At 64.4% G+C, this 55,507-nt stretch carries 56 protein-coding genes, 1 tRNA gene and 1 pseudogene (1 of these 58 cut by a window edge); 26 read left to right on the forward strand and 32 right to left on the reverse strand.

Going from position 1 to position 55,507, the window contains the following annotated elements; translation table 11 throughout:
• Together rpsL and V2I30_RS04390 are read right to left on the reverse strand one after the other, a co-directional pair.
• Positions 1–94: pseudogene (rpsL, locus tag V2I30_RS04385) on the reverse strand (30S ribosomal protein S12); the annotation flags it as partial.
• 542 nt (positions 95–636) lie between these two features.
• Positions 637–2,007: a HEPN domain-containing protein gene (locus tag V2I30_RS04390; protein WP_330660863.1), complete on the reverse strand. Its 1,371-nt coding sequence runs from the start codon at positions 2,005–2,007 to the stop codon at positions 637–639.
• Positions 2,008–2,538: 531 nt separating this feature from the next.
• On the opposite strand from V2I30_RS04390, the gene V2I30_RS04395 reads away from it, so the two are divergent.
• A complete protein-coding gene (locus V2I30_RS04395) occupies positions 2,539–3,123 on the forward strand; it encodes a hypothetical protein (protein ID WP_330660864.1) in 585 nt (194 codons plus the stop codon).
• On the opposite strand, the gene V2I30_RS04400 is transcribed toward V2I30_RS04395, so the two are convergent.
• Entirely contained in the window at positions 3,067–3,723 is a 657-nt protein-coding gene (locus tag V2I30_RS04400; RefSeq protein WP_330660865.1) for a PilZ domain-containing protein, read from the reverse strand. The genes V2I30_RS04395 and V2I30_RS04400 overlap by 57 nt on opposite strands.
• Before the next feature lie 438 nt (positions 3,724–4,161).
• On the opposite strand from V2I30_RS04400, the gene V2I30_RS04405 reads away from it, so the two are divergent.
• Together V2I30_RS04405 and V2I30_RS04410 are read left to right on the forward strand one after the other, a co-directional pair.
• The gene (locus tag V2I30_RS04405; RefSeq protein ID WP_330660866.1) at positions 4,162–5,907 is read left to right on the forward strand and encodes a hypothetical protein; all 1,746 of its coding nucleotides are present in this window, start codon (positions 4,162–4,164) and stop codon (positions 5,905–5,907) included.
• A gap of 206 nt (positions 5,908–6,113) precedes the next feature.
• Positions 6,114–7,007, forward strand: coding sequence for a hypothetical protein (locus tag V2I30_RS04410; protein WP_330660867.1), 894 nt, complete (start codon positions 6,114–6,116; stop codon positions 7,005–7,007).
• Between the two features lie 95 nt (positions 7,008–7,102).
• Here V2I30_RS04410 and V2I30_RS04415 read toward each other — a convergent pair whose 3' ends face one another.
• The 10 genes from V2I30_RS04415 to V2I30_RS04460 form a co-directional block, all read right to left on the reverse strand.
• Positions 7,103–7,648 carry a GNAT family N-acetyltransferase gene (locus V2I30_RS04415; RefSeq protein ID WP_330660868.1) on the reverse strand — a complete coding sequence of 182 codons (546 nt, stop codon included), beginning with the start codon at positions 7,646–7,648 and terminating at the stop codon, positions 7,103–7,105.
• A 26-nt stretch (positions 7,649–7,674) separates the two neighbouring features.
• Positions 7,675–8,466, reverse strand: coding sequence for a LysR family transcriptional regulator (locus V2I30_RS04420; protein ID WP_330660869.1), 792 nt, complete (start codon positions 8,464–8,466; stop codon positions 7,675–7,677).
• A 79-nt stretch (positions 8,467–8,545) separates the two neighbouring features.
• Positions 8,546–8,950: a Co2+/Mg2+ efflux protein ApaG gene (apaG, locus tag V2I30_RS04425; protein WP_330660870.1), complete on the reverse strand. Its 405-nt coding sequence runs from the start codon at positions 8,948–8,950 to the stop codon at positions 8,546–8,548.
• Between the two features lie 145 nt (positions 8,951–9,095).
• Complete coding sequence (locus tag V2I30_RS04430) at positions 9,096–9,695, reverse strand: hypothetical protein (protein ID WP_330660871.1); 600 nt, start codon at positions 9,693–9,695, stop codon at positions 9,096–9,098.
• Positions 9,692–10,210 carry a hypothetical protein gene (locus V2I30_RS04435; protein ID WP_330660872.1) on the reverse strand — a complete coding sequence of 173 codons (519 nt, stop codon included), beginning with the start codon at positions 10,208–10,210 and terminating at the stop codon, positions 9,692–9,694. Before V2I30_RS04435 ends, V2I30_RS04430 begins: the two co-directional genes overlap by 4 nt.
• A 120-nt stretch (positions 10,211–10,330) precedes the next feature.
• A complete protein-coding gene (locus V2I30_RS04440) occupies positions 10,331–10,957 on the reverse strand; it encodes a 2-hydroxychromene-2-carboxylate isomerase (protein ID WP_330660873.1) in 627 nt (208 codons plus the stop codon).
• A gap of 65 nt (positions 10,958–11,022) precedes the next feature.
• The gene (locus V2I30_RS04445; protein ID WP_330660874.1) at positions 11,023–12,537 is read right to left on the reverse strand and encodes a SulP family inorganic anion transporter; all 1,515 of its coding nucleotides are present in this window, start codon (positions 12,535–12,537) and stop codon (positions 11,023–11,025) included.
• Positions 12,538–12,641: 104 nt separating this feature from the next.
• The gene (locus V2I30_RS04450; protein WP_330660875.1) at positions 12,642–13,997 is read right to left on the reverse strand and encodes an alpha/beta hydrolase family protein; all 1,356 of its coding nucleotides are present in this window, start codon (positions 13,995–13,997) and stop codon (positions 12,642–12,644) included.
• Between the two features lie 73 nt (positions 13,998–14,070).
• Positions 14,071–15,288, reverse strand: a complete 1,218-nt coding sequence (locus tag V2I30_RS04455) for a trans-sulfuration enzyme family protein (protein WP_330660876.1) — start codon at positions 15,286–15,288, stop codon at positions 14,071–14,073.
• Between the two features lie 15 nt (positions 15,289–15,303).
• Positions 15,304–15,870 carry a TetR/AcrR family transcriptional regulator gene (locus tag V2I30_RS04460; RefSeq protein WP_330660877.1) on the reverse strand — a complete coding sequence of 189 codons (567 nt, stop codon included), beginning with the start codon at positions 15,868–15,870 and terminating at the stop codon, positions 15,304–15,306.
• Between the two features lie 95 nt (positions 15,871–15,965).
• On the opposite strand from V2I30_RS04460, the gene V2I30_RS04465 reads away from it, so the two are divergent.
• Both V2I30_RS04465 and V2I30_RS04470 read left to right on the forward strand, forming a co-directional pair.
• Positions 15,966–16,376 (forward strand): hypothetical protein, encoded by a 411-nt coding sequence (locus V2I30_RS04465; protein ID WP_330660878.1) that lies wholly within the window; start codon positions 15,966–15,968, stop codon positions 16,374–16,376.
• 45 nt (positions 16,377–16,421) lie between these two features.
• A complete protein-coding gene (locus V2I30_RS04470; RefSeq protein ID WP_330660879.1) occupies positions 16,422–17,801 on the forward strand; it encodes a phospholipid carrier-dependent glycosyltransferase in 1,380 nt (459 codons plus the stop codon).
• Positions 17,802–17,804: 3 nt separating this feature from the next.
• On the opposite strand, the gene V2I30_RS04475 is transcribed toward V2I30_RS04470, so the two are convergent.
• The 4 genes from V2I30_RS04475 to V2I30_RS04490 form a co-directional block, all read right to left on the reverse strand.
• Entirely contained in the window at positions 17,805–18,896 is a 1,092-nt protein-coding gene (locus tag V2I30_RS04475; protein ID WP_330660922.1) for a glycosyltransferase family 2 protein, read from the reverse strand.
• A 108-nt stretch (positions 18,897–19,004) separates the two neighbouring features.
• On the reverse strand, positions 19,005–20,069 hold the full coding sequence (leuB, locus tag V2I30_RS04480; RefSeq protein ID WP_330660880.1) for a 3-isopropylmalate dehydrogenase: 1,065 nt from the start codon (positions 20,067–20,069) through the stop codon (positions 19,005–19,007).
• 32 nt (positions 20,070–20,101) lie between these two features.
• Positions 20,102–20,701 (reverse strand): DNA repair protein RecO, encoded by a 600-nt coding sequence (recO, locus tag V2I30_RS04485; RefSeq protein WP_330660881.1) that lies wholly within the window; start codon positions 20,699–20,701, stop codon positions 20,102–20,104.
• A gap of 17 nt (positions 20,702–20,718) precedes the next feature.
• Positions 20,719–22,710: a S9 family peptidase gene (locus V2I30_RS04490; RefSeq protein WP_330660882.1), complete on the reverse strand. Its 1,992-nt coding sequence runs from the start codon at positions 22,708–22,710 to the stop codon at positions 20,719–20,721.
• 140 nt (positions 22,711–22,850) lie between these two features.
• On the opposite strand from V2I30_RS04490, the gene V2I30_RS04495 reads away from it, so the two are divergent.
• Positions 22,851–23,279: a hypothetical protein gene (locus V2I30_RS04495; protein ID WP_330660883.1), complete on the forward strand. Its 429-nt coding sequence runs from the start codon at positions 22,851–22,853 to the stop codon at positions 23,277–23,279.
• A gap of 9 nt (positions 23,280–23,288) precedes the next feature.
• Here the strand turns inward: V2I30_RS04495 and V2I30_RS04500 are convergent, their stop codons facing one another.
• The 3 genes from V2I30_RS04500 to V2I30_RS04510 all read right to left on the reverse strand — a co-directional run bounded on the left by V2I30_RS04500 (position 23,289) and on the right by V2I30_RS04510 (position 25,175).
• The gene (locus V2I30_RS04500; protein WP_330660884.1) at positions 23,289–23,540 is read right to left on the reverse strand and encodes an accessory factor UbiK family protein; all 252 of its coding nucleotides are present in this window, start codon (positions 23,538–23,540) and stop codon (positions 23,289–23,291) included.
• A 169-nt stretch (positions 23,541–23,709) separates the two neighbouring features.
• Positions 23,710–24,294, reverse strand: a complete 585-nt coding sequence (locus tag V2I30_RS04505; protein WP_330660885.1) for a TspO/MBR family protein — start codon at positions 24,292–24,294, stop codon at positions 23,710–23,712.
• Between the two features lie 128 nt (positions 24,295–24,422).
• On the reverse strand, positions 24,423–25,175 hold the full coding sequence (locus V2I30_RS04510) for a TlyA family RNA methyltransferase (protein WP_330660886.1): 753 nt from the start codon (positions 25,173–25,175) through the stop codon (positions 24,423–24,425).
• 34 nt (positions 25,176–25,209) lie between these two features.
• Between V2I30_RS04510 and V2I30_RS04515 the strand changes: the two genes are divergently transcribed.
• From V2I30_RS04515 to V2I30_RS04540, 6 genes are all read left to right on the forward strand, one after another.
• Positions 25,210–25,764 (forward strand): hypothetical protein, encoded by a 555-nt coding sequence (locus V2I30_RS04515; RefSeq protein ID WP_330660887.1) that lies wholly within the window; start codon positions 25,210–25,212, stop codon positions 25,762–25,764.
• A gap of 921 nt (positions 25,765–26,685) precedes the next feature.
• Positions 26,686–27,780: a branched-chain amino acid aminotransferase gene (locus V2I30_RS04520; protein WP_330660888.1), complete on the forward strand. Its 1,095-nt coding sequence runs from the start codon at positions 26,686–26,688 to the stop codon at positions 27,778–27,780.
• Between the two features lie 3 nt (positions 27,781–27,783).
• A complete protein-coding gene (trhO, locus tag V2I30_RS04525) occupies positions 27,784–28,722 on the forward strand; it encodes an oxygen-dependent tRNA uridine(34) hydroxylase TrhO (RefSeq protein ID WP_330660889.1) in 939 nt (312 codons plus the stop codon).
• On the forward strand, positions 28,715–29,377 hold the full coding sequence (locus tag V2I30_RS04530; RefSeq protein WP_330660890.1) for a glutathione S-transferase: 663 nt from the start codon (positions 28,715–28,717) through the stop codon (positions 29,375–29,377). Before trhO ends, V2I30_RS04530 begins: the two co-directional genes overlap by 8 nt.
• 30 nt (positions 29,378–29,407) lie before the next feature.
• Positions 29,408–29,800 carry an STAS/SEC14 domain-containing protein gene (locus V2I30_RS04535; protein ID WP_330660891.1) on the forward strand — a complete coding sequence of 131 codons (393 nt, stop codon included), beginning with the start codon at positions 29,408–29,410 and terminating at the stop codon, positions 29,798–29,800.
• 29 nt (positions 29,801–29,829) lie between these two features.
• On the forward strand, positions 29,830–30,219 hold the full coding sequence (locus tag V2I30_RS04540) for a hypothetical protein (protein WP_330660892.1): 390 nt from the start codon (positions 29,830–29,832) through the stop codon (positions 30,217–30,219).
• Between the two features lie 9 nt (positions 30,220–30,228).
• Here the strand turns inward: V2I30_RS04540 and V2I30_RS04545 are convergent, their stop codons facing one another.
• Entirely contained in the window at positions 30,229–31,122 is an 894-nt protein-coding gene (locus V2I30_RS04545; protein ID WP_330660893.1) for a LysR family transcriptional regulator, read from the reverse strand.
• Between the two features lie 140 nt (positions 31,123–31,262).
• On the opposite strand from V2I30_RS04545, the gene V2I30_RS04550 reads away from it, so the two are divergent.
• The 3 genes from V2I30_RS04550 to V2I30_RS04560 all read left to right on the forward strand — a co-directional run bounded on the left by V2I30_RS04550 (position 31,263) and on the right by V2I30_RS04560 (position 33,123).
• Entirely contained in the window at positions 31,263–31,976 is a 714-nt protein-coding gene (locus V2I30_RS04550; protein ID WP_330660894.1) for a pirin family protein, read from the forward strand.
• An 84-nt stretch (positions 31,977–32,060) separates the two neighbouring features.
• Positions 32,061–32,651: an FMN-dependent NADH-azoreductase gene (locus V2I30_RS04555; protein ID WP_330660895.1), complete on the forward strand. Its 591-nt coding sequence runs from the start codon at positions 32,061–32,063 to the stop codon at positions 32,649–32,651.
• A 94-nt stretch (positions 32,652–32,745) separates the two neighbouring features.
• Complete coding sequence (locus V2I30_RS04560; RefSeq protein ID WP_330660896.1) at positions 32,746–33,123, forward strand: DoxX family protein; 378 nt, start codon at positions 32,746–32,748, stop codon at positions 33,121–33,123.
• 56 nt (positions 33,124–33,179) lie between these two features.
• Here V2I30_RS04560 and V2I30_RS04565 read toward each other — a convergent pair whose 3' ends face one another.
• On the reverse strand, positions 33,180–35,219 hold the full coding sequence (locus V2I30_RS04565; protein ID WP_442896902.1) for an NAD(+) synthase: 2,040 nt from the start codon (positions 35,217–35,219) through the stop codon (positions 33,180–33,182).
• A gap of 119 nt (positions 35,220–35,338) precedes the next feature.
• On the reverse strand, positions 35,339–36,352 hold the full coding sequence (locus V2I30_RS04570) for a DNA topoisomerase IB (protein WP_330660898.1): 1,014 nt from the start codon (positions 36,350–36,352) through the stop codon (positions 35,339–35,341).
• Between the two features lie 123 nt (positions 36,353–36,475).
• Between V2I30_RS04570 and yghU the strand changes: the two genes are divergently transcribed.
• The 3 genes from yghU to V2I30_RS04585 all read left to right on the forward strand — a co-directional run bounded on the left by yghU (position 36,476) and on the right by V2I30_RS04585 (position 38,915).
• On the forward strand, positions 36,476–37,342 hold the full coding sequence (yghU, locus tag V2I30_RS04575; RefSeq protein ID WP_330660899.1) for a glutathione-dependent disulfide-bond oxidoreductase: 867 nt from the start codon (positions 36,476–36,478) through the stop codon (positions 37,340–37,342).
• A gap of 62 nt (positions 37,343–37,404) precedes the next feature.
• Positions 37,405–38,793 carry an MFS transporter gene (locus V2I30_RS04580; protein ID WP_330660900.1) on the forward strand — a complete coding sequence of 463 codons (1,389 nt, stop codon included), beginning with the start codon at positions 37,405–37,407 and terminating at the stop codon, positions 38,791–38,793.
• A 47-nt stretch (positions 38,794–38,840) separates the two neighbouring features.
• Positions 38,841–38,915, forward strand: a tRNA-Gln gene (locus V2I30_RS04585).
• A 91-nt stretch (positions 38,916–39,006) separates the two neighbouring features.
• Here V2I30_RS04585 and V2I30_RS04590 read toward each other — a convergent pair.
• From V2I30_RS04590 to V2I30_RS04615, 6 genes are all read right to left on the reverse strand, one after another.
• Positions 39,007–39,216, reverse strand: a complete 210-nt coding sequence (locus V2I30_RS04590) for a DUF5522 domain-containing protein (protein ID WP_330660901.1) — start codon at positions 39,214–39,216, stop codon at positions 39,007–39,009.
• The gene (locus V2I30_RS04595) at positions 39,213–40,172 is read right to left on the reverse strand and encodes an NAD(P)/FAD-dependent oxidoreductase (RefSeq protein ID WP_330660902.1); all 960 of its coding nucleotides are present in this window, start codon (positions 40,170–40,172) and stop codon (positions 39,213–39,215) included. Before V2I30_RS04595 ends, V2I30_RS04590 begins: the two co-directional genes overlap by 4 nt.
• A gap of 70 nt (positions 40,173–40,242) precedes the next feature.
• The gene (gene egtD / locus V2I30_RS04600) at positions 40,243–41,229 is read right to left on the reverse strand and encodes an L-histidine N(alpha)-methyltransferase (protein ID WP_330660903.1); all 987 of its coding nucleotides are present in this window, start codon (positions 41,227–41,229) and stop codon (positions 40,243–40,245) included.
• An 8-nt stretch (positions 41,230–41,237) separates the two neighbouring features.
• Positions 41,238–42,494, reverse strand: coding sequence for an ergothioneine biosynthesis protein EgtB (egtB, locus tag V2I30_RS04605; protein ID WP_330660904.1), 1,257 nt, complete (start codon positions 42,492–42,494; stop codon positions 41,238–41,240).
• A gap of 152 nt (positions 42,495–42,646) precedes the next feature.
• Positions 42,647–44,023 carry a class II 3-deoxy-7-phosphoheptulonate synthase gene (locus V2I30_RS04610; protein WP_330660905.1) on the reverse strand — a complete coding sequence of 459 codons (1,377 nt, stop codon included), beginning with the start codon at positions 44,021–44,023 and terminating at the stop codon, positions 42,647–42,649.
• Positions 44,024–44,153: 130 nt separating this feature from the next.
• Positions 44,154–47,150, reverse strand: coding sequence for a M16 family metallopeptidase (locus V2I30_RS04615; protein WP_330660906.1), 2,997 nt, complete (start codon positions 47,148–47,150; stop codon positions 44,154–44,156).
• Positions 47,151–47,262: 112 nt separating this feature from the next.
• Between V2I30_RS04615 and V2I30_RS04620 the strand changes: the two genes are divergently transcribed.
• From V2I30_RS04620 to V2I30_RS04650, 7 genes are all read left to right on the forward strand, one after another.
• Positions 47,263–47,844: a NifU family protein gene (locus V2I30_RS04620; RefSeq protein ID WP_330660907.1), complete on the forward strand. Its 582-nt coding sequence runs from the start codon at positions 47,263–47,265 to the stop codon at positions 47,842–47,844.
• A 25-nt stretch (positions 47,845–47,869) separates the two neighbouring features.
• Complete coding sequence (locus V2I30_RS04625; protein ID WP_330660908.1) at positions 47,870–48,478, forward strand: malonic semialdehyde reductase; 609 nt, start codon at positions 47,870–47,872, stop codon at positions 48,476–48,478.
• Positions 48,479–48,529: 51 nt separating this feature from the next.
• Positions 48,530–49,192 (forward strand): tRNA (adenosine(37)-N6)-threonylcarbamoyltransferase complex dimerization subunit type 1 TsaB, encoded by a 663-nt coding sequence (tsaB, locus tag V2I30_RS04630; RefSeq protein ID WP_330660909.1) that lies wholly within the window; start codon positions 48,530–48,532, stop codon positions 49,190–49,192.
• The gene (locus V2I30_RS04635; RefSeq protein ID WP_330660910.1) at positions 49,189–49,662 is read left to right on the forward strand and encodes a GNAT family N-acetyltransferase; all 474 of its coding nucleotides are present in this window, start codon (positions 49,189–49,191) and stop codon (positions 49,660–49,662) included. Before tsaB ends, V2I30_RS04635 begins: the two co-directional genes overlap by 4 nt.
• 138 nt (positions 49,663–49,800) lie before the next feature.
• Positions 49,801–50,247: a MucR family transcriptional regulator gene (locus V2I30_RS04640; RefSeq protein WP_330660911.1), complete on the forward strand. Its 447-nt coding sequence runs from the start codon at positions 49,801–49,803 to the stop codon at positions 50,245–50,247.
• A 202-nt stretch (positions 50,248–50,449) separates the two neighbouring features.
• Complete coding sequence (locus V2I30_RS04645; protein ID WP_330660912.1) at positions 50,450–50,875, forward strand: Fur family transcriptional regulator; 426 nt, start codon at positions 50,450–50,452, stop codon at positions 50,873–50,875.
• 28 nt (positions 50,876–50,903) lie between these two features.
• Positions 50,904–51,824, forward strand: coding sequence for a lysophospholipid acyltransferase family protein (locus V2I30_RS04650; protein WP_330660913.1), 921 nt, complete (start codon positions 50,904–50,906; stop codon positions 51,822–51,824).
• A gap of 27 nt (positions 51,825–51,851) precedes the next feature.
• Here V2I30_RS04650 and V2I30_RS04655 read toward each other — a convergent pair whose 3' ends face one another.
• The 3 genes from V2I30_RS04655 to ybeY all read right to left on the reverse strand — a co-directional run bounded on the left by V2I30_RS04655 (position 51,852) and on the right by ybeY (position 54,290).
• Positions 51,852–52,736 (reverse strand): LysR substrate-binding domain-containing protein, encoded by an 885-nt coding sequence (locus V2I30_RS04655; protein ID WP_330660914.1) that lies wholly within the window; start codon positions 52,734–52,736, stop codon positions 51,852–51,854.
• 98 nt (positions 52,737–52,834) lie between these two features.
• Positions 52,835–53,782: a hemolysin family protein gene (locus tag V2I30_RS04660; RefSeq protein WP_330660915.1), complete on the reverse strand. Its 948-nt coding sequence runs from the start codon at positions 53,780–53,782 to the stop codon at positions 52,835–52,837.
• Positions 53,783–53,795: 13 nt separating this feature from the next.
• Complete coding sequence (ybeY, locus tag V2I30_RS04665; protein ID WP_330660916.1) at positions 53,796–54,290, reverse strand: rRNA maturation RNase YbeY; 495 nt, start codon at positions 54,288–54,290, stop codon at positions 53,796–53,798.
• A 301-nt stretch (positions 54,291–54,591) separates the two neighbouring features.
• Here ybeY and V2I30_RS04670 point away from each other — a divergent pair, with 301 nt between their 5' ends.
• A protein-coding gene (locus tag V2I30_RS04670; RefSeq protein WP_330660917.1) for a TonB-dependent receptor crosses the window boundary here: on the forward strand, positions 54,592–55,507 show its 5' end (the start). 1,367 nt of this gene lie beyond the right edge of the window; the window shows 916 of its 2,283 coding nt (coding positions 1–916); its start codon is at positions 54,592–54,594; its stop codon lies off the right edge, out of view.

The raw sequence follows: 55,507 nt of genomic DNA on the forward strand, positions 1-55,507 counted from the left end.
CGCGCTTCTGCGGGTTCTGCTCCATCGCAGGGACCTTGGACTTGGCCTTCTGCGGAGTGCGGCCCTTGCGGACCAGCTGGTTGATCGTCGGCATAGACTTCTTTCTCTTCACCGTTGGGTGGTGCGAGGCTTCCTCCCCACTTCCGTTCGGCGAACGGGTGAGGCGAATTGGCCCTTCACCATGAAAGTGACATTCGGGACGTTCGGGTGTGGTGCGTCAGTCGCTCATTGCGAGTCCCCGCGAAGGCTGGGACCTCCCTCCACCGGCGCGGCGCCAGCGGCACGAGACCCCGGCCTTGTGCCGGGGTTCGCATCAAGCGAGCCAGAAACACTCCACCCAAACGCGGCCCCATCGGCCACCGGGTTACTTTGACGATCGCCCCAAACTCCCCTCCACCACCGTCATCCCGGACTTGCCTGCCCCCGCGAAAGCGGGGGATCCGGGATCTGGTCATGGCCTGGAGCCCAATAGAAAAGGCCTCACTCACATCCGAGCAAAGCCTCGCGGGACGAACCGCCAATGTTCAGCTCTATTGTTTGAGGGCGTGTGTGTGTTGCTCACGACATCCCTCGAATGGCCGCGCTCATAAAGGGATCGGGGGGAGGGGTCAAGGTTCGGGATTGTGGGCGAAGAGGCTATTGATATGACCTTTGCCGCATCAACTCGATTGAACTGACGGATTTGGTTCCTGCAGCAGCTAGAAATAGCATTTCAAATATAAGGCGCGCCTTCTGGGTCGCACGATCGATGTTATGCGCGTCTAAGTTTCGCTCCCCATGAACAATCTTGTTTCGCATGAGTATGATCTCAGGCAGAAAATCTAGAAGATTCCTATGGTGGGCCATCCAATACGAGCCCTGCGAATCTACCATTCTTCGGATTCTCTCCTCGAGAGACATTGTCGGCACGAATGATATATGTCGTTTGATCTTCATGAGCTCATCGTCTCGGAAGTCAAATTGATCGATTTGCTCTTTGAGTTTCTTGACGACTTTCTTCCAGGAATTATTCGGAAGAACCTGCCTATCTAACCCTTTTTGTTTCTCGTGCGCTGACACTAGGGCTTCGATTCCTCGAACACAAATCGCGTGCTTCGTTTCTATCGTATTTGCATGATAGGAAGAATAATATCCATAAACAGCAGCGAACAAAACTCGCAGGCTCTTTCCGAAGCCCTCAAGGCTCTGTAGCCCTGTCCTGATGAAGCCTTCTTTATCTCCAATCAACGAGCGCGGAAAAGACCTCGAATTTTCTCGCGGCTCGATTTTTAGAGATTGCCATTTCGTCTTGACCGCCTTCTCGTTCCGCGAACTCTCCATCAAAACCAAGAGTGGTCGACGATAATAGAAAGAGAGAAGTAAGCGAGAGACATTACGGCAGTACGAGATTTGGTCTTCAAAAACCTCTGCAATGCCCGATGTGTCTTCGAATTCAACTGCAGGAATTTCAAGGAGGTGAACTTCGTCCGAAATCCGTTCATCAATACGTTTTTGCGAGATCGTTTTGAGCCTGAACTTTAGTTTTTTATCAGGTACGTCAAACCAAGCGCCAATCGTATCGAGAGCTTTGAACTGTACAAGATCATCCGGCTCGACGTACCAACCAGCTGGCCTTTGAGTTAGCCAAACTTCCGATGAGATTCGGCTGCTTTGCTCTTTGGACTGGTGTTCCGCGGTTGAGAACAAAATCTCGATGATGCCGAGAGGTCGAATCGCCTGCGCGTCAGACCCAAGATGTATCCAATTATGCGCAGAGCGAACAAAACCTTCGCCAAAGCGAACGTTTTTATCTCGTGGGTCACTGTGACCAATCCACCATTCCACGGTGCCCGAACCTAGTAGCTCTCTCATCTCTCGGCTGTCGCGAGAATTCCCGAGAAGTTCGATTGTATTGAATTCCAGATAATTCGGATCTTGCTGCAAGATCGCAGAGAATTTCCGAATTTGTCCCTCTTTAGTTTTAACGGACAAATCGACTGGTTGGCTGAAGCCGTTTCTCAAGGTCATGTCTTCCGAAGGTTCTCAATAGGACCAATGGGTAATGACAGGATGTCAAATTGGAAGACGTCGTGATCTTATTTTCCTACACCGCAAAAACCTGCTTAATCCCCCGGTCCTTGCACTTCCCCCCGAGGCGCATACGCAAAGGACCGCCCCATGCTCACGCAACCCACCGACCCCGCATCCCCGCTGTCCGGCCCCCTCCCACCCGCTCACCCGCCTGCTGCTGGATCCCCGCGGCGCCTCGGTCGCCTCGCAATGTCGGTCAAGGTGGCGGCATGAGCGAGCTCAACAACAAGCGCCAGATCCCGCGGCAGGCAACCAGCGCGGTGGCCTTTGCCGGGGAGCCGCCGGCGGCGGACGATCCGCTGCTTGCGTTCGAGCCGGTTCCGCATGTGCGTCCGCGGCGCAACTCGATTACCGCCGATCTCCAACGCAAGTTCATCGCGCATCTCGCCGCTACCGGGATCGTCTCCGAGGCCGCGCGGCGTTTTTTGCAGCCTACCGCTTCGCTACTTGAGGCCGGTCGGGAAGAGCATGGAGGCGATCTACAAGCTGCGGCAGCGGCCCGGGGCGGAGGGGTTTCGCGCGGCGTGGGAGGCGGCGATCGATCGCGGGGTGTCGCGGCTCGAAAGCGGGGCGCTGGCCCGCGCGATTCAAGGGGAGGAGCGCATGGTGGTCTCGGCCGGAAAGGTGCTGGGGACCGAGGTGCGGCATAATGAGGCGCTGGTGATGTTCTTCCTCAAGAACCGGTTGCCCGCGCGCTATGGCCGCAGCGAGCTGGTGCCCGGACATCCCGATTACGAGGCGCTGCGAGAGCGGTTGCGCGCCGAATGGGACGAAGAGCAGCGCCTGGAGCGCAACTCGCCGGAAAACCAGGAGGCCAACTATCAGTTCTTCATGGCGATCAAGGAACGCTGGCGCCGGGATTGGGAGCAGGAGCGCGCCTGGGCGGATCGTATTCCGAAGCCGGCGAGCGACGGGGAAGCGGGGGCGCGTGGAGACGCCCCGGACGCTCCCCCTGCCGAGGCTCCCCCTCCCCAGACTCCTCCTTCCAAGTCCCCCCTAGTCGAAGATGAGCTTCCCGAAGCGCACGCTTTCATGCGTGAGGATCGCGGATAGCTGGCTGCGGGTGAGGCGCTCTGCGAACCGGATGCCGGCCTCGCCGCCGTCGTTCCAGCGCACGTCGGCATTGTAGAGCTCGACCCCCGCCATCGCGATGGTGAGCGGGTTGCCGGGACGCGCCTCGAGCCGGCGCACGCGCATTCCTCCCAGCGACAGATTGGCGACTTCGCGCCGCTGACGCTCGCCATTGGCCCAGATCTCGGCCTCGAGCGTGCAGGGAACGCGGACCGAGCGATAGGTGTGGCGCGTGTCGTAGATCGGCGCCTCGACGTCGTTCTCCAGCCCATGGCGGTTGCCGTCGGACCAGATGACCCGGGCCGAGACGAGGCGGTGCTCGTCCCAGAAATAGGACAGGCGCTGGCCTTCGCGCAAAGGTTCCTCGACCTCGATCATGACGCCGTGGCGGCTCATGTTGCGGATCATGCCCAGGACGACGCGTTCGCCGATAATGATGCAGCCGGGGCGGAATGCGGTCTTGAAGCGGTTCGTCTCGCGGCGATCGGGAGCTTCGTCGAACTCGCCCGCCGGCGCGTTGGTTTCGGCGCCGGGCGACCAATCGCCTTGCGATATTGCGGTATTGTCAGTGAAAATCGACATAGTGGATGCGACCCTTCTCCTCTTGCCCGCTTGCGCGGTGCAGCCTGATGGTGACTTCGGAGGTCGAGGCCCCCCTCCCCTCCCCGGAATCTTGGGTTCCTTCGGGCGCGGATGCGGACCACTGCATCTTCGCGCCCGAAAGAACCCGGACCGAAGCGGATGCCTGAACTGCCACCGGTGAGTGGGTAGGTTTCGCCGATCTCTCCTGCGCCGCCGCGGCAAATTCGGGTATTGCGGCGAGCAGGAGTGTCGAAAGAAGTGCGAGGCATGATCGCTTCATACCTGCGGACAATAATTTTAACCGCTCATAAAGCTGAGTTTCGTACCGTATATGTAACGTTACATGTTGAGGAATGTCGCAGATTCTTCCGTGTTACCTGGCGCGAATAGAAAAAGTAAAAGCGCTGTTAACCGGTTGTAACTACATTGGTATTCGCTATGAGCGAAACGCAGGGTCCGCGTTTTATCTTTTCGAACCAGCTCAGGCTGGAAGCCGAGGACGTGCTCGAAGACCTGATCTTCAAGCGCGCGCCCGTGCAATCGCGCCTGCTGCGCTATTTGGTGGACGCCACCATTCGCGGCGGCAAACCGCCCGGGCAGTACGAGATCGCGGTCGATGCGCTGGGCAAGGATCCCGATTTCGATCTCGCGAATGACAGCTATCCCCGCGTGCAGATCTCGCGCCTGCGCACCAATCTTGACAATTACTACGCCCGCAACAAACCGCGCGACGGCGTGCGGATCGTGCTCGAGCCGGGGGAGTACCGCCTTGATCTGGCCCGGATAAAGGAGCCCGAAAGCGAGATCGCGGCGGTTTCGAGCGTCGCGCCTCAAGCGCAGGCGGTTCCCGCAAGTGGCAGCGATGCGCAGGACGGGCCGGGTCCATCCTCTGCCGTTGTGGCTTCGAACACAGGCGAAGCGCAGATCGATCCGCCCCTGACGCCGCGCGGACGGCAGTGGCGCGAGAAGGCCAAGTCGCGCATGGCGCTCACCGCTCTGCTCGGCGTCGTGGCCCTTGGCCTCGCATCCTTCATCGCAGCCGACCGGCTCGGCTGGTTCTCCGGTGACGCCGCGATTTCCACCGCTTCGACGAAGCCGACGGTCGCCCTTCGCGCGGACACCTCCGCGATCGCCGGCGATACGGCCGCAGCCATGGACGAGGTCGAACTTTCGCTGCGCAGCGCGGAAATCCAGCTTGCCGCCTCGTTCATTTCACGATTGCATGTAGACAGCAATGGTGCCGCGCCGGACTATCGCCTCGATCTCGACTTCGCCCAGCGCGAGGGCGAAGAGCTGCGCGCCTTTGTCAGCCTTGCCAAGGACGACGGCAACGTTCTGTATTACGACGATATCCGCTTCGATCCGAGCGATCCGGAGGCGTTCGCGCAGGATATCGAGGCAGCTCTTGTTTTCATCATGTCCCCGACCGGCGCGATTGCCAGCGATCAGTTTCGCGGGATGATTGGGAATCCGCGCAGCGGCTACGAATGTTTCATCGCGATCGAAAACCAGCGCGCCAATGGTGCACGCACGGCGGGGCTCGTGGACCAATGCATCGCCGAATTTGCCGATAGCGAATATGCGCCGTTCTTCTTCGCCCGGCGGGCTTTCAGCTACTTTCAGCAGCGCCATCTCGCCAGCAAACCGATCGAACGTGCGGGCCAGGGGTGGGACGACGTCACGCGGGCGCTCGCGCATGATCGGTTCAACGCGTTTGCCAATTTCACCGCGGCCAAGGTCGAGCTGGCAAACGACAATTGCGAAGGCGCGATTGCGCATGTCAACCGCGCCTTCGAAGCAAGCTCGTCCTACCCCGCCATGGTGGCCGCGCTCGAGGCGGAGGCGAGTTCCTGCGACGTCTACGGGACGGACAGCGCCCTGACCCCCAAGCAATTGCGCAGCATGATCGAGCGCAACCCTGCGCCCGATGCCCTACTGCATCTCTATCTGCTGATCGCCGCGCTCAGTACCGACGATCTGCATGCGGCGCGCATTCTTTCCAAACGTCCGCGCCTGGTGGGGGAGCAGGGACTGGAGGAGCGGACGATCCAGCTCCTACAGCGCGCGCTGGACGACCCGCAGATCGCCCGCACCGAGGAACACGCGCTGCGCCGCAATGTCGGCGTGTTCGTGTGGGGCGACGCGGGGGTGGAGCGGCTGATTACCAATCTGCAGCGAGGGTGAGGCCCGATTTGGGTATGCGTGCGAGGAGTAGCGCGGGAGAGGACGCCGTTACTCAATCTGTGCGTCCGCTTCCGACCCCAATTGCGGACAGAGAGGTGCCACGGCCAGATGCCGAAAACCTGATGTAATCTCTGGTGTAGCATGGAATTAGGTCAGATCTTGGACGCTTGCTTGGACAGCGGTGTTCTAATATCTGGAGGGGAGGGTTGGAGAAGAAAATGGTATCGGTTGGAAGACGGCTATCGCTTCTCTGGCTTTGCGCCATTCCCCTCCTCGCCAGTTGCGCATCACTTCATGCCGAGAGGGGAGAAAGCGAGGTCGCTTCGCAAACGGCTTGCCTCCAATGGTTCGAAAGTCGCGAGGCTACTAAAGCTACGGAGTCGGGCGAATTTTTTTCACCCGACCGCCTCTTGGGTTGTTTCGATGGGACAATCGAGCGTGATGACGTCGGTGGCGGGACCCGTGCTCTCGGGGAATGGGCTGAAGACGCGGCCGAGAGCAGAAAGAATCTGGTCATCCGATCGCATGGCGGTGACGCAGAAGTTGCGCTGGCGATAGCAGAAAATCTACAAGCGCAAGACGCGACTGTATTCGCTCACGAATTGTGCGCTTCCTCCTGTGCAAACTACATATTCGCGGGGGTCGTGGATCGTCGGATAACGCCGAATACACTGGTTCTTTTTCATGGCGGTTTTTCGGATCAGTCCCGCTCGCGTATCGAAGAAAGCCTCGAAAGGCATTATGCCCAATCCGGAGACAGAATTTCAGAAATCGGCGTAGACCGAGCACGACTTCTTGCGTCGTTCGACGAAAGCAGGATGAGACAAGACGCTTTGTTGCGGCGCGCGGGCGTCGACCCGGCTGTAATCCACGCCGTCGACGCGAACGATGCTTCCGCACTTCCTGCCGAGCTTTGTGGCGGGCCAAGCACTTTGCCGCGTAACTTCGTCTATTTTTCAGATGATGACGCCGCTCAGCTGGGCTTGAACGTTTCTGAGGGTTCGATCTTAAACGACCCACCTCTTGTCAATAGGCGGATTGCTGACTTTGGTCGCGCCTTCATTGCCTGCCGTCTGCCTTTGAACGAAATCGCGCAATAACAGACCTTCCGCTCCCCACCCCTTTTAAGACATCCCGAAGCGCGCAGCTACATCGTAGGACAAGCGACCGCGCAGCTTGGCGCTTGGCCGAAGCTCTAGCCGCCTTCGCTGGTCCACTCTTCCTTCAACAGCCCGTAAACCAAGACGTCGCACACGCCGATATGCGTCGTCTCATGTTCGCGCAAATGAGCCTCGCGGGTGAAGCCTAGCTTTTCAAGCAGCCGCACGGAACCGGCGTTGCGGGGGTCTACTTCGGCGGTCAGTTTGCGTGCGCCGCCCTTATCGATCGGCGCCGCGAACAGGTGGTCGATCAGCGCGCACATGCCCTCATTCGCAACGCCTTGGCGTTGGCGGTGCATGCAGGTGATGTAGCCGACTTCCTCGACCCCCGCCTCATGCCCCGGGACAGCGACGAAGCGCGCCGCGACATCGCCTTCGCGATCTTCCGCGATCCAGGTCCGCCCGTTCCAGTCCGGATCGGCGAGCCAATCCCACAGCTCCTCCTCGCTCTCGAAAGCGGGGCGGGTGAGGTAGCGGCATTGTTCGGGAGCGGAGAGGGTGGGGAAAAGCGCCGCGGCGTCCGGGCGCTCCAGCGGACGCAGGGTGAAGCGCTCCGTGCGGAGCGTTTCGACCTCATGCATCGGGAATTTCCGAGCGAGCGGCTTGGCTATGCATCGGTCAAAAACTCCACCAGCGCCTTCACCTTCTTGCTGCGCCATTGCGGGACCGGGGCGACCAGCCAATAGGCGCGGCGGCTCTCCACCGGTTCGTCGAGGGTGGTAAGCTGGTCGCGCGCGATTGCCCCTTCGACCAGCGGTAGCGGCAGGACAGTGCGGCCCATGCCGGCGATCGCGCTCGACAGCGCCTGTCCGGCGCTCCCGGCCTTGATGCAGGGGCGCACGTCTTCGGGTAGCTGCGCGCCGGGCCAGTCGATCCAGGCATCGCGCGCATCGGGCGCTTCGACAGTGACGCGGCGCGCCTCGGCAAGCTGCACGCCTTCCAGGTCGCCCGGCCCATCGACGAGGCGGATGGCGAGGTCGAGATTGGCCTCGGTGAATTCGGCGGCCTCGTCGGCGATGATCGAATAGACCACGCCGGGCGTGCCCTTCTGGAAGGTCGCAAGGCGTGGGGACAGCCATTCGGCATAGAATTCGCGCGGCGCGGCGATGGTGTAGCGGTCGCTCGCCTGCCCCGCCTGCATCGCCGCCACGCTTTCCTCAAAGCGCAGGAACCCTTCGCGCAAGGCGTCGAGACCCGCGCTGCCTTCGGGTGTCAGTTCGAGCCCCTTGGACGTGCGGCGGAAGAGGACGACGCCTAGGTGATCTTCGAGCGCGCGAATCTGCTGGCCCACCGCCGCCGGGGTGACGGCAAGCTCGTCCGCCGCGCGGGTGAAGGAGAGATGCCGCGCCGCCGCGTCGTAAACGCGCAGCGCGTTCAGGGGGAGATGGGTGCGTTTCACTGACGAAGGCGCCTAACCGCGCCGCCCGCCTATCGCAAGCATCGCTGGGCGCGCCCGTAGCGTCATGTGCCGAGGCGCTCTAGCGGCCCTCGGCGGTTTCCGGGGCGGCGAGCGGAAAGAAGGGTATGCGCACTTCGAGCGGCGACCCGTCGGCGCGCGCGAAGGTGTAGAAGCCTTCCATCGAGCCATGCGTGGTCGTGAGCGGGCAGCCCGATACGTAATCGTGGCTTTCGCCCGGCGCCAGCCGCGGCTGTTCGCCGACGACACCGTCGCCATCGACATGATTGACCATGCCGCGCGCATCCGTGATCCGCCAGTGCCGGGTCAGCAGCTGGATCTCCTCATGCGACCCGTTTTCGATACGGATGTGGTAGACCCAGAACCACTTGCCCGCTTCGGGGTGCGATTGTTCGGGAAGGAAGTTCACCGCGACCCGCACGGTGATGCCTTCGGTGATGGCGGCGTGTTGGAAGAGTTCTTTCATCGCGGGAACCAAGGTAACGATTCGTCGCCAAGCCTCAAGAGGCGGGGGCTGCAAAATCCACCTTGTTGTTTGCCTGCCACGCAATCGCGATGCGGGTCGCGGGATCCAGGTCCGTCAGCAACGCGGCGCGAACGCCCGCCCGCGCTCAGCGGTCCTCGCGGGAAGCGCGCTCGCCATCGCTATCGCCGCCGATGGGCTCGAGACCCAGCACGTCGCGCGCCGAGCGGACCGACACCTCTTCGGCGGTGGGGCACGATTTGGCGGAAAGATAACCTTTGAGGAAACTGCGCCGCGCGACCCCGCCATAGATCGCCGCCTCCCAGCGCGCTTCGGCGGCGCGGGCGCCCGAAATCCGGCGCACCAGCCCGCGAAACGGGATCATTCCGCCCAGCACGTCTCCGCCGGCATCGAGCGCGCTGTTGACGAGGCTGCGATCCTGCTCGGGTGTATCGGCATCGGGGCCGAGTACGTCTTCGAGCCGGGCGATCGCGCCGCGCAAGGCGGCGCAATCCTGGGTGTTGTCGAGCGCATAGGGCGCAGCCTGCGCGGACAGCAGAATCGGCGGAATCTCGCGATTGCGCAGATTGAGATCGGTCAGCGGCTGGGTCACTGCATCGACGGCATTCGCGCCCGTCGAGCCTTCGCGCTCGCCACTTTGCGCATAAACCGGCGTCGCGGCAGCGAGGGCGCATAGCAGGACCGCAGCTCCGCCCGCCCCGAACCTGATGCCCCCGCCCCGTGTCACGGGCGCCGGCTCAGGCGCTCGGCCTCGGCCATCATGGCGCGGCCTTCGTCGATCTTCTTCTGAGCCTTTTCGACAGCCTCTTGCGCATCGGCCTGTTCGTCCTGCGCATCTTCGAGTTCCTCGCGCGCGTCTTCGATCGTCTCGGAATACTTTTCCCAATCCTCGGCCGCTTCCTCGAGTTCCTGGGCCCATTCATGGGCTTTCTGGGCCTCGGCGAAGGGCGCGCTCTGGCGCAGGCGCTCGAAGGAGGCGCGCGCATTGGCAGCGCGTTCGCGCGAACGGTCGCGCTTGTTTTGCGCATCGACCAGGTCGGCACTCGCTTCGACGAGCTCCTTCTCGGCCTCCTGCATATCCTCGAGCCCCTCGGCCTCGCGCTTGTTGCCCTTTTCCCATGTCTTCTTCTGCTCACCGGTGACGATGATGGACGGGGTTTCGCCCCGCTGCTGCGCGGCTAGGCCGGCAGGCGCAGCGAGCAGGATCGCGGCAAGGACAGACAGGGAAAGAACGGACTTCATTAAGGGTCTCCAGTGATTTGGTTGCGCTCCTATAAGTCGGTACGATGAACGGCGCATGCAAGTTTCGTGACGGCGACGACGCTGGCTAATGGTTTGGCGGCGTCGCAATGCCGCGAGGGATCAACCGCGTTCGAGTTCTTCCTCGACCTGATCGAGCCGCTCCTTGCCGAAGAACATTTCCGCCCGGTGATCGGCTCCGCCCTGTGAAACGAACATTGTCGGGATGCCGAAGGCGCCGCGCTCCACTGCGCGGTCGGTATTGGCGATCAGTCCTTGCTTCACCGCATCGCTCTGCGCGCGTTCGAACAGGTCCTGCGCGTCGAAACCGGCGGCGGTGACGGCCGCGCCGATCGCTTCGGGATCGGCGATGTCGAGCCCCTCTTCCCAGATCGCCTTGGTCATTTCCTCGGCAAACTGCACGCCGCGCCCATCCTCGTCCGCGGCATAGAGCATGCGCTGCAGCGTGATGGAATTGAAGGGGAATTGCGGGTGGAGGCGGAAGTCCTTCAAGTTGTGGCGCGAGATGAAACGCTGCATTTCGAGCATCGCGTATTCGGTCTTGCCCTTGACCTCGGCGTCGCGGATCACCGGCGGGGCATTGCCCGTCAGCTTGTGCATGCCGCCCAGGAACACCGGCGTCACGTCGAGTTCCGCCCCCGTCCGCCGCACGAGATCGCGCAGCGGCCACCATACGAGATAGGCGTTGGGACTGACGAAATCGAAGATCAGTTCGACGCGGTTGGCCATCGAGGGTGCTCCTTGGTTCGGTCGGCGAGGTGACACGGAGGCCGCGGCACTTCAAGCCGCGAGGCTCACATCGGCGCCAGCCCCAGTTCCACACCCGTGCGGTCCGCCAGCGCGAACCGGTCGAACAGGTCCGCACTGGCCGCGTTGAGGCCGACGACCCGCGTGTGGCGGCCATTGCGGCGCATGCGCTCGATTACCTTTTCGAGCGCGCCGATCGCCGAAATGTCCCAGAAATGTGCGCCCGAGACATCGATCACGACATTGTGCGCGGCGTCTTCGTATTGGCTTTCGGGGCCGAGCCGGTCGATGAACTTGTCGACGCTGGCGAAGAAGATCTCGCCGCGCACGCGGTACACCGCCGAATGGGGCCGGCGCTCGCGCTCGACGGTGAAGAAGTTCTTGACCTTCTGCGCGAAGAATATCCCCGAAAGCAGCACGCCCACGAGCACGCCGAGCGCAAGGTCGTGGGTCCACACCACCACCACGACGGTCGCGATCATCACGATCGAGCTGGTCGGGGGATGGCGCCGCAAATTGGGGATCGAGTTCCAGCTGAAGGTCCCGATCGAGACCATGATCATTACCGCAACGAGCGCGGGCATCGGCACCTGCCCGACAAAGGGGCCGAGCACGGTGAGGAGGAACAGAAGGAAGGCGCCCGCGGTAAAGGTCGACAATCGCCCGCGCCCGCCGCTCGCCACGTTAATAACCGACTGGCCGATCATCGCGCAGCCGCCCATGCCGCCGAAGCACGCCGCCACCATATTGGCGACGCCCTGGCCGGCGCTTTCGCGGCGCTTGTCGCTGTCGGTATGGGTCATGTCGTCGACGATCTGCGCGGTCAGCAGGCTTTCGAGGAGCCCGACCGCCGCCATGGTCGCCGAATAGGGCGCGATGATGCGCAACGTTTCCCAGGTCAGCGGCACCTGCGGCAGCGCGAAATCGGGCAGGCCGTCGGGCAGCGTCCCCTCGCCCGCCACATTGTTGACCGGCAGACCCCACCACACTGCGGCAAGCGTCAGCAGCACGATCGCCACCAGCGGGCTCGGCACCGCCTTGGTAAGACGCGGCAGCAGGTAGATGATCGCCAGGCCCGCGGCGACCATCGCCCAGGTCCACGGCCCCACGCCCGGATTGCCCGGCAGGAGCTGGGGCAGCTGCGCCAGGAAGATGAGGATCGCGAGCGCATTGACGAAGCCGGTGATGACCGAACGGCTAACGAATTGCATGAGCAGGTCGAGCCGCAGCAGCGCCGCAATCATCTGAAACACGCCCATCAGGATGGTCGCGGCGAACAGATATTCGGCGCCGTAATCGCGCACCAGCGGGATCACCACCACCGCCACCGCCGCAGTCGCCGCCGAGATCATGCCGGGCCGTCCGCCGGTGAAGGCGATGACCATCGCAATGGCGACGCTCGCATAGAGCCCGACGCTCGGGTCCACCCCCGCGATCAGCGCAAAGCCGATCGCCTCGGGAATGAGCGCGAGCGCAACGACGATCCCGGCAAGGATATCGGCACGCGGCTGTGCGAACCAGTCGCGGCGGAAAGTGTCCGCGAAAATGGCGGATCGGGTCATAGGAGGTGCCTGAAATTGGAAAGAGCGGCGCGCCTAGGCGTTAATGCTGCAATGCACAACCTCGTGCGTCTGCGGTTTTTGCCCATTTTCGCGCCCCATGCGCGTCACCGCAGCAGGAAACCGCGTTCCTCCAGAAATTCGAGAGTTGCGCGAATGAAGCCTGTATCCGGCCCCTCGAACAGCAGGATATCACGGCCATCGGTAAGCGTCCCCTTGCGTTCGTCGAAGTTGTAGCCGTGGCCACTTTCTTCGAGAACGACGATCTCGACGTTCGAACCGGCACCGCGAAGTACAGCGACATTCTCCTCGACCGGGACGATTGGGTCCTTGCCACCGAAGACGGCGAGATAGGGCAATTCGCCCATCTGGTCGAAGAACGGCGCAGGATCGTAGGCGAACCGGCGCAGCCACAGCTTGCTCATATCGGTGCGGGTGCGCGGAATGTCGTCGGCGCCGAAGCCGCGATCGAGCCATCCCTCTCGCTGAGCGGAAATCCTGATTGCATCGAGCTTTGCGAATGCCTCGTCATCGGTGAGCGCTGGATCGACGATGATGCGCGATACCTCGGCCAGGATGGCTTGCCGCTCCGCCGACAGCCCGATTGATGCACCGTAGGTTGCGGCAGAACTGATCTGTTGCTGGATGATCGAGGTCAAAGGCCCAATCCAGGTCACGAGAAATGCCGGGTCGGCGGCACTCTCATTCTCACTCAGCCTTTCGGTCGCCGCCTGGATCGTCCATGCCCCCGCCGATTCTCCCATGAAGCCGACCCTGCGCCGATCGACCCTACTATTGGCTGCGAGGTGACCGTGTGCCGCCATCGCGTCGTCGGTCAGCTGTTCGAAAGTGAACGTTTCGCAATCGCCTTGCGAGCTTCCCGAGCCGCGCTTGTCGTATGTCAGGACCGCGATGCCATAGCGCGCAAGAAAACGGGCCTTGCCGTTGACGCGCGTAGCGCATCCGCGTCCGCGCACGATGACGATCCCGGCGACCTGCTCCCCGAATTGCGGCATGGTAAGGCTGCCAGCGATCCGGGTGCCGTCGGCGGAAACGAAGCTGGTCTCCGTCATTGTTATGAGCGGTTCGGGAGGCCGGGGAGCGCGTTTCAGATGCAATGTGCGACCATCGCTTCCTACGCTGCCGATCAACTGTTCGAAGCGCGGTTCCAGTGCCAACACCGCGTCGCCTGCGAGAAAGTCTTCGATGATCAGCCCGTTCGCGGTTTTCCTGACAATCTCGAAATTCGACGGAGAATAGAAGTACCAGTCCGAAAAGCGTGTGTCGGCGCGCAACCCCTCCTCAGTGGCTTCGATGTCGATCTCGACAGGAAGAACCGACCCCTCCTTGACGATTGCACCGGTCCAATAACCGGTCGGGTCGAAATCCTCGGCTGTCTGCGCCCGGAGCGTGCCATCCGGGACCATGAGCGCCATTGGCAGAAGGATCGTCCAGATACGCATGTTTCTCTCCTCGCGGCCCCGTCTCGATCAGTTACGTCGTTCGGAACGGCCAGGACGAAACATTTGCAACCGGTTACAAACCGGCTGCCCGCAGCGCGCGGTCGATGTCCTTTTGCAGGTCTTCAATATCCTCAAGCCCGACATTGATCCGCAGCAGGCCTTCGGTGACGCCCATTTCGGCGCGGGCCTCTTCCCCCATATTGGCGTGGGTGGTGCTGGCGGGGTGGCACATCAGGCTGCGCGCGTCGCCGATATTGTTGGAGATGTCGATCAGTTCCAGCGCGTCGAGGATGGCAAAGGCGCGGGTGCGCGAGCCGACGTCGAAGGCGAAGATCGGGCCGGTCGCATCCATCTGCTTTTGCGCGAGCGCATATTGCGGATGGCAGGGCAGGCCCGGGTGGCGCATGTGGCCGCCCGCCGCGCGCACTCGCTCGGCCATGAACTCGCCTAGCGCCACCGCGCTACGGCTCTGGTGGTGGGCACGCAGGGGCAGGGTTTCCAAGCCTTTCATGACGACCCAGGCATTGAAGGCGGAAAGGGTCGGGCCGGTGTTGCGCTGGAACGGCATCAGCACCTCGGTAAGCCATTCCTCATCCGCGCAGATTGCGCCCGCCAGCACGCGGCCCTGCCCGTCCATCAGCTTGGTCGCGCTGTAGGCGACGACATCCGCGCCCCATTCCATCGGGCGCTGCAACACGGGCGAGGCGAAGGCGTTGTCGACCACTGTCGTGATCTTGCGATCGCGCGCGAGGCGACACACGAATTCCAGATCGACCACATCAAGCGTCGGATTGGCCGGGCTTTCGAAGAAGAACACCTTTGTCTCGGGCCGCACCGCCCTGTCCCAAGCATCGTTGTCGGCGCTGTCGATGGTGGTCGTCTCGATCCCGAATTTGGGCAGCAGATTGTCGGTCAGCCAGCGGCATGAGCCGAAGGCGGCGCGCGCAGCGACGACGTGGTCGCCGGCGGAAAGCTGGCAAAGCAGGGCCGCGGTCATCGCCGCCATGCCACTGGCCTGCGCGCGGCAGCCCCCTGCCCCCTCCATCAGCGCGATGCGTTCTTCCAGCATGGCGACGGTCGGGTTCTGAAGGCGCGAATAGGTCATGCCTTCCGACTCGCCTGCAAACCGGTCCGCCACGGTCTGCGCATCGTCATAGGTGTAGCCCGAGGTGAGGAACAGCGCCTCGCTGGTCTCGCCATGTTCGCTACGCCAGGTGCCGCCGCGCACCGCGCGGGTTGCAGGGCGCCAGTTGCGCGTGGCCGCGCGGTCCATTCCGGTGGTTTTCTTCATCTCAGGGCCGCTCGCCTAATCCTCCGCCTCATCCTCGGCAAGTCCGCTCGCGTGTAGCCCGTCGAGAGCCGTGCGGGCATGGCCGACCGCGCCGAGCATCAGCGTGCCTTCCATAAGAGTCAGGAGGAAGCGCGCCCCGCCCGCCGGATCGGGATCGTCCTCGGGCATCTGCTGCTCCAGCCAGACGAGCTGCTTGGCGATCATCGCCTCGGCCGCTGCGCCATAGCCCGGAATGCCGCGCGCCGCCCCGGCAACGATCTCCCACCACAGCACCATGAAACGCTGCATCGAGGGCTGACGTGCCTGATCGAGAATGCGCGCCAGACATTGCTGCCTGGTGCGCGCGCGCTCATCCCCCAGCGCCATGTCCAGCGCGGTCGCATAGACATTGGCGATATATTCGAGCAGCTCGCGGATCAGCGTCTCCTTGTTGCCGAAGTGGTAGATGAGCATCCGGTCGCTGGTTCCCGCCGCCTTGGCCAGCGGACGCAGGCTCGCCCCGCCAAGCCCATGTTCGAGCACATGCGCCGCGAGCAGGGGAAGCAGGGTTTCGCGCGAGAGCTGGGGTTTGGTTGGCGGCATGGCTGTTCGGGTCCAAATGCGGGATTTGCTCTTGTAGCGGGTGCTACAAGGCTGTAACAGCGTCCGTAGCACTTGCTACATGAAGGAACCTTCCGATGGACGCTCTGCAAATCCTTTTCGGCCTCACCCTCCTCTTCTCGACAAGCGCCGGGGTCTACATCCTCGTCGCGAAGCCGACAAACGGCAATCCGGTGCTGGCGGCGGCGCTTGCCGGTCTGCTCGGCGGGTACACCGCGATCCAGGTGGCCGAAGAAGGGGTGATGATGTTCTTTACCAACCACACGCAAAACCTGACCGGCATTCAGGTGTGGTGGGATCTTGTGATGCTGGTCGCCATCGGCCTGTTCTTCATCGTGCCGCGCGCCCGGGCGCAGGGGATGAACCTCTGGGGCTGGGCGCTGCTCGTCCTGCCCACCGCCAGCATCGGATTGCTCGCCATGTGCGCACGGCTGTTCTGGCTGGAAAACCGGGCGAGCAGGGACTCTCGCGGGGCGGCGGCCACCTAATCGGTCTTGCCGTTCGAAAGGCGCAGCATTAAGCACCTGCGCCCGATGGCCGAGCTCCTATCCGCCTCCGATCGCCCCGAACCGGCCGCGGACGTAAAGGCACCGCGCACGGCGTCGCCAGGGCCGCGCCCGGCCACGACCCGTCCGAGCGATCCCTGGCTGTGGTGTCTTGCGCTCTCCGCGATCTTCGCCGGACTTGCCAGCATCCGCCTGACCGTGCCGTCCGCGCCTTATTTCGACGAGGTGCATTATCTCCCCGCCGCGCGCGATCTGCTCTCGGTCTTCACCGGTGGAGAGGGCGCTTATATCAATCAGGAGCACCCGCTGCTCGGCAAGACGCTGATGGCGCTGGGAATGCTGTTAGCGGGCGACAATCCGCTGGGCTGGCGGATCGCCTCTCTACTGGCCGGAACCCTTGCCGTGGGCGCCGCCATGCGCGCTTTGTGGCATGCGAGCTACGACCGCTTCGCCACGATCGCTTTCGGTATCCTTATCATCACCGGCTTCCACCTGTTCATTCATGCGCGCATCGCGATGCTCGACATCTTCGTCGCCGCTTTTCTCTCGCTCGCCGCTTGGCAATTCGCCGCCGCCTGCCGCGAACCGGAGACGGGGCGCTGGCGCCTCGCGCTGACCGGGGTGGCGATCGGGCTGTCGCTGGGCACGAAGTGGAGTGCGGTGCCGCTGGCCGCCTCGTTCGGCCTCATGTTCTTCGGCGCACGGCTGGCGGGCGGACGCCGCCGCCTATTGGTCAGCCGCCGCGGCATTCCGGTGCCGGGGATCAGCCTGCTCGATGCTCTGTTCCTGCTCGGCCTGCTGCCGCTGATCGTTTATCTCCTCACCTTCGCTCCCGGCTTCTGGCTCAGCGAACCCATGCGCCCCTCGCCCTTGCTCGAGCGCGGCCTGATCGGAATGCACGAGAATATCATCGCGCTGCAGGCGCAGGTGCTCGCGCCCCACGGCTATCAGAGCACCTGGCCGCAATGGGTCATGAACACGCGCGGCATCTGGTATCTCTACGAGCACGTCGACGGGGCACAGCGCGGGGTGCTGCTGATCGGCAATCCGCTCACCATGCTGCTGGGGCTGCCGGCGCTGGTCTATTGCCTCGTCACCGGGTTCAACCGTGCCGGCTATGCGAAGCTCGCGGCGGTGGGGGGCTATGCGCTCACGCTCGGCCTGTGGCTGATCGTGCCCAAGCCGGTGCAGTTCTATTATCACTACGTGCTGCCCAGCATCTTCCTGCTCGCCGCGCTCGCGCTTGCGCTGGCCGATATGCGCAAGGCGGGCGCGCCGCGCACCGCCTATGGCGTGCTGGCGGGAAGCGTGCTGGTCTTCGCGCTGTTCTTCAAGATCCTGACCGCGGCGCCGCTCGACGGGCCGATGAGCTTCCTCGACTGGACCTGGATCGAAGGCTGGCGCTAGGCGCTAGAACCGTCCCCACACGAAGCGGCTCGACAGCGCATAGTTCCAGACCGATCCGACGAGGATGCCAGCGAGCGCGGCAAGCGGCCAGAAAAGTCCCTCCCCTTCGAGCAGCGTCGCCACCGCGACATTGGCGAAACCGCCGACCGCGCAGGTCGCGCAAAAGCCGATCCAGCCAAGCGCCAGCGCGCCCGCACCCGTCAGCCGCCGGTCGGCATAGGTCAACCAGTTGTTCAGCCAGAAATTGAAACTCATCGCCACCAATACCGCGGTCAGCTGCGCCTTCCAGAAGGTTGCCGTCACGCCGGTGAGGAGCACGCCCAGCACGGCGTAATGGACGAGAACGCCGGCGGCGCCGACCGTGCCGAACAGCGCGAAGCGGGTCGGGATCACCCTGCCGAAGATACGCTCGTAAAGCCCGGCGAGGAAGTCGAACGCGACCGCGCGGTCGAGCTTGCTTGCCCCCTCGCGGCGGCGGGCGAAGTTCATCGGCAATTCCTTGATGCGCAGCGGCGGATCGGCGCTGGCGAGCAGGTCGAGCAGGATCTTGAACCCGATGCCCGAAAGGCGCGGGGCGAGCGCGCGGGCGGTGTCGGCGCGCAGCATGAAATAGCCGCTCATGGGATCGCTCAATTCGGCGCCGGTGAGCCGCCGGGCGATGGCGTTGGCGAAGCCCGACAATCGCTCGCGCTCGGGCGCGGCCCAGTCGGCAGTGCTGGCGCCGGGGGCGAAGCGACTGGCGACGCAGATATCGGCCTCGCCCGCTTGCAGCGCCGCCAGCATGGCGGGAAGGAGCGCGGGATCGTGCTGGTGGTCGGCATCCATCAGCGCGACGAAGCTGGCCGAGGTGGCGCAGAAGCCTTCGATGGCGGCGCTGGCAAGGCCGCGCCGCCCGATGCGCTGGATCACTCGCACGCGCCGGTCGCGCCGAGCCAGCGCGCGCGCTTCGTCCGCGGTGCCGTCGCCGCTGTCGTCGTCGACCACCAGCACCTCCCAGCCCTCCGGCCCAAGCGCGTCTGCAATGCGCTCGACCAGCGGCGCGATGTTGTCGCGCTCGTTGAGCGTCGGCAGAACGATGGCGAGGTCGAGAGTCATGATCCAGTGGTCATCCCCGCGAATGCGGGGACCCAGGGTGACCAGGTCGGTAAGTCGCAAGCCCTGGGCTCCCGCATTCGCGGGAATGACAAGGTGTGAAAGTGGCAGTCACAGCCGCTCCAGCACCGCATCGCCGATCGCCGCCGTACCGTGCGCGCCGCCCAGATCGCGGCCCAGCACCCCGTCCGCCAACGCCCCCGCAACCGCACGCTCGATCCGCTCCGCCTGTTCCTCGCGCCCGAAGGATTGGCGCAGCATCATCGCCGCCGAAAGAATCGTCGCCATCGGATTCGCCTCGCCCCGTCCGGCGATGTCGGGCGCGCTGCCGTGAATCGGCTCGTACAGGCCGAACGTGCCGTGCCGCGTCCGCCGTTCGCCAAGCGATGCGCTCGCCAATAGACCGATCGAGCCGACCGCGGCGCTGGCCAGATCGGACAGGATGTCGCCGAACAGATTGCCGGTAACGATCACGTCGAAACGCGACGGATCGCTCACCAGCTGCATCGCGGCATTGTCGACATACATGTGGTCGAGCGTGACGCCGCCCGCCGCTTCCGCCGCCTCGATCACCGTGTCCCGCCAGACCTGGCTCGTCTCCAGCACGTTGGCCTTGTCGACGCTGGTCACCCGCGCGGCCCCGCCCCCGGCGCGCGCCACGTCGAAGGCAAGCGCGGCGATGCGGTCCACCTCGGCCGCCGAATAGCTCATCATGTCCCAGCCCTCGCGAGAGCCGTCCGCCGCCTCGCGCACGCCCTTGTCGCCGAAATAGACATCGCCGGTCAGCTCGCGCACGATCATCAGGTCGATCCCCCGCGCGATTTCGGGCTTAAGTGGCGAGAGATGTTCGAGCCCCGCAAACACACGCGCGGGCCTCAAATTAGCGAACAGACCGAGCTCGCGGCGCAGGCCGAGAATCGCCTGTTCGGGCCGCAAATGCCGCTCAAGCCCATCGCAGGACGGATCGCCCACCGCCCCGAACAGGATGGCATCGCTCTCGCGCGCCATGGTCAGCGTTTCTTCCGGAATCGGATGGCCGTGGCGGCGATAGGCGATGGCGCCGACATCGCCCTCGAACAGGGTCAGGCCGGGCAAGTCCAGCGCTTCGAGCACGCGCACCGCCTCGCGGGTCACCTCGCCGCCGATCCCGTCGCCGGGAAACACCGCCAATTTCATCGCCGCTCTCCCCTCGCCCTTCGCGTTTCGCTTCACATGATCCGCGCCAGCCGCTCGCCCAGCGCCGTGCGCGCGGCCATAACATTGGCGGAGCGCTCGGCAAGCAGGTAGTCGCGGATCGGGCGATGGAGGCGGCGGAAGGCCTTGAATTGTGCCTCCGGCGGCGCCGCCAGATCGGGCCTCGTCCCGCCATAGCCGAGCACGCGCAGCAGCATCGCTTCGTAGCCGACCATGGCCGCGAGCCAACCGCGCGCGGAGGGCGCCGCACAGATCGCCTCGAGCAATGCGTCCAGACCCTCGTAGAGTTCGGGAAAGGGGCTGCGCTCGGGCAGGCTGGCGGTGGTGAGCGCGCAGGCCCACTGGATCGCGGCGGCGGGCAGCGGCTCGCTCATCCACGGTGCGCGGCTGGTCGTCAGCTCGATCCGCGCGAAGGGCAGTTGCGTGTCCGACTTGGCGCGAACCTCCGCATCCACAACATTGCCCGGTATCAGCACCGGCCGCAGCCGCCGCCCGCGTCCGCCCGCGACATAGGCGGCGACCAATCCGTCGCCGGGCGTCAAAAATTTCGCAATCGCCGCGGTCTCGCCATGCGGACGGCTCGCGAGCAGGATGGCGGTTGTGTGGAGATTCACCTGCGCGCAGCGAAAGCTCAGCCGCCCTCGCTCAGCCCCAGTTGCTCTTCGATAAATTCGGCCTGCTTGCGGAAATAGAATAGCTGGTTCGAGAGCTTGCGCCAGCCATGGCCTTCGTCGGGGATGCGGATGAAGGGCGCTTCGACGCCGTTCTCGCGCAGGGTCTTTACCATCACTTCGGTCTCATAGATGTCGATGCGCGGGTCCATTACGCCGTGCGAATAAAGCACGGGGACCGTGATCTGGTCGGCTTTGCGGATCGGCGAATTGACGCGGTAGAATTCGCGCCAGCGATCTTCGGTGATGTCGCCATATTCGATCCGGTCCGAGGCCTTGAGCGCGGGCGAGGCGACTTCGAGACCGGTGATCCAATCGGCGATCCCGAACAGCGAGACGCCGGCGGCGAATTCGCCCGGATATTCGGCGAGCACCGCGTTCACCGCATAGCCGCCATAGGAACCGCCTGCGACCGCCGCGCGGTCTCCGTCGATCAGACCATCTGCGGCGAGCGCGTTCTTGAGGTCCACAAGATCGGCGATAGATTCCAACCGGTTCTCACGGTCGTCGAGCGTCGAATAGGTGCGACCAAGCCCGGTCGATCCACGCACATTGGGCTCGAACACCGCGACCCCGCGCGCGACGTGATATTGCGCGACCGGATCGAAACTGGCCTGCGACTGCCCGGACGGCCCGCCATGTACCGAGAACAGCACGGGCGGCGCGTCCTCGCCCGTCCCGGCGCCTTCGGGCAGGTAGAGGAGGCCTTGCAATTCGACGCCGTCGCGCGCTTCGTAGCGGACGACTTGCGGGCGCACGAGCCGCTCGGGATCGAGGCCGGCAAGATTGGCCGCGAAGACCTTTTCGGCGGTGCCCTGGACGGGATCGGTCATCCAGAGCTCGCCCGGCGTTTGCCAGCCGTTCACGCCTACGAGCAACTGCCCATCCGCTTCGCAATCGAGCTGATAGGTGCCTTCGGGCAGACCGGGCATGGGAATCGCGCGTTTCTCGACCGTATGCCAGCCGTTCAGTAGGTCGAAGCCGTCATCGTTCTCGGTCCAGTAAAGATAGGACCCGCCGTCGCCCGGACCGCAAAGCTCCAAGTTCTCGACATCGCGGGTGGAATCGAAGACGCGCTCGAAGCTGCGGCTTTCCAGGTCGTAGAAGTGAAGCGTTGCGTATTCGCGGCCGAGGTTGGTCGAGAAATAAAAGCCGCTCGAATTGGGCATCCATTCGAACCCGCCGAGCGTGTGACTGGCGCGGTCCTCGACGGGCGGCTTCGAGATGGTGGTCATCTCCTTGGTCGCGAGGTCGAGCAGGTAAAGGTTGTCCGCATCCTCGCCCACGCTTTCGGTGATGAGCGCATATTTGCCGTCGGGCGAGATCGAATTGGCGTAGAGGCCGAGCTCGCTCTCGACGATCAGCTCGGTTTCACCGTCCAGCGTGCCGCGATAGATGTCGTAGACGCCTGCTCCGCGCGCGGTGGAGGCGTAGATGAAGCTGCCATCCTCGGCGAAGCCGCCGAACCGCCGGAAATCGCCGCGCGCGGCGGGCAGGACTTCGCTCTCGCTCATGCCGTCGGGTGTTAGCGCGAAATAGCCGGGCTGTTCGTTGCCGTCGCGGTCAGCGGAGTAGAACAGGCTCGACCCGTCGGGCGTCCAAACCGGCGCGAATACGCCCGTTTTGAAGGTGATTTGCTGCGGCACGCCCCCGCCGGCGGGCATCACCCAAAGCTCGGACTGACCCGTCACGTCCCAGGCAAAGGCGATCGTCTCGCCATCGGGTGAAAGGTTCGCCGCGCTCGGCCCGCTTGCAAGCAGGTAGCGCGCGATGTCGGCGGGATATTCGCCAGCGCGTCCGATCGTGATCGCTGATCCATCGGGCTCCATCGCCTCGATCGACATGTCCGCGCCCTTCGCCCCGCCGAACGTTTCTTCGGCCTCCTGAGCATGGGATACTGACGAAACCGCGAGGAGCGACGTCGCGATGGCGGTAAGGGGCAGGCGTTTCATGGACGACTTCCTTCGATGAGGACACTATCGCGGTCGAGCCTAGAGATTTGCCCGCGCCTTGCAATGCCGAGCCGCCCCGGCTTCGGAACCCGTCACTCGGCATTTCCGTTGATCGCGCAACCTCCAATAGGAAAGCCCCCATGCCCCGCTATTACCTGTACGCCGCCTCGCTCGATCATTCAATGGATGCGCAAGAGCGTTCTATCTGCTTTCTGGGCACGAGCGAGGACGTCGCCGCGGATGCCGACGACGGGGATGGCGTTGTCATCTACACACCCACCACCGAATATAAGAGGGGCGAGAGCGTGCAGAAATTCACCGCGATCGGTCGCATTACCGGAGACGATATCGTCAGCGACCCGATCGATAGCGGTCGCCTCTATGCACGCTGTGTGGATTATCGGGTGAGCGCCCGCGACGCCGATGTGAGGCCGCTTCTCGAAAAGCTCGAATTTGTCGGCGATGCGGACAATTGGGGCGTCTACTTCCGCAATCCGAAGCGCGAAATCCCGGAAGCCGACTGGTGCCGGATCGCCGAGGCTATGGGCCTCAGCCCGCGCGCCTGCTGACTGGAAGGCCTACTTCGCGGCGAGCTTCGCTTCGAGCTCGGCGACTTTCTTCTCCAGAGCGTCGGCCTGCTCGCGTGCCTTTCGCGCCATCGCCTTGACCGTGTCGAATTCCTCGCGGCTGACGAAATCCATGCCGCCCAGTGCCTCGCGCATGCGTTCGCGCGCGCTCTCACGGGCCTCTCGGGTCATGCCGGCCATGGTTCCGGCGGCGCTGTTGGCGAGCTTGACGAAATCGGCGATGATCGGGTTCTGGCTTTGCATAAAGCCGCATGTGGTGCGCGAGGCCGGGATTGTCCAGCGTGAATACGGCTGTGAAACAGCCGCAAGGGCGACCGCCCGCCCGCAGCGGGTCCGTACCCCGGACTTGTTCCGGGGGGAGGACATTGAGCGAGGACGCTTGCCCGGATGGGCGAGCGCACAAAAACGTACTTTAGAGCTCGATCCGCTCCACCGCCCCGCTGCCCGCATCGCGCGCGCCCCCATCGGGATTTTCGGCGATGAACTGGTAATTGAGCGCGGTCGCGAAGATCGCCCAGGCGAGATAGGGCAGCAGCAGCAGCCCGGCGAGCCGGCGGATCTTCCAGAACAGAGCGATCACGCCGAGCAGGCTCACCACCACGAAAATCAGCACCCACAGGCCAAGCTGCATGTCCTGCATTCCGAAGAACACGGGCGTCCAGGCGAGATTGCCGAGAAAATGCAGCGCGAAGGCAGCGATGGCGAGCCCACGCTCATGCGCGCCCCAGGCGCTGATGACGAGGGCGAGCGAGATGCCGATCATTACATAGAGCACGCTCCACACGATGCCGAAGGCGGCGGGCGGGGGATAGATGGCGGGCTTTTCCAGGCTTTGGAACCAGGCGGTCTGCGGGCCGCCCAACTGGCCGGCGAGAAAGCCCAGCAGCACGATCAGAGGCACGCAGAACAGCGCCCAGCGGATGAAGCTCGCGCGCAATTGCTGTTTCGATGCCAGGAAGTTCATCGCCTCGTCCTGCCCGCTATGGGGTCTCACCATGCAAGGTTTCGCGCGCTGCGAGCCGGGGCCCAAAGCGCGCGCGGGCCGGCGATACACGCGGCCGTGGGCAAGCGCAAACCGGGGTTAGCCGCGCGTCTGTAGACAAATGTCGGAAAGGGGGCGACGAGTTAGTGCCGCTCGGCCGAGATCAAAAACTCGACGTTTCCCTGCGGGCCGGTGATCGGGCTTTCGACGATGCCGTCGACGTTCCAGCCTTCCCCTTCGAGCCATTCCCGCATGCCGGCGCAGACCCGCTCGTGCAGCGTCGGGTCGCGCACCACACCGCCCTTGCCGACTTCGCCGCGCGCGACCTCGAATTGCGGCTTAATTAGCGCGACCAGTCGGCATTGCCGCGCCGCCAGCTCCAAGGGCCGCTCAAGCACCTTCGCAAGGCCGATGAAGCTCGCATCGCACACTACCCAGCTCACTTCGCGGTCGATTTGATCGCGGGTCAGCACCCGAGCGCTGGTCTGTTCGAGAACGGTTACGCGGGCGTCCTGCCGGAGCTTCCAGGCCAGCTGGTTGGTGCCGCTGTCGACGGCGAAGACATGGGCAGCGCCCCTCGCCAGCAGCACGTCGGTGAAGCCGCCGGTCGAAGAGCCGATATCCATCGCCACCGCGCCCGCCGGATCGAGCCCGAAATGATCGAGCGCATGGACGAGCTTTAGCCCGCCGCGGCTGACCCAGGGATGGTCGCGGCCGCGCACTTCAAGCGGCGCATCGCCCGCGATTTGCTGCCCTGGCTTTGCCACTTTACTCTCGCCCGAAAAGACCAGTCCGGCCATGATCAGCGCCTGTGCGCGCGTGCGGCTTTCCGCCAGGCCGCGTTCGACGAGCAGCTGGTCCACACGGGACTTTCTGGGAGCGGGCGCTTTCGCCATGGACGAGCGGCGCATTAGCGCGCATTGGGGCGCCATGAAAGCGATCTACTTCCACGCCGCCGGCGCGCTTGCGCTGACCTTCCCGATCGCCGCATGCGTCCCGCGGGCCGAGGCGCCCGCGCCTCCGCCGCCTCCGGTCGCAGCGCCATTGCCGCCGCCGGCGCCCCTGCCCCCGCCAGTGCGGCAGGAGCCGGTCTATGAAAATTATCTCGACGCCCCGCAAACGCCGGGCAACTGGAGTTATTCGGCGGTCGATGGCGGGACGATCGCCCGCTTCGGCGAGCCTGGTGCATCGGTTTTCGCGATCGGTTGCATGCAAAACTCACGTCGCGTGGTCCTGATCCGTGAAGCCATCCCCGACGCGCGCGATGCGTTGATGGCGATCAGAACGGAAACGGCCGAGCGCCGCTTTGAAGCCCGGCCTGGTGACGAGGGTGGGGCGGTCAGCACTGCGCTGGGGGCAAACGACCCGCTGCTCGACGCGATGGCGGTTACCAAGGGTCGGTTCGCAGTCGGCGTGGAGGGCGAGCCAACGCTCTATTTGCCCGCCTGGGTCGAGGTGACGCGAGTGATCGAGGACTGCCGCTGAGGCGCTGCACCACCCCGATTCGATTGGTTAATATTCACAGTTTTCCCACAAGTTGCCCACAGCCTGCTCACAGCAAGTTCACAAGGCCGATCATGGCGCCGACGGGAAGCGCCGATCGCTCGCGGAAAAGCCCGGATTACCGGATGTCGGGGGCGATTTCCCATTCTGACGTGGGAAAAGTTCAATTCAAGTCTTGTCTTGAGGCCCCAGGAAACTCAAATATGCGCACGAGGCCAGCGGCGAACGCGGCTCTCGGCCCCCGGTGATACGGCAGGGTCTTGGCTTACAAGCGCGAAAGGAGGTGATCCGATGTCTCATGGTTCAGTAGAGAGGTCGGCAAGTTTCCGCGCGGAGCATATTCGGTAAGCACACCCGAGTAAGGCTTCGTGAGCGGCGCTTACCGCCGCTGACCATGAAAGGGCGTTTCCAGCCCCCGCGCCACGCGGGCCTGGAAGCGCCCTTTTCATTTTGGGGGTATAGTTTTGCGTTCGCCCATCCGGGCGAGCGTCCTCGCTAGACGTCCTTCGCTGCGCTGTGGACCCACTGCGGGCGGGCGGTCGCCCTTGCGACTGCTGCGCAGCCGATTTGAAGAGACTTTCGCTCATCCTGAGCAGAGACTGAGTAGCCGCGCCAGCGGCGTATCGAAGGCTCGTCTCGAAGGATGCGCGTCGACCTCCGGGTCCTTCGAGACGCGCTCAGCCTTCGGCTTCGACTGCTCCTCAGGATGAGCGGGGTTTCAGGGGTTTCGAAATGAACGCGAAAGGGTGTCGCAGACGTGCCTGTATCGGGTCGTACCACCCGCTCAACCCAAGGGAAGAGAACAGCATTAGGTGCGACCCGGATAGATAAAACAAACAAACCTCCTGCGCACCACGGCCACAAATCTTGCCCTCCCGTGCGCTCGCGATTATCCGCACCCCCATGCAATTCGAGACCATTCCTCACCCCTCACCGACTCCCGATGCGGCCCGCGAGGAAGCAATTGCCGATCCAGGGTTCGGGAAGGTGTTCACCGATCACATGGTGACGATCGAATACGACGAGGATCGCCACGAGGACGGCCAGAGCGGCTGGCATAATGCAAGGATCGGCCCGCGCCAGCCGATAGCACTCGATCCGGCGGCGAGCGTCTTGCATTATGCGCAGGAAATTTTCGAAGGCATGAAGGCCTACGCGCATGAGGATGGCGGGCTTGCCCTGTTCCGGCCGGAACAAAATGCCCGCCGCTTCAATGCTAGCGCGCGGCGCATGGCGATGCCCGAAATCCCCGAAGAGCTGTTTCTCGAAGCGGTGACGCTGGCCGTGCGCACGGATGCCGACTGGATGCCGCCAGTCGAGGGCGGATCGCTCTATATCCGGCCTTTCATGTTCGCCTCCGAAGCGTTTCTCGGCGTGCGTCCGGCCCGTCGCTACACCTTCGTCGTCATCCTGGTTTCCAGCGGCAATTACTTCAAGAAGGGCGTCAATCCGGTGCGCATCTGGGTGTCGCAGGATTACGTGCGCGCGGCCCCCGGCGGCACGGGCGCGGCCAAGACCGGCGGCAATTACGCCGCCAGCCTAGTCCCACAGGCCGAGGCGATCCGCAACAATTGCGACCAGGTCGTCTTCCTCGATGCGATCGAGAAGCAATGGGTCGAGGAACTGGGCGGCATGAACCTGTTCTTCGTGCGCGCCGATGGCAGCGTCATCACCCCGCCGCTGACCGGTACGATCCTGCCCGGCATCACCCGCGACAGCCTGATCGCGATGCTGCGCGAGGAGGGTCTGGAGGTGCGCGAAGAGCCCTATTCGATCACCCAGTGGCGCGAGGAGGCGGAAAGCGGCGAACTCCTTGAAACGCTTGCTTGCGGCACCGCGGCGGTGGTCACTCCGATCGGCAGCGTCGCCTCGGCGAGCGGCGAGTTCACCATCGGCACCGGCGGGATAGGCCAGATGGCGCAGAAAATGCGCGAAAAGCTGATCGATATCCAGCACGGGCGGATCGCGGACAGGCATGGCTGGGTGACGCGGGTCTAGGCGATGGGGACACGCGTTCAGGTCGCCGCGCTCTACCAGTTTACGCGCTTCGACGATCCCGCTGCTCTGCGCGCGCCGCTTCTGACGGCGTGCGAGGCGGCCGGGATCAGGGGCACCTTGCTGCTGGCGATGGAAGGCATCAATGGCACCATCGCCGGGTCGGACGATGCCATTGCCGAGGCGCTTGCACATATCCGCGCCCTGCCCGGATGCGCTGCGCTCGACGTCAAATATTCGCTATCCGAGAGCATGCCTTTCCACCGGATGAAAGTGCGGCTCAAGCGCGAAATCGTGAGTATGGGGGAGTCGGACGTCGATCCCTCCGCGAGCGTCGGACGCTATGTCGAACCCGCCGATTGGAACGCGCTGATTTCCGATCCCGATACGCTGGTGATCGACACGCGCAACGACTACGAAGTGGCGGTCGGCAGTTTCGAAGGCGCGCTCGATCCGCAAACGCCGAGCTTTCGCGACTTTCCAGCCTGGTTTCGCGCCAATCGCGAACGCCTGCTGGCCGGCAGGACGCGGGTTGCCATGTTCTGCACCGGCGGCATACGCTGCGAGAAATCCACCAGTTTCCTGCGCGCCGAGGGTGTCGAGGACGTGTTCCACCTGAGGGGCGGCATCCTCAGATATCTGGAAGAGGTGCCCGAGAGCGAAAGCCTGTGGCGCGGCGATTGTTTCGTGTTCGATGAGCGGGTGACGGTGCGCCACGGTCTCGAAACCGGCGAATATGGCCTGTGCCGCGCATGCCGCCGGCCGGTGAGCCTGTTGGACCGCGCCTCGCCCGGCTTCGAGGAAGGCGTCTCGTGCCCCGCCTGTTTCGACGAGCGCACCGAACAGCAGCGCGCGCGCTATCGCGAGCGGCAGCGGCAGGAAGCGCTCGCCAAGGCGCGCGGGGCAGCGCATGTCGGTGCGCGGCTAGAGTATGCGGATGGCTGAGCCGCCTATCCTCTACTCCTTCCGCCGCTGCCCCTATGCGATGCGCGCGCGCATGGGTTTGTGGATCGCGGGCGAAGCCGTCGCATTGCGCGAGGTGAAGCTCGCCGACAAGCCACCCGAACTGCTCGCCACGAGCGCCAAGGGAACCGTCCCGGTGCTCGATCTGGGCGAGGGATCGGTGATCGATGAAAGCCTTGCGATCATGCGCTGGGCACTCGCGCGGAGCGATCCCGAGGACTGGCTCGCGGGCGAGGATGCGGAACTGATCGCCGAGGCCGACGGACCGTTCAAGCATCATCTCGACCGCTACAAATATCCCAATCGCTACGAGGACGAGGCGGATCACGGCGAGGTCGACCACCGTACGCAGTGCGCGGCAATCCTCGCGCGGTGGGATGCGCGGTTGGCAAAGGAGGGGCAGATGAGCGGGCCGAAGCGCAGCCTTGCCGACATCGCGCTGTTCCCTTTCGTGCGCCAGTTCGCCAATCACGATCGCGCCTGGTTCGATGCGCAGGACTGGCCGCATCTGCGCACCTGGCTGGACGGGCATTGCAATTCGCAGCTGTTCGCGGCGATCATGCCCAAATTCGCGGTCTGGAAAGCGGGCGATCCGCCTGTCGTATTCGGGCCGACAGAGCGCGCTCTTCAGGATTAATTTACCCATCCGCATTATGCCGAGGGTCCGATGCAATCGCTCGCCCCCGCCTTTTCCGTGTCGCGCCACGAAAACCCGCGCGAGATCCACTGGTCCGCTGCCGGACTATGGAAGGAGGAGGATTTCCTCGCTCTGCAAAAGGAGCTGGCCGAAAAGGCCAAGCCCTTCATCGAGGACGGCCGGGGGTTCAACACGCTGGGCGATCTAACCGACTTCGTCGTGCAGACTCGCGAGATGGCGGAGAAAATGCGCAAGTCGCAGGATGCGAGCGCGGCGGCGGGTGTTGAGCGGATGGCGCTGATCTGCCCCTCGATGCTGGTGCGCCAGCAATTCACCCGGGTGAGCGGATCGCTGAATATCGCTTTCTTCGAAAATCGCGCCGATGCGATTGCCTGGCTGCGCAGTAGGGAGACCGCCTGCTAGGCGCCGCAACGTCCTGGGGGGAGGACACAATGGACAAACTTTCCAGAACGCACACCATCAAAGCCGACACGGCGCATTCGGAACTATACTTCGCGATCGGCGGTTTCTGGACGCGGGAAACTATGGATGGCTTCCTCAAGGAATTGACCGGCGCGGCGCGTCCTTTCTTCAAGGCCGGCGAACCGTTCAACGCCCTGGGCGATCTCAGCGCCTTTCTGCCGCAGGACCGCGAGACCGCCGATGCGATCCGGCAAAGCCTGATGCTCGGTCGCCAGAACGGTCTTAAGCGGTTCGCGGTGGTCTCGACTTCGCCGCTGGTGCGGATGCAATATCGCCGCCTCACCGATGGTCTGGACGTCGCCTTCTTCGACGATGTGGAGGGCGCGCGTAACTGGCTGCGACGATCGCTCGCCGCCTAGCTTCACAACTCAGTCCTGCAATTCGTCGCGAAAGGCGTCGATCAGCCAGCTGGTCGCCGGACCCGGACGCGTGTCGCGCCGCCATAGCGCGTGGAGCGTGTAGAAATCGCCGGGCTTTTCGGGCAGGTCGAGCGCGACCAGGCGCCTCGCCGCAAGATCGCCTTCGATCATATCGCGCGGCATGTTGCCCCAGCCCAGCCCCTCCTTCAGCAGCGAATGCTTCGCGCCGAGATCGCCCAGCCGCCAGGTCAGCGGCGAGAGCACCGAGAATTGCTGCCCCTGCGTGCGCGTCGAGCGGTCGGAGAGGACCAGTTGCAGATGCTTGCGGCTTTCGCCCGGTGCGATGGACGGCGCGGCGAGCGGGTGATCGGGGGCGGCAACGGGAATGAGCTCGACGCTGCCGATCGCCTGACGCTCGAGCAACGGATCGTCGGCGATGATCGGCCCGCCGATCGCCAGCTGCGCGTCCTCGTCGAACAGGCATTGCGCCACCGCCCCCAGCCCTTCGACCCGCAGGTTGAGCGCGATGGTCGGGAAGCGTTCGCGAAAGGCGCGCAGCACCCGCGCGGTGACTTCGCCGGGTAGCATCACGTCGAGCACCACGCCCAGGCGGCTTTCGAGGCCTGCATGGAGCGAGCGCGTCTTGGCGAGCATGGCGTCGACCCCGTCGGCCACCGCCTGCGCTTCGGCACGCAACGCCTCGCCGGCAGGGGTGAGGACGGGTTTGCGCGATCCCTCGCGCTCGAACAGGGTGACGGCCAGCTGTCCCTCCAGCTGGGCGATGCCGTAGCTGATCGCGGACACCGCGCGGCCCATGCGCCGCGCCGCCGCGCCGAAGCTGCCTTCTTCGACGACGGCAAGGAAGATGCGCAGATGGTGGAGACTGGGTTCACCAAGCTTCATGGGTAGAACCGTTCGGATTTTCCGAACATCTTTGCAAATTTTATCGCACTTATCTGAGCAGGCAACCGCGCCTATCTCCAACCCAACGCTTGCGGACGGCCCTTCTCGGGGCACCCTCCGCACCACAAGGAGAAACGCACATGATCGAACTTCGTCCCTTCGATAGTCTAGGCAGCGCCGATCACGGCTGGCTCGATGCGCATCACCACTTTTCCTTCGCCCAGTATCACGATCCGGCCCGGGTCAACTGGGGCAGCCTTCGGGTCTGGAACGACGATACGATCGCGCCCGGAACCGGCTTTCCCACCCATCCGCACCAGGACATGGAAATCATCACCTATGTCCGTAAAGGCGCGATTACCCACCGCGATTCGATGGGCAATGAAGGCCGCACCGAGGCGGGCGACGTCCAGGTAATGAGTGCGGGCAATGGCGTGCGTCATTCTGAATACAATCTGGAGGACGATGCGACGCAAATCTTCCAGATCTGGATCATCCCCGAACAGCGCGGCGGCGAGCCCAGCTGGGGTGCGCGCGCTTTTCCCAAGGGCGAGCGCGCCGGCTCCTTCGTGCCGCTCGCCAGTGGCAGCGCGAACGACAATGACGCCCAGGAAGGCGCGTTGCCGATCCGCACCGATGCCCGCGTGCTGGGCGCGACGATCAAGGCCGGCGAGAGCGTGACCTACACGCCCGCCTCGCCCGATCGCCACCTCTATCTGGTGCCCGCAACGGGTAAGGTGCAGGTCGACGACGTCGAAGCCAATGCCCGCGACGGCGTCGCCATCACGCAGCTAAAGGAAGTCACCATCACCGCGCTCGAAGACAGCGAAGTCGTCCTCGTCGACGCTGCCTAATCCCTCCCCCGGGGCCGGTCGCCCTCCCCCTCCCCGTGCGGCCGGCCCCACCTTTTTCGAAAAGAACCGAAAGGAACCGTCCCCATGCCAAATATCCTCCACATCACCACCAGCATTCGCGGCGAGGAAAGCGTCTCGCGCACCCTCGGCGACAAACTGGTCGCGCGCCTCGTCGATGAAACCGGGGCCAGCGTCACGACCCGCGATCTCGCCAAGAACGACATTCCCTTCCAAAGCTGGGAAAGGTTCAACGCCGGGCTCACCGAGAAATCGGCGCGCACGCCCGAGCAACAGGAGCTCGCGGCCATCGCCGACGAACTTATCGCGGAGCTCCAGGCCGCGGACATCGTCGTTTTCGCAACGCCGGTCTACAATTTCGGCGTGCCCGCCTCGCTCAAGGCGTGGGCCGATCTGGTCGCGCGCGCCGGGACCACGTTCAAATATACCGAAGCCGGCCCGGTCGGCCTCGTCGAGAACAAGAAGGCCTATATCGCCGCCGCCTCGGGCGGGACGCCGATCGGCTCGGGCATGGACTTCATGTCGAGCTGGCTCACTTTCTTCCTCGGCTTCCTCGGCATTTCCGATGTCGAACTTGTCGCCGCCGATGGCATCATGGGCGCGGATGGCGATGCGAAGATCGAAGCGGCAAAGGCCCGCGTCGAGGAAATGGTCTGAGCCTTTCACCCTCCCCCTCTTCCTCAGGAGAACCAGTATCAATACCCTCGCTCAACCCCCCGATCAGGCCGCCACCCCGCTCGCCCGGTCCAACATGTCGCAGGACGGGTTCGCCCTCCTCGCCCGCCTGTTGCTCGCCGCGCTGTTCCTTCTTGCCGGGCTCAACAAGCTCACCACGATCGACGGGACCATCGGCTATATCGCCTCGGTCGGCCTGCCGCTGCCCGAGATCGTGTTTGCGGGAACGGTCGCGTTCGAGATCGTCGGCGCGTTGATGTTGGCGCTGGGTCTGCGCACCCGTATGGTCGCCGCCGCGCTCGGCGTCTTCACCCTGCTGACCGCGCTGATCTTCCACAACGACTTTTCGCAAGCGATCGAGATGACGCTGTTCCTGAAAAACCTCGCGATCGCGGGCGGCATGTTTGCGCTCGCCGCTTGGGGTGCGGGGAGGCTGGCGATCGACGCCCGCTGAGACAGACCATCGGCTCGAAAGGGGCCGGTGCGTCGGATACGCGCCGGTCCCCGCTCCTATTCCAGCGTTCCGGGCGGCAGCTTTTCCCGCAGCTGATCGATCCAAACATCGGCCACCGCATCGGACGGCGCGCGCCAGTCGCCGCGCGGGCTCAGCGCCCCTTGCGAGGAGACCTTCGGGCCATTGGGCAGCGCGCTTCGCTTATATTGCGAGTGCGCGAAGAAGCGCCTCAGAAACGCCTCGAGCCAGCCGGCGATCTCCGGCAGATCGTATTCGTTCTTGCGCTGTTCGGGAAAGCCGCTGGGCCACGCGCCCGCGCGTATGTCGCGCCAGGCATGCCAGGCGATGAAGGCGATCTTGTCGGGTTTCTGGCCGTAGCGGATCGTGTGGTGGAGGAAGAGGTCGTTCAATTCGTAGGGCCCGATCAGCGCCTCGGTGTTCTGCATCTCCCCGTCCTCTCCGGCCGGCACGAGCTCGGGCGAGATGATCGTGTCGTGCACGGCGTTCAGCACGTCGCTCACCTGCGGCAGGAATTGCTCTGTCGCGACCGTCCAGCGAATGAGGAAGCGGATCAGCGTCTTGGGAACACCGGCATTGACGCCGTAATGGCTCATCTGATCGCCTACACCATAAGTGCACCAGCCGAGCGCGAGTTCGGACAGGTCTCCGGTGCCCAGGACGAAGCCGCCATGATGGCCGGCGAGGCGGAAGAGATAGTCGGTGCGCAGCCCCGCCTGAACGTTTTCGAAGGTCACATCGTGGACCGGCTCGCCATTCGCGAAAGGATGCCCGATATCTTCGAGCATCCGCCTCGCGGCGGGCTTGATGTCGATCTCCTCGGCCGTGATGCCGAACGCCTCCATCAGCTTCCAGGCATTGGCCTTGGTCTCGTCCGAAGTGCCGAAGCCGGGCATGGTGTAGCCGCGAATGGTCGAGCGCGGCAGGCCGAGCCGGTCGCACGCCTTGCTGGCGACGATCAGGGCATGGGTCGAATCGAGCCCGCCCGACACGCCGATGGCGAGCGACTTCGCCCCGGTCGCCTGAAGCCGGCGCATCAGCGCATCGACCTGAATGTTGAAGGCTTCGTAGCAATCCTCGTCCAGTGTCTTGGCGTTGTCGGGCACGAAGGGGAAGCGCCGCACGCCGCGCTTGAGGCCGATATCGCCCACCTGGTAGACATGCTCGAACATGATACGGCGATAGATGTCCTCGGGCCGGCCGTGCGCTTCAGCGGCGTCGGAGAAGGTCTGGTTGCGAATGCGCTCGCCGGCGATCCGGTCGGTGTCGATATCGGCGACACACAATTCGCCTTCGAGATCGAAGCGCACGCTTTCCGCGACCAGTCCGCCAAGCTCGTAGATCACCCCCTGGCCGTCCCAGGCAAGATCGGTGGTGCTCTCGCCATGCCCGCTGGCGGAATAAACATAGGCGCAGATCGAGCGCGAGGAGGAGGATTGGCAGTGCAGGTGCCGATCTGCGGCGCGCCCGATGGTGATCGGCGAGGCGGACAAATTGCACAGGATCAGCGCGCCCGCGAGCGCGGCAAGCGTGCCGGGCGGGTTGGGCGACCAGAAATCCTCGCAGATTTCCGCGCCGAAGATGAAGCCCGAAAGGTTCGACGCGGCGAAGATCAGGTCCGTACCGAAAGGCACATCATCGCCATTCAATGCGATCCACAGATCCTGGCAATTGCGGCCATGGGTGAAATAGCGTTTCTCGTAGAATTCGCGATAATTGGGAAGGTAACTCTTCGGCACCACACCCAGCACCTGCCCGCGCGCGACGACGATCGCACAATTGTAGAGCTTGGCATTACGTCTGAGCGGCGCGCCGATCACCAGCACCGGGGTCAGCTCACGGGTCTTTTCGGCGATGGTCGCGATAGCCGCTTCGCTCGCATCCAGCAGCGCATTTTGCAGATGAAGGTCGTCGATCGCGTAGGACGAGACGCACAACTCGGGATAGACGACGAGATCGACCTGCCGATCGTGCGCCTTCTTCGCCTCGGACAAAATGCCCTCGACATTGTGATCGACATCGGCGGTCCGCACGTATGGAGTGGCGGTCGCAACGCGCACGAAGCCGTGTTCGTGCATGTCGTAAAAGGGATGGGACGTATCGGCCACCTGGTCGCATCTCCCGCTGTCAGGGCTTCGGTGAGCCCCCTAACCGCTAAAGCGCGGCGCGACTAGGCGTTTGGCGAGCGTCGGCTGGCTCAGGCGGCGAGCAGTTCCGCCGCCGGCGGGCTCTCCTCGAGCAGTTCGAGGAGCCCCCGCTCCTCGCGGCTCAGCCATTTGAGCGCGCGCGGCAGCTTGAGGTTCGCGCGCCACGCCTGCTGACCTTCGACCCGCGCAATGACGGCAGGGTGGATATAGCTTTGACGCGCGATCGCCGGCGTGTTGCCAAGATGATCGGAAACCTGTTCGAGCAGAACGCGGATCGGCACGTGCCCCTCCCCCCGGGCAAGCGTCGCGAAGGCCAGGACGCTGGCGTGGAAGGTGCGAAAATGCTTGGCGGTGAAGTCGCCGCCCATCGTATCGCGCAGATAGGCGTTGACCTCGCTCGAGGTGACGGGGCGGGTTTCGCCCTCGTCGTCGACATAGCGGAACAGGTGGTTGTCGCCCCCGCTCCGCGGCAAATCCTTCATCCGGCGCACCGCGCGGGCGAGCCGGGAATCGTTCAGTTCGACGTCGCGCTCGAGTCCGCCCTTGCCGGCGAAATGCAAGGTGAGCCCGCGCGAACCCACTTCGGCATGGTCGCGGCGTAGGGTGGTTGCGCCATAGCTGTCGTTTGCGCGCGCGTAATGCTCGTTGCCCACGCGGATCGCGCTCAGATCGAGCAGACGTACCACCGCCGCAATCGCGCGGCTGTCGGTCAGTTTGGGCTGCGACAGATCGTCGTCGATCCGCGCGCGCACCAGCGGCAGCAGGCGCCCGAAGGCGGCGCAGCGATCGAACTTCTCACCTTCGCGCATCCGCCGGAAATCGGGGTGATAGCGATATTGCTTTCGCCCCGCCTCATCATAGCCGGTAGCCAGGATATGGCCGTTCTCCGCCGGACAGAACCAGGCATTCTCATAGGCCGGCGGCAGCGCGATGGCGTTCAGTCGCTCGCGCTCCGCCCGGTCGCGGATCAGCGCGCCCTCGGGCGAATAATAGGCAAAGCCCGTCCCCGCGCCTTTGCGGGTGATGCCCGGCAGGCTGTCATCGACGTAGATGAGTTTCTCCATGAACAAGCAAATGCGCCTGATGCCTGCTTGGTTCCGCCTTGCGCGGGTTCGAACGAGCGTCCACTTGGGCGGGCAAGGGATCATCACACTGCCGAATTTCGCCGCAGGCGAGGAGACATGAATATGGCCGATCCAACCTACACGCCGCCCGAAGTATGGACCTATGAGAGCGAAAGCGGCGGCAAGTTCGCCAAGATCAACCGCCCCACCGCCGGCGCGCGCGAGGAGAAAGCCCTGCCGCGCGGCGACAACCCGTTCCAGCTATATTCGCTCGCGACGCCCAACGGGGTGAAGGCGACCATCATGTTCGAGGAATTGCTCGAACAGGGGCATGGCGGCGCGGAATACGACGCGTGGACGATCGATATCGGCGAAGGCGAGCAGTTCACCAGCGGCTTCGTCGACATCAATCCCAATTCCAAGATCCCCGCGCTGGTGGATACGCGCGGTGAGAAGGACGTGCGCATCTTCGAAAGCGGCGCGATCCTCGTTCACCTCGCCGAGACGTTCGGCGCCTTCCTACCCCGCGAACCGGAACTGCGCGCGGAGGTGTTCTCCTGGCTGTTCTGGCAAGTCGGCACCGGCCCCTTCATCGGCGGCGGCTTCGGCCATTTCTACGCCTATGCGCCCGAGAAATACGAATATCCGATCAATCGCTATGCGATGGAGGTGAAACGCGTTTTCGATGTCGCGGACAAGCGGCTCGCTGAAACGCGCTTCCTCGCGGGCGACGAGTACACGATCGCCGATATTGCCAATTTCCCCTGGCTCGCCCCCTTCGTCGCGGGCACGATCTACAACGAGGCGAAGAAATTTCTCTCCATCGACGAATACGCAAATGTCGGTCGCTGGGCGCGCGAGATCGCGATGCGACCCGGCGTGCAACGCGGGCGGCTGGTCAACAAGGTCTGGGGCGACGAGGATCAGCAATTGCGCGAACGGCATTCCGCGGCCGATTTCGAAGGCAAGAACCTCGACTTCACCTTCTAGCGCGTTATTCGTGTCGATGGACGGCGGCGCGGATCGGTTCAGGAGCGAGGGGATGAGGAGCATTGGCGCACAGACCGCCTGAACGCATCCGCCTGGCCGAGAAGATCGGCTATGGCGTGGGCGATCTGCCTTCCGGGCTCTACCTCAATTTCTTCGCCGCCTATCTCCTATATTTCTTCGTCGATCTGGGCGCGGTCGCGCCGGCGGCGATGGCTGTCATGCTGCTGGTCTCGCGCGTTTTCGACGCGGTGACCGATCCGGTCATGGGCCTGATCGCCGATCGCACGCGTACGCGCTGGGGGCGCTATCGGCCCTATATCCTGTGGGGTGCGCTGCCCTATGGTCTTGCCGGCTTCGCGATTTTCGCCGCGCCCGATCTGACGCCGGGCTGGCTGCTGGTCTGGGCTTATATCACTTACGGGCTGACCATGCTCGCCTATACCGCGGTTAACGTGCCCTATTCCGGGCTGCTCGGCGTCATCTCCGCCTCGACCCGCGAGCGCGCCAACGTGACCGCCTACCGCATGTTCTTCTCGGCATTCGCCGCAATTCTCGTCGGCGTGTTGGCGACGACGCTCGTGCGCGAACTCGGCGGTGGCGACGAGGCGCGCGGGATCATGTGGACCATGGGCGTGTTTTCCGCAATCTCGGTGCTCGTCTATTTCGTCACCTTCGCCACCACGAAGGAGCGCATTCCGGCGGTGACGGTCAACACCGCGATCCGGCGCGACTTGGCGACGCTCTTTCGCACCGGTGCCTGGATCGCGGTGGTCATCGCCGCCATCTTCGGCGTGCTCGCGATCGCCAGCCGCGCCTCGGCGGCGCGCTTCTTCTTCAAATATGTCGCGGGCGACGACGGGGTTCCGGTGTTCCTGTTCCTCGATCGCTTCGGCCTGTTCCTGACCGCACTCGCGCTCGGACAGGTCAGCGGGGTGGTGATCGGTTTCCTGCTCCAACGCCGGTTCGAGAAATCGCATCTCATCATCGCGGGCGGCGCAATCAAGCTGGCGGGCATCGTCGCCTTCGGCTTCGCCGCAATCGACGCGGTGTTCCTGCAAACCCTCGCGCAATATTTCGTCGGGCTCGGCTTCGGTTTCCTGATGGTGCTGTCCTTCTCGATGTTCACCGACATCGCCGAATATATCGAATGGAAGTCGGGCCAGCAGATGACCGCGCTGACTGTTGCGGCCTCGATCTTCGGGGTGAAGGTGGGGACGGGGCTCGGCGCCTTCGCACCCGGCTTCGCGCTACAAGTGACGGGTTTCGTGCCCGGCGTTCAGCAAAGCGCGCGGGCGCTTGCGGGGATCGACTTCGCCTTCGCCGTGCTGCCCGCGCTCGCGCTAATTCCCGCGGCCACGGCGATGCTCTTCTACCGGCTCAGCCACGCTGTAATGGACCGGGTCGAGACCGACCTTGCCATGCGCCGCGCCGGGCTTGCCGGACCCGGGTAAAAGCCCTTCACATTTGCGCCCCGCCCGCTATGAAGCGGCGCTCCTACTGGGGTGTAGCCAAGTGGTAAGGCACCGGTTTTTGGTACCGGCATTCGCAGGTTCGATCCCTGCCACCCCAGCCATTTTCGGTTATCCTCCCGGCTGTTCACTCCGCTTCGCTGCGGGGCCGGTGCGGGCCCGCGGTCGCGTTTGCGGTCCTACGGACCGATTATCCTATCTCAAAATTTGTGGTTTGCGCCGGTTCTCGGGCACGTTCTCGTGCTCATAGGGGCAATGCCGGCATGCCGAGCCGCAGCAAGTGCCGCGGTCGAGATGCTGAAGCTCGGTGAACACCACGTAGCCGGTTTCCGGGTCGATATAATGGCGCTCGCCGCGTTCGACCGCTGCGTCGTGGAGAGCCTGCCAGGCAGGCGGCGCATTCATCGCGCCAGCACCTTTTCCGCCAGCGCCTGGCCCGAAAGCCATGCGCCCTCGACGCGCGGGCTGTGCAGATAATCGCCCGCGATCCCGATCCGCGCGTCCGCATCGAAGCGCGCCGGTTCGCCTTCCACCGCATCGGGCATGGCGTAAAGCCAGCGATGGGCCGCGACGTGGATCGGGGCGGCGCAATGCGCGCCCGTCTGCTCGAAGAAATCGTCGAGCAACCAGGTCGCCACTTCCCCCGGTTCGAGATCGATAATCGCTTGGCTGCGGGCTGGGGATGCGTGCAGAACCCAGGCTTCTTCGCCCCCCCGCCGCCCAGGCTTGGCGCTGTTGCGCGCCGCCCAGGCTATCGGCGCATCTTCCGAGCCTCGCACAATGTCGCCTGCGATATCGAGCCGCGTGGCGAAACCGGCCATGACCGCCCAGCACGGCGCGGATGTCGCTTGCCCGGCGGTTCGGGCCAAGTCGGGCACCACTTCTTCGAGCAGGTCGGCGGCCTGTTCGGCGGGAAGCGCGACGAGCACGCTCGCCGCGGTGAAAAGCTCCTTGCCCGTATCGACCGCCCAGTTCGCGCCTTCGCGCTCGATCGTCAGCGCGCGGGTTTTCCATCGCACGTCGAGCGCTTCGGCCATGGCGCGGATCGGCCCGTTCATGCCGGGTATGCCAACATAGGCATCTTCGCCCGCCGCCTCCCAGCGGGCGACCACCCGCTGCTCTTCCCACTGATCGACCGCGGCCCGGAAGCCCGGATCGCGCGCGGTGAAATATTGCGCACCGTGATCGAAAGAGGTGATGTCGCCGGCGATTTCGGCCCGGCGCGTGGCCATGCGCCCGCCCGGCCCGCGCCCCTTGTCGATCAGCGTCACCGACAGATCGCTGCGCGCCAGGGCCGAGGCGCAGGACAGCCCCGCCATCCCGGCGCCAACGATCAAAACATCGCTATGATCCCCGCTCATGCAGCGACAATGCCGGCGGCGCGTTTTGTTTCCCGCCCCGGTCTAAGGCGCGCTTTCCTTCAACGCCGAATTACGGCGCGCTGCGATTGGGCCGCGCATCGGCCATGATCAGCGAGAAACGCTTCGCCTCGTCGAGCCAGCGCGCCTGCATTTCCCAACCGCTCGCGGCGAGTAGCATATGGGCGGTGCGGCGGGTGAATTTGTGGCTGTTTTCGGTGTGGATGCTTTCGCCCTTATTGAGGGCAAAAGATTGGCCGGCGACACTGAATTCGAGGTCACGCTGCGCCACCAGATGCATCTCGACCCGCGCGAAATCGTCGTTCCAGCGCGCTTGGTGCCTGAGCGCATCAATATCGATGTCGCCGCCCAGCTCGCGGTTGATGCGGCGCGCGAGATTGAGGTTGAACTCGGCCGTAACCCCGGCCGCGTCGTCATAGGCGGCGAGCAGGACCGTCTCATCCTTGATGAGGTCCATCCCGATCAGCAATTGCGATCCCACGCCCAGCGTCTGACGCATCGAGCGCAGGAGGTCGACCGCGGTGCGCGCGACCATGTTGCCGATCGTCGAACCGGGGAAAAAACCGAGCTTGGGCAGGTCCGCCACCTCTTCGGGCAGCGCGACCTTGCGCATGAAATCCGCCTCGACCGGGAGCACGGGCAGCCCCGGAAACTTCGCAGCGAGATCGGCGGCGGCGGCGCGCAGGAAATCGCCCGAAATATCGAGCGGGACATAGGCGGCAGGCTCGATCGCGCGCAGCAGCAGCGGGGTCTTGATCGAGGAGCCCGAACCGAATTCGACCACCGCGCGTCCCGGCCCGATGAGCTTTGCGAAGCTTTCGCCCTGCCGTTCGAGAATCTCGGTTTCCGCCCGTGTGGGGTAATATTCGGGGACCTTGGTGATGTCCTCGAACAATTGCGAGCCGGCATCGTCGTAGAGCCAGCGTGCGGGGATCGCCTTGGGCTGTTGCGACAGGCCCTCGATCACGTCCTCGCGAAACGCGGTATCAACGCCGCTTTCGTCGCGGTCGACCAGTTTGAGACCGGGTTTGCTAGTCATGGGAGAGGTCAAACATCCTTCGCCAGGCGCAGTCCGGTGAACTGCCAGCGCTGATGGGGGTAGAAGAAATTGCGGTAGGAGGGACGCGAATGGCCGCGCACTGTGGCGCAGCTGGCGCCTTTCAAGACGAACTGTCCGCTCATGAACTTGCCGTTATATTCGCCAACCGCGCCCTCAGCAGGTTCGAAGCGCGGATAGGGCAGATAGGCCGAGCGGGTGAACTGCCAGCAATCGCCGAACAGACCGGGAGAACCGGTGGGCAGCGGCGCGCCCGCCGTATCCAGCTGGTTCCCGCCCGCGGCATCGTGCGCCGGCAGCTCGCCCGCCTGGCCGCGCGCGATCGCTTCCCATTCGCATTCGGTCGGCAGGCGGTGGCCCGCCCAGGTCGCAAAGGCATCGGCCTCGTAATAGGAAATGTGCGTAACCGGCGCGTCGGGATCGCGCGCCTGCCAGCCGGCATGGGTGAAATGCTCGCCCTCGCGCCAGTAGAGCGGGGCACGAATGTGATGCTCGCGCACCCAGGCAAGACCGTCCGAGAGCCAAAGCGAAGGCGTTTCATAGCCGCCGTCGGTGATGAACGCCTCCCATTCGCCATTGGTCACGAGCTGCTCGGCGAGGGCGAAGGGTTCGAGCAGCACGCGATGGCGCGGACCTTCATTGTCGAACGCGAAGGCACCGCCGTCATGCCCGACCAGCGCGATGCCGCCGGGATGCTGATACCAGCCACGCTCGCCTTCGCCTGCGCGGGAACTCGCGCCTTCGAACATCGCCGGCCCCAGCGGGTTCTGGAACAGCGCATGCTTGATGTCGGTCAGCAGCAATTCGATGTGCTGCTGTTCATGCGCGATGCCGAGCTCGATCAGCGCTTGGCATTCGGGACGGGCGAGGAGCGATTGCATCGCCTCGTCCACCGCGGCACGCCATTCGCGCACCTCGTCCAGGGTCGGGCGCGACAGCAGGCCGCGCGAAAATCGGTCGATCCGTGCGCCTTCGGCCTCGTAATAGGAGTTGAAGAGGAAGGCCCAGTCTTCATCGAACGCCCGGTAATCCGGCACGTGATCGCGTAGCAGAAAGGTTTCCCAGAACCAGGTCGTATGCGCGAGATGCCATTTGGCGGGGCTTGCATCTTCCATCGACTGGATCGTTGCGTCCGCGTCGCTGAGCGGTGCCGCCAGTTCGAGGGTCAATGCGCGGGTCGAGGCAAATCGCTCGGCCAGAGCCGGCTCGGTCGTAATCGCTTCGTGTGTCTTCGGATGGGACGGCAAGGCATCTCTCCCACGGGCGTCCGGGTGCGCCTTAATCTTTGGCGAATCATGGCCGATCCGCATGACGATTGAAAGGCGAAACAGCGGATTTATTTAGCGAATAGGCGCATCGTAGCGTCGGATCGCCCCAACAACTTAACCTTTGTCAATCCTTAGGCCGCATCCGCTGCGCGCTGTTCGGCGGTTTCCGCGTTGAGCATTTCGGCAAGGGTGAAGGCGAGCTCCAGCGACTGCTCGGCGTTCAAACGTGGGTCGCAATGCGTGTGGTAGCGATCGGCGAGTGCCGCATCGGTGATGGCGACCGCGCCGCCGACGCATTCGGTTACGTCCTGGCCGGTCATCTCGACATGGATACCGCCCGGATGCGTGCCTTCGGCGCGGTGGACCGCGAAAAAGCCGCGCACCTCGGCCAGGATGCGGTCGAAGGGTCGGGTCTTGTAGCCGCTTTCCGACTTCACGACATTGCCGTGCATCGGATCGCAGCTCCAAACCACCGGGTGCCCCTCGCGCTTTACCGCGCGCACCAGCGTCGGCAGCCCATCCTCGACCTTGTCGTGGCCGAACCGGCTGATGAGCGTAATCCGCCCCGCCTCGCGCGCCGGATTGAGCTGGTCGAGCAGCGTCAACAACGCGTCGGGTTCGAGTCTCGGCCCGCATTTCATGCCCAGCGGATTGCCGATCCCGCGCGCGAATTCGACATGCGCGCTGCCTTCGAAACGGGTGCGATCGCCGATCCACAGCATGTGCGCGGAGGTCGCATACCAGTCGCCGGTGAGCGAATCCTGCCGGGTCATCGCCTGTTCGTAGGGCAGCAGCAGCCCTTCATGGCTGGTGTAGAAACTGGTGCCCTGCAATTGCGGAACGGTGGCCGGGTCGATGCCGCAGGCTTCCATGAAGGCGAGCGCTTCGCCGATCCGGTCGGCGGTTTCCGCGAACTTCTTCGTCCACGGGGTGCGGCCCATGAAATCGAGCGTCCATTTGTGGACCTGGCCGAGATTGGCGTAGCCGCCGCCGGCAAAGGCGCGCAGCAGATTGAGCGTGGCGGCGGCCTGTGAATAGGCGCGGACCATGCGTTGGGGGTCGTTCCGGCGCTGCACGGGATCGAAATCGATGCCGTTGATATTGTCGCCGAAATAGCTCGGCAGCGTTACCTCGCCCTGCGTTTCGGTGGCCGAGCTGCGCGGTTTGGCGAATTGGCCCGCCATGCGCCCGACCTTCACCACCGGGCGCTTGCTGGCGAAGGTCATGACCACGGCCATCTGCAACAACACGCGGAACGTGTCGCGGATATTGTTGGGATGGAACTCGGCGAAACTCTCCGCGCAGTCGCCGCCCTGCAGCAGGAATGCGCGGCCATTGGCGACCTCGGCGAGGTCCTCCTTCAATGCGCGCGCTTCGCCGGCAAAGACGAGCGGGGGATAGGAGGCGAGCGTCTTCTCGGCCTCGGCGAGCTCTCCCGCATCCTCGTAGTGGGGCAGGTGCCGTGCCTCGAAATTCGTCCAGCTGTCGGGTGTCCAGTTCCGCGCCACGTTCTCGCTCGTTTCCATTTCGCTAATCGGGGTCGAGGCCGATTGCCCCGGCCCGCCATGAATATGTGCGTCTACAGCTAAACGCCGCTGCGCTGCAACATCGTTACCCGAGACGCGGAAGCTGCGAGCGTCAGCGCCCGCTCGCTTCGCGTGCCGGAATGCCCGCCCCGGGCGCCGTCAGAGCCAGCTCCTGACCCTCGGGAATCACCGCCAGCTTCAGCGGCTGCGCCCCGACGAGATAGCGCTCGGCGAGGATCTGCATCACCTGCGGATTGGTCTGCGAGAAGTCGGAGAGCAGCGTGCGGAGCAGCTGGACCCGCGCGGGATCGCGCGATGCGCCTTCGAGGTTGAACAACCAGAACTGGTTGCCCGTGCTCGCGCGGCGGATGCGCTGGCTGAGCGGTTCGGTGACGCGGGTGATCTCGTCCTCGGTCGGCGGATTGGCGGCGAGATCGCGCGCAATCCGCTCCGCTTCGTCGAAGAAAACAGGCACGAAATCGGGCGTCAGCTGCGCCAGCGCGACGATCCGCCCGCCGCCATCGATATCGGTCGGCCAGTTGGAGAAGACCTGCGGCGAATAGCTCGCCCCAGCACGCTCGCGCAGCGCGTCGAGCAGGCGGTTGTTGAAGATCTGGATAAGGATTTCGAGTTGGCGTGATTCGCGGATGTTGGCCATCCCGCCCCCGCTCGGCCAGGCGATGACCGCCGCCGCCTGATTTGCATCGCCGCGATGGGTCAGAACCGTGGGGGTAGCCGCCGCCGCCGGGAAGGCAGGCACACGCGCGGCGATATCGGCGGGGATGGGCTCGCGTTCGGGCAGCGCGCCGAAGGTGGTGCGCAGTTTCTCGATGATCTCCTCGCGGTCGAACTCGCCGAACACCAGCACCTCGACCGGCCCCTGCTGAAGGAGCGGCTCCCACACTTCGCGGAAAGCCTCGGGTGTCACGTCTTCGAGCGCTTCGGGCGTCGGCGTTGCGAAGCGCGGGTCGCGGTCGGCAGTGAGGTAATCGAGATCGCGGCTCAGCACCGCGCCCGGGCTCGTCGAATAGGTGTTGTAGGCAAGCTCCGCCGCCGCCTTGGCGCGGATCACCGGATCGGCGTCCCAGCGCGGCATGCCGAGCTTTGCGGCGAACAGGTAGAGCTGATCGGCGACATCGTCCGAACGGGTCTGCGCGGTGAAGGTGAAGACCGCATCCTCGACGGTGAAATCGAAGCCGAGCTTGCGCCCCGTCGCCAGCCGGTCGAGCTCGTTCTGGCCGAGCTCGCCCAGGCCCGACCCGACCAGCGCCATCTCGCCCAGTTTGGCGTAGACCGCGCTGTCCTCGTCGAAGGCGCGGATGCCGGCGCCGAAGCGCACGCGCACCGTGACGCGGCCCGGTTCCGCCGAATTGGACCATAGCAGTGCGCGCACGCCATTGTCGAAATCGACCTGTTCGACCTCGAGAATGCCGAGCGGTCCCATCGCCTCGATCGCGCCGGGTTCGCCGATGGCGGGAAGCTCGTCGAAGGAGATCGTCTGCGCCGCCAGCCGCGCGGTGTCGTCGACCATCGCCTCGCTGGTGAGCGCCAGCCGAAGCGCATCCTCGTCCGCTTCGCCGATGGCCGGCGTCACATAGACCGAGCGGATCACGTCGCCTTCGAACAGCGCGCGGGTGCGGGCATGGACTTCTTCCGGCGTCAATCGGTCCTCCATCCCGCGAAACACATCGAGCACCACTTGCGGGCTCGCGACGGTCTCGCGGATATCGACCGCATTGACGAGATTGTCGGCAAGGTCGCGGCCCGACTGGACGCTTTCCTGTTCGACCGAATTGACGAACGCGATGTCGAATTCCGCCGCCTCGCGGTCGATCTCCTCCTGCGTCGGCGGCGTGGCGATGGCGTCGGCGATCACTCCGCGCACATCGGCGAGCGCGGCCTGCCAGTCGGTGCTCAGCGGCGCGAAGGAGATGAAGGTCGCATCGGCCGTGCGCGAGACGTCGTCCTGGCGCACCTGCGCATAGAGGTAGGATCCGCCTGCCCGCGCGCGCGTCTCCAGCCGCCGGTTGATGATCGACTGGGCGAGCGCGTCGAGCAGCAGTCCTTCGTTGTAGACGATCGTGTCCTGGACCTGACGCCAGGGCCGCATAATCGCATAGGTCAGATTGCGCGGCAGGTCGGGCTCGACCGCGAGGCCGAGGTCACCGATCGGAAGGTCGGTGCCCGCAGCGAGTGCGGCGCCTGCGGGCGCGCTCGGATCGCCGAAATCGGGCGCGGTGCCTGGGGCGCCGGTGCCCTGCCAGTCCCCGAACCACTTCTCCACAAGCCCTGCGAGCACCACCGGATCGGCATCGCCGGCGACGACGATGACGGTGTGCTCGGGCCGATACCAGCGATCGTAGAACGTCTGCACGGCGGGACCGCTGGCCGCCTCGAGCGTTTCGACCGTGCCGATCGGATTGCGGGTCGCGAGCCTTTGTCCGGCGAAGAAGGTGCGCCGCGTCATGTCGGCAACCCGCTCAGCCGCGCCGCCACGCTCGCGCTTTTCGGCGAGCACGATCGGCCGCTCGGCCGCGACATTCTCATCGCTCAACACAGGCTCGCGGATCATGCCCGAGAGCAGGCGGAAACTCTCGTCGAGCTTCTCAGGGCCGATATCTGGGATGTCGAGCTTGTAGACGGTGTGGGTCGGGCTGGTCTCGGCATTGGCGTCCGCCCCGAAAGTCGCGCCCAGCCGCTGCCACGCGGCGATCGCCTCCGCCTGGCCGAGATACCTGCTTTCGCGGAAGAGAAGATGTTCGAGGAGGTGGGCAAAGCCCTGCTCGCTGTCTTCCTCGTGCAGCGACCCGGCATCTATGCGCACCCGGATCGAGACCTGGCCGGGGGGCACGCCGTTGCGGCGCACGGCATAGCGCAGCCCGTTCTGCATCTCGCCGAACAGCCATTCGCGGTCGACCGGAACATTGCTGCCCTCGTAAAGCCACGGGGTCTCGCCCTCACCCTGAACAGCCTCCGGCGCAGGAACCTGCGGGATCGCGGGGATCGACGCATCGGCACGCGCGGGCTCGGACTGCGCGGCGGCAGGATTGGCGGATAGGACGGCGAAAAGAAGGCAAAGGGCAGCGCCCGCCCGGATCGGAAGGTTCATTCCCCTTCTATAGGGAGCGCGAGGGTGAAGGACCAGTGAATGCGAGGCACGCGCATGCCTGGCGAGAGGCGAAGCGCTTGCGGGGCTGCCCGCCTCTCCCTATTTTGAAGGTATGTTCATCGAAACCGAAACCACGCCCAACCCCGCCAGCCTCAAGTTCATGCCGGGCCGCCCCGTCATGCCCGCCGGCACGCGCGAATTCTCCTCGCCCGAAGCGGCCGAAGCGAGCCCGCTGGCCGAGGCGATTTTCGACACCGGCGAGGTGGTGAACGTCTTCTTCGGCAGCGACTTCGTCACCGTGACCGCTGCGCCGGGCGCCGATTGGGGGGCGCTCAAGCCACAGGTGGCAACAATCCTGCTCGATCACTTCGTGTCCGAAGCGCCGCTGTTTTCAGGTGGCAGCGCCGATGGCATTTCGGTCCCCGCCGAAGATGCGGCACCGGTGGTCGAAGACCGCGCGGAAGACGCCGAAGTCATCGCCTCGATCAATGAATTGCTCGAAACTCGCGTGCGCCCGGCGGTGGCCGGCGATGGCGGCGACATCGCCTATCGCGGCTTCTCCGATGGCGTCGTCTATCTCTCGCTACAAGGCGCCTGCGCGGGCTGCCCGTCGAGCACGGCGACGCTCAAGCACGGGATCGAAAGCCTGTTGAAACATTATGTCCCCGAGGTCGTTGAGGTCAGAGCCGCCTGACCTTCAATCTCCTTCGGGGAATTTCATGACGACCCAGTACCACGACAACGTCCTGTCCGACGCCGCGCTCGGCCAACTGTTCAACGATGCGCGCACCTATAATGGCTGGCTCGACAAGGACGTGAGCGAAGAGCAGCTGCACCGAATCTACGACCTGCTCAAAATGGCCCCGACATCGGCTAATCAGCAGCCCGCGCGGATCGTCTGGGTGAAGTCCCAGGAGCAGAAGGACAAGCTGGCCGATTGCGCGTCGGAGCAGAACGCGCCGAAGATCAAACAGGCTCCGGTCACCGCGATCATCGGCTACGATATCGACTTCCACGAAGAGCTGCCCTGGCTGTTCCCGCACACCGATGCCAAAAGCTGGTTCGAGGGCGATGTCGAAGGGCGGATCGAAAGCGCCAAGCGCAATTCGGCGCTGCAAGGCGCCTATCTCATCATGGCCGCACGCGCCGTCGGGCTCGACTGCGGACCGATGTCGGGCGTCGATCTCGACAAGATTACCGAGGAATTCTTCGCCGACGAACCGCAGCACCGCGCCGACTGGGTGTGCTCGATCGGCTATGGCGATCCCGAGAGCATTTTCGATCGCAGCCCGCGGCCCGATTTCGACAAGTTCACCCGCATTATCTGAAGGCGAACCGGGCCCTTGCAGGGGCGGGCCGGCTGAGGCAGGGCTTTCGCCATGTCCGCCGCGCTGTCCCTCGAAGGCCGAACTCTCGTCATAGAAACCGCGAGCGAGGCGTGCTCGGTCGCGCTTTTCGAAGGGGATGAGCGCCTTGCGCATGACCACCGCGTTCTCGGGCGCGGTCATGCCGAACGTCTCGTTCCGATCATCGCTGACCTGCCGGGCCGTGGCCAGGCGCAGCGCATCCTCGTCTCGCTGGGCCCGGGCAGCTTTACCGGCGTGCGCATCGGCATCGCGGCGGCGCGCGCGCTCGGCGTGGCGTGGCAGGCGAAGGTGCTGGGATATCCCACACTCGCTCTGATTGCAGCGCAAGCGGCGGCGGCCAGCGTCCAGAGCGCAGTGACCGTCTGCATGAATGGCGGGCACGGCGAATGGTTCGTGCAGAACTTTAGCGATGGGAAAGGCGAAGCGCCGCAGCAATCGCTCGGTCCAGGGGTAGCGCGGGCATGGGGCGCGCACCGCGTCGTCGCCGGCAACCGCGCGACCGATCTCGCTCAATTGCTCGAAGGCGAGCGTGTCGTCCTCGACATGCTGCCCGATGCCGGCCAAATCTCGCAGCTCGATCCCGCTCATCTCACCGCGGACCTGTCGCCGATCTATGGTCGACCGCCCGATGCCCAACCGTTGGACCGCGCACCGGCGACGCAGGTCGGCACATGACGCCCTGCCCACTCCTCGTTGCGCGGATCATGGAGGTGATGGACTGCGCCTTCGATCCCGCTTTCGGCGAGGCGTGGAACCGGCGCCAGATCTCCGATGCGCTCGCGATGCCGTCGACCCGCGCGATCCTCCTCGACGCCGGCGCGAACAAGGTCCACGATCCACATAGCGACGCTCCCTCCGCCGGCTTCGTCCTTACCCGGGCGGCGGCGGATGAGGAGGAGCTGCTCCTGATCGCGGTCCGGCCCGAACACCGGCGGCGCGGATTGGGCGAAGCGCTCATCACCCACCTCCTTGATGAGGCGCGCCGGCGCGGGACGCGGCGCGTCTTTCTGGAGATGCGGTGCGGCAATCCGGCGCTTCGCCTTTATCGAAAGCTCGGTTTCGAACCGATCGGGCGCCGCGCCGGTTATTACCGTTTGTCGGATGGATCGCGGGTCGATGCGATCACCTTCGGGCGCGAATTGTAGAAATTACTACGCCGCCGCCCAATCGGCGACACTTGATCGATGGCGGGACAACGTAAACCCTTGGCTTGCCAACGCGGAACGACTACGCCATGCGCCAGCTATCGGAAATAATCCGAAGAAATGTGAAACGAGGGACTCATGCAGGACTTGGAAATGGAAATGAAAGAGACTTTGATAACGCTGACCAGCGATATCGTCGCCGCTCATCTCAGCAACAACAATGTCGAAGTGAAGGAGGTCCCAGAGCTCATCACCAATGTCTATGGCGCGTTGGCGGGCCTTGGCGAAGAACAAGCGGCTGAGGAAGAAAAACCCGAACCCGCCGTCTCGATCCGCGCATCGGTCAAGCCCGACTACATCGTCTGCCTCGAAGACGGCAAGAAGCTGAAGATGCTCAAGCGCTATCTGCGCACCAATTACGACATGACGCCCGAGGAATATCGCGCGCGCTGGAACCTGCCCTCGGACTATCCGATGGTTGCGCCAAATTACGCAGAAAAGCGCCGCGATCTGGCCAAGAAGATCGGCCTCGGTCGCAAGCCGGGCGCCGGACGTCCGCGCAAGAAGACCAAGGCGTCGAGCTAGAAGACCAAGGCGTCGAGCTAGGTTCGCGCAGCCAAAGCGCCCGCCCCCGCCTGTCCGGCCCTGCTGCTATGCAGGAAGACTGGCCGGCACAGGGGCGGGCGCGCTTGAGCAATCGGGCGCAGGCCTGTAGACCCTGCTGCGCGTCATACCATCCCGGGCGGACCAGCCGCCATAAGCGGTACAGAACAAGGGAAGCGGCGGCTTGAACCAAAGAATAGACCTTGAACAATTATGCGCGGAAAAAGGGCTGCGGATCACAGAGCAGCGGCGCGTCATCGCCAAGGTCCTGTCCGAGAGCGACGACCACCCCGATGTCGAGCTGCTCCACAGCCGTGCCTCGCAGATCGATCCGAAGATCTCGATCGCGACCGTCTATCGCACCGTGCGCCTGTTCGAGGAGGCGGGCATTCTCGATCGCCACGATTTTGGCGACGGGCGCTCACGTTACGAACCGGTCCCGGAGGCACACCACGATCACCTGATCGACGTCGAAACCGGCAAGGTCGTCGAATTCGTCGATCCGGAGGTCGAGGCGCTGCAGCGGCAGATTGCCGAGAAGCTGGGCTACCGGCTGGTCGATCACCGCATGGAGCTTTACGGCGTGCGCCTCTCGCGCGAAGAGCGCTGACCCCGCGCGCAGCGGCCCGCCGCAGGAAATGAGCGCAGAGCAGCAGTCGACCGGCATCGACGCCGCCACCATCGACAAGGCGTGGGAGCTGCGCGTGGCGGCGGCGCGCGGCGAGGCGACTCCGATCACGGTCCGCGGCTGGACCCGGATCATCAGGCGCTCGCTCATGCTGCTGGGATTGATGGCGGTCTTCATCCCGCTGCATTATCTCTACCGCGCCTTCGCCTATGGCTCGCCCTTCCCGATGTGGTTTCTGCGTTTTGCCGCGCGCGTCTGCGGCGCGCGGGTGAAGACGATCGGGACGCATCTGAGGCGCGACGTGTTCTACGTCGCCAATCACGTCTCGTGGATCGACATCCTGGCCCTTGCCGGAGCGTCGGGCACCGCCTTCGTGGCCAAAGCGGAACTGGCCAAGGCGCCGCTGGTCGGCTGGCTCGCCACGATGAACCGCACCGTTTTCGTCAAGCGCGAGGCGCGGATGAGCGTGGCGGACCAGATCAACGCGCTGAAAGAGGCGCTGGCGGACAATTGGTCGGTCACCGTCTTTCCCGAAGGGACCACTACGGACGGCCAGTCGCTGCTGCCGTTCAAGACCAGTATGCTCTCCGTGCTTGAGCCGCCGCCACCGGGCGTTCTGGTCCAGCCGGTGCTGATCGATTACGGCCCGATCGCCGAATGGATCGGCTGGATCGGCGAGGAACCCGGGTTCAACAACGCCAAGCGCGTGCTTGCGCGCAAAGGCTCCTTCGAGCTGCGGCTGCATTTTCTCGAACCCTTCAGCCCGGTCGACTTTCGCGGGCGCAAGGCGATCAGCCAGGAGGCGCGGCGGCGGGTCGAGGATGCATTGCGCGAGGCGCTGGGCAAACCGCTGCGCGATTTTGCGCACGACGTCGAGCCGATCCGCTATTCCGCGCGGCGTGAGGATGTCCCCGACGAATTGCGACCCTGACCGGCGGGCGATTTCGGGCGCTGGCGCCTACAGGCCGGCGCGCACCAGCCAGTCGTGGAACAGGCGCACCGGGCGCATCTCGAGCGCGGTTGGCTTGCACACGAACCAGTAGCTGTAGGGGCTCTGGACCTCCGCGCCCGGCAGGTTTGTCAGCCGGTTGTCGCCCGCCCGCGTCAGATGGTCGTCATGCATGATCGCGATGCCCAGCCCCTGCGCCGCCGCTTCCAGCATCAGCGCACCCGAGTCGTAATGATCGATCGCGGCGGGCTCCAGATCTTCCAGGCCATTCGCTTTCTTCCAGGCGACGAAGCTTTCAGGCAGTTCGTTGTGGATGAGGAAGGTCTGCTTCGCGAGCACGGCCGCGTCCATCTCCTCGCCGATGGTCTGCGCGGCCTGCTTGGAACAGATCGCGTGGACGAGATTGTGATCGAGCCGGACGGCGTGCAGCCCGCTCGCCGGGCCGCGCGACAGGATAATGGCGGCATCGAGCGTGTCGCCCACCCGGTCCTCGAGATGAGGCGCGGTGTCGATGTCGATATGGAGCAGCGGGTGGCGCTTGCGCAATTCGCCGAGCCGCGGGAACAGCCGCTGGCTCCCGAACATCGGCAATACGCCGAGGCGCAGGCGCAGCAGCGCGATATTGTCGGACTGGCTTTCGACCGCGCGCGACAGGGCCTCCATATGCGGATTGACCGCCTCGAAGAAGGCTTGGCCCTCGTCGGTCAGCTGCATCGACTGGCGCGCTCTGGTGAACAGCTTCTTGCCGACGAACTCCTCGAGATTGGTGATCCGGCGCGAAAGGGCGGACGGGCTGAGGCCGATTTCCTCGGCGGCGGCCCTGGCCGATCCGAGGCGGACCGTGCGCATGAAGGCCTCAAGCGCGCGCAGGGGGGGCAGGCGACGTGATGGCATTTAGTGCAACTCCTTGGTTCACAGGGAGCTACGCAATGCGCGCGCAGGCAGATGCAAAAAATCGAAGCGGATTATAGATAATCACGAATGCTGTGACTTTATTGCAAGTCATTCTCATCCGGTTCAGGCTCGGGAGCATGCAGGCGCAGGCGCTTTACATGCGTGTCGTCGGCCGCCAGCACCTCAATGCGCCATCCGCTCGGATGTTCCAATTGCGCGCCCACCGCGGGCACGGCCTCGGCGAGCACGAAGGCGAGCCCGCCCAGCGTATCGACCGATTCCTCGACCTCGGCGAGCGCGGGATCGACCGCCTCGGCAATGTCGTCCAATTCGGCGCGCGCGTCGCAATCCCACATCCCCTCGCCGATCGGCACGATCAGCGCCTGCGGGGTCTCGTCGTGCTCGTCCTCGATCTCGCCGACGATCTCCTCGACCAGGTCCTCAATGGTGATGATGCCATCGGTGCCCGAAAACTCATCGAGCACGATGGCGAGGTGCACCCGGCGCGCGCGCATATCGGCCAGCACGTCCAGCGCACCGCGCGATTGCGGCACGTAGAGCGGCTGGCGCATCAGCACCGTCCAGTCGCGCGGCGGTTTCTTGCCGTTCGCAAGGAAGGAGAAAACGTCCTTGAGGTGGATCATGCCGATCACGTTGTCGAGCGTGTCGCGATAGACCGGCATGCGCGAATGGCCGTCCTGCGAGAATTGCGCGACCAGTTCTTCCCAGGTGACGCCCGCCTCGACGGCAACGATCTCGCCGCGCGGCACGGCGACGTCGTCGGCATCGTGCTCGCTGAAATGCAGGAGGTTGCGCAGCATCTGCCGCTCGACCGGCGAGAGATCGCCATTGCCTGCGCCATGGTCCTGATCGTCGGTGTCGTCGTTCTCGCCCTCGTGCTCGTCGATCTTCTCCTCGATCTGAGCGCGTAGGGAACGATCGCCGTCGGCTACGCCAACCATCTTGCGTAAGGCGGAGGCCAAGGCGGACAGGCCCCCGGCGCTACTCTCCGCGTCTCCCGCGGAACTGCTGCTGCTGTCGGGCATGGCCCTTACGTGGTTACTCCCCATGATCGCGGTCCCCATATGGGTCCGCGATACCCATTATTGCAAGAGCCGCGATTTCGAGCCGCTCCATCGCCTCGGCTTCGGCCTCGCTGGTTACGTGATCGTGACCGGCAAGATGCAACATCGCGTGAACGACCAGATGCGCGAAGTGATCGGCGAGCGATATGCCTTTCGTCTCCGCCTCGCGCGCGCAGGTTTCCAGCGCCAGCGCGATATCGCCGAGCAGGACCGGCGGCCCTTTGGCTTCCAGCGCTAGCAATTGCGCGCGGCTCATCATCGGGAAGCTCAGCACATTGGTCGGCCGGTCGCGCCCGCGCCATTCGCGGTTGAGCGCGTGCACTTCGGCGTCACTGGTGAGCAGCAGGCTGACCGCAAGCCGCCTGTTGGCCAGCGCCGGCTCCACGCCCATTGCCGCCGCCGCGGCCCGCCGGGCGAGCGCTTCCCACTCGCCCTTCGGCCAGCCCTCAATGTCGATCTCAAGCTCCATGCGACGCGCCAAGTCCTACAGGATGGAACAGGTGGAACACGGTCCTGGAAACGAATGTTCCGCTGCTCGCAGGTGGGCGCGAAGGGGTGCGGCAAGGAGCGATGATCGTCATGGTCCGCCCAATATCATCGCGGCGTGACGGTAGGAAAGGCGGGCGCGGTCGCTCCGCCCCCTATCGCCGCCATTGCTGCGCTGCACACAGTTTCGTGGGCCCCGGCGGTGGACAGGTCCGACCCGGCAACGCAAGACTTGTGCGCAAGGGTTCGTCTCAATCGCTTCCGCCAACGCAAAGGAATGCCTCATGACCATTGCCGCCGCCCGCCCCGTCAAAACCGCTCTTTTCGCCAAGGCCGCCCTCCTTGCCTCTGCCGCAATGCTTGCCACGCCAGCCGCGGCGCAGGATGGCGAGGACGGTTTAGGCGCCAATGATCTGGAAGACGAGGGCGCGATCATCGTCACCGCACAGCGGCGCGAGCAGAACATCCTCGACGTGCCGATCTCGGTCGCGACGGTGGACGAGGAACGGCTGACCGCAATCCTCGATGCGGGCGCCGACATTCGCGGGCTCGCCGGGCGCGTCCCCAGCCTTTACGTCGAGGGATCGAGCGGGCGCACCGCGCCGCGCTTCTACATTCGCGGCCTCGGCAATGTCGATTTCGATCTCAGCGCCTCGCAGCCGGTTTCGATCGTCAGCGACGAGGTGGTGCTCGAAAACGTGCTGCTCAAGGGATTCCCGATCTTCGACATCGAACAGACCGAAATTCTGCGCGGGCCGCAGGGCACTTTGTTCGGACGCAACACGCCCGCCGGCATCATCAAATTCGACACCAAAAAGCCGACCGACACGTTCGAGGGCTATCTTTCCGCCTCCTATGGCCGGTTCGATTCGGCCAAGGTCAACGCTGCGATCGGGGGCCCGTTGGGCGACAATTTTGGCTTCCGGGTCGCGGGCGAATTGACCCACCGCGACGATTTCGTCGAGAACGTCAATCCCGGCGCGGATTTCGCCGGCAACAACGATGGCCGCGACGACCTTGGCGGTTTCACCTCGGTCGCGGGCCGCGCGCATTTCGAGCTCGACCTTGCGAACTTCAACTCGCTGCTCACCCTGCAATATCAGAAGCTGGACGGCACGACGACGTTGTTCCGGGCGAATGTCCTGTCGCCCGGGACCAACAATCTGAACGACAATTTCGACCGGTTCGAAGTCGCCTATG

Source organism: Erythrobacter sp., from assembly GCF_036351135.1.
Taxonomy (GTDB): domain Bacteria; phylum Pseudomonadota; class Alphaproteobacteria; order Sphingomonadales; family Sphingomonadaceae; genus Erythrobacter.

Coding starts and splice junctions, on each gene's coding strand:
- V2I30_RS04390 (WP_330660863.1), bottom strand. CDS start 2,007: ATGACCTTGAGAAACGGCTTCAGCCAACCAGTCGATTTGTCCGTTAAA.
- V2I30_RS04395 (WP_330660864.1), top strand. CDS start 2,539: ATGGAGGCGATCTACAAGCTGCGGCAGCGGCCCGGGGCGGAGGGGTTT.
- V2I30_RS04400 (WP_330660865.1), bottom strand. CDS start 3,723: ATGTCGATTTTCACTGACAATACCGCAATATCGCAAGGCGATTGGTCG.
- V2I30_RS04405 (WP_330660866.1), top strand. CDS start 4,162: ATGAGCGAAACGCAGGGTCCGCGTTTTATCTTTTCGAACCAGCTCAGG.
- V2I30_RS04415 (WP_330660868.1), bottom strand. CDS start 7,648: ATGCATGAGGTCGAAACGCTCCGCACGGAGCGCTTCACCCTGCGTCCG.
- apaG (WP_330660870.1), bottom strand. CDS start 8,950: ATGAAAGAACTCTTCCAACACGCCGCCATCACCGAAGGCATCACCGTG.
- V2I30_RS04435 (WP_330660872.1), bottom strand. CDS start 10,210: ATGAAGTCCGTTCTTTCCCTGTCTGTCCTTGCCGCGATCCTGCTCGCT.
- V2I30_RS04440 (WP_330660873.1), bottom strand. CDS start 10,957: ATGGCCAACCGCGTCGAACTGATCTTCGATTTCGTCAGTCCCAACGCC.
- V2I30_RS04445 (WP_330660874.1), bottom strand. CDS start 12,537: ATGACCCGATCCGCCATTTTCGCGGACACTTTCCGCCGCGACTGGTTC.
- V2I30_RS04450 (WP_330660875.1), bottom strand. CDS start 13,997: ATGCGTATCTGGACGATCCTTCTGCCAATGGCGCTCATGGTCCCGGAT.
- V2I30_RS04455 (WP_330660876.1), bottom strand. CDS start 15,288: ATGAAGAAAACCACCGGAATGGACCGCGCGGCCACGCGCAACTGGCGC.
- V2I30_RS04460 (WP_330660877.1), bottom strand. CDS start 15,870: ATGCCGCCAACCAAACCCCAGCTCTCGCGCGAAACCCTGCTTCCCCTG.
- V2I30_RS04465 (WP_330660878.1), top strand. CDS start 15,966: ATGGACGCTCTGCAAATCCTTTTCGGCCTCACCCTCCTCTTCTCGACA.
- V2I30_RS04470 (WP_330660879.1), top strand. CDS start 16,422: ATGGCCGAGCTCCTATCCGCCTCCGATCGCCCCGAACCGGCCGCGGAC.
- V2I30_RS04475 (WP_330660922.1), bottom strand. CDS start 18,896: ATGACTCTCGACCTCGCCATCGTTCTGCCGACGCTCAACGAGCGCGAC.
- leuB (WP_330660880.1), bottom strand. CDS start 20,069: ATGAAATTGGCGGTGTTTCCCGGCGACGGGATCGGCGGCGAGGTGACC.
- V2I30_RS04490 (WP_330660882.1), bottom strand. CDS start 22,710: ATGAAACGCCTGCCCCTTACCGCCATCGCGACGTCGCTCCTCGCGGTT.
- V2I30_RS04495 (WP_330660883.1), top strand. CDS start 22,851: ATGCCCCGCTATTACCTGTACGCCGCCTCGCTCGATCATTCAATGGAT.
- V2I30_RS04500 (WP_330660884.1), bottom strand. CDS start 23,540: ATGCAAAGCCAGAACCCGATCATCGCCGATTTCGTCAAGCTCGCCAAC.
- V2I30_RS04505 (WP_330660885.1), bottom strand. CDS start 24,294: ATGGTGAGACCCCATAGCGGGCAGGACGAGGCGATGAACTTCCTGGCA.
- V2I30_RS04510 (WP_330660886.1), bottom strand. CDS start 25,175: ATGGCGAAAGCGCCCGCTCCCAGAAAGTCCCGTGTGGACCAGCTGCTC.
- V2I30_RS04515 (WP_330660887.1), top strand. CDS start 25,210: ATGAAAGCGATCTACTTCCACGCCGCCGGCGCGCTTGCGCTGACCTTC.
- V2I30_RS04520 (WP_330660888.1), top strand. CDS start 26,686: ATGCAATTCGAGACCATTCCTCACCCCTCACCGACTCCCGATGCGGCC.
- trhO (WP_330660889.1), top strand. CDS start 27,784: ATGGGGACACGCGTTCAGGTCGCCGCGCTCTACCAGTTTACGCGCTTC.
- V2I30_RS04530 (WP_330660890.1), top strand. CDS start 28,715: ATGGCTGAGCCGCCTATCCTCTACTCCTTCCGCCGCTGCCCCTATGCG.
- V2I30_RS04535 (WP_330660891.1), top strand. CDS start 29,408: ATGCAATCGCTCGCCCCCGCCTTTTCCGTGTCGCGCCACGAAAACCCG.
- V2I30_RS04540 (WP_330660892.1), top strand. CDS start 29,830: ATGGACAAACTTTCCAGAACGCACACCATCAAAGCCGACACGGCGCAT.
- V2I30_RS04545 (WP_330660893.1), bottom strand. CDS start 31,122: ATGAAGCTTGGTGAACCCAGTCTCCACCATCTGCGCATCTTCCTTGCC.
- V2I30_RS04550 (WP_330660894.1), top strand. CDS start 31,263: ATGATCGAACTTCGTCCCTTCGATAGTCTAGGCAGCGCCGATCACGGC.
- V2I30_RS04555 (WP_330660895.1), top strand. CDS start 32,061: ATGCCAAATATCCTCCACATCACCACCAGCATTCGCGGCGAGGAAAGC.
- V2I30_RS04560 (WP_330660896.1), top strand. CDS start 32,746: ATGTCGCAGGACGGGTTCGCCCTCCTCGCCCGCCTGTTGCTCGCCGCG.
- V2I30_RS04565 (WP_442896902.1), bottom strand. CDS start 35,219: ATGCACGAACACGGCTTCGTGCGCGTTGCGACCGCCACTCCATACGTG.
- V2I30_RS04570 (WP_330660898.1), bottom strand. CDS start 36,352: ATGGAGAAACTCATCTACGTCGATGACAGCCTGCCGGGCATCACCCGC.
- yghU (WP_330660899.1), top strand. CDS start 36,476: ATGGCCGATCCAACCTACACGCCGCCCGAAGTATGGACCTATGAGAGC.
- V2I30_RS04590 (WP_330660901.1), bottom strand. CDS start 39,216: ATGAATGCGCCGCCTGCCTGGCAGGCTCTCCACGACGCAGCGGTCGAA.
- V2I30_RS04595 (WP_330660902.1), bottom strand. CDS start 40,172: ATGAGCGGGGATCATAGCGATGTTTTGATCGTTGGCGCCGGGATGGCG.
- egtD (WP_330660903.1), bottom strand. CDS start 41,229: ATGACTAGCAAACCCGGTCTCAAACTGGTCGACCGCGACGAAAGCGGC.
- V2I30_RS04615 (WP_330660906.1), bottom strand. CDS start 47,150: ATGAACCTTCCGATCCGGGCGGGCGCTGCCCTTTGCCTTCTTTTCGCC.
- V2I30_RS04620 (WP_330660907.1), top strand. CDS start 47,263: ATGTTCATCGAAACCGAAACCACGCCCAACCCCGCCAGCCTCAAGTTC.
- V2I30_RS04625 (WP_330660908.1), top strand. CDS start 47,870: ATGACGACCCAGTACCACGACAACGTCCTGTCCGACGCCGCGCTCGGC.
- tsaB (WP_330660909.1), top strand. CDS start 48,530: ATGTCCGCCGCGCTGTCCCTCGAAGGCCGAACTCTCGTCATAGAAACC.
- V2I30_RS04635 (WP_330660910.1), top strand. CDS start 49,189: ATGACGCCCTGCCCACTCCTCGTTGCGCGGATCATGGAGGTGATGGAC.
- V2I30_RS04640 (WP_330660911.1), top strand. CDS start 49,801: ATGCAGGACTTGGAAATGGAAATGAAAGAGACTTTGATAACGCTGACC.
- V2I30_RS04650 (WP_330660913.1), top strand. CDS start 50,904: ATGAGCGCAGAGCAGCAGTCGACCGGCATCGACGCCGCCACCATCGAC.
- V2I30_RS04655 (WP_330660914.1), bottom strand. CDS start 52,736: ATGCCATCACGTCGCCTGCCCCCCCTGCGCGCGCTTGAGGCCTTCATG.
- V2I30_RS04660 (WP_330660915.1), bottom strand. CDS start 53,782: ATGCCCGACAGCAGCAGCAGTTCCGCGGGAGACGCGGAGAGTAGCGCC.
- ybeY (WP_330660916.1), bottom strand. CDS start 54,290: ATGGAGCTTGAGATCGACATTGAGGGCTGGCCGAAGGGCGAGTGGGAA.